This window comes from Thauera butanivorans NBRC 103042, assembly GCF_001591165.1.
Taxonomy (GTDB): Bacteria; Pseudomonadota; Gammaproteobacteria; order Burkholderiales; family Rhodocyclaceae; genus Thauera; species Thauera butanivorans.
The window spans coordinates 55,800-113,470 of sequence record NZ_BCUG01000016.1 but is presented as its reverse complement, the minus strand read 5'-3'; the positions used below and the strand labels follow the sequence as shown (position 1 = coordinate 113,470).

The following is a 57,671-nucleotide window of genomic DNA, read 5'->3' as shown; positions in this document are numbered from 1 at the left end:
TACATCGGCCGCATATCGAACAAACCCGTACTGACGTTCGGCTATCCGCTGAGTAGCCCCGAAGGCAAGACGAATGGCCTCGTATTCGCAACGCTGTCACTGGACTGGCTCAACAGCCTGATCGAAGATTTCAAGCTTCCGCCGGGCTGGGAGGCCAGCCTGGTCGACCAGCGCGGCCATGTCCTGGCGCACTACCCCAATCCCGAGCAGTGGCAGAACCACGTCCTCGCGCCGGATGAACTGGCTCAACTGCGCCACACGCTGACGGCGGCAGGCGGCATCGCCGAACTGGCCGGCCCCGACGGCAAACGGCGGCTGTACGGCGTCACCTCCCCGGGTTTCACCTCGGCAAACGATCTCATCGCGATCGGCTCCCCGCTCGAACGCTCGCTCAGCGCAGTCGACCGGCGCTTCCAGATCCACCTGGCGATCTTCGCCGCCGTGGCCCTGCTGTCGGCACTGGTGGCCCGCCTGTACATCTATCAGTCGATCGAGGTATGGACCTCGCGCATCCGCAACGCGGTGGCACGGATTGCCGCCGGCGAGCTGGACACCCGTGTCGGCCACGGTGCGAAAGTCGAGGAGCTGGACGAGGTCAGCGCCGGCATCGACCACATGGCCGCGGAAATCCAGCGGCGCGACGCCGAACTGCGCCGGCTGTCGATGGCGATCGAACAAAGCCCGGAGTGCGTCGTCATCACCGACACCAACGCCTGCATCGAATACGTCAACGACGCCTTCCTGCGCATCACCGGCTACAGCCGCGAGGAAATCATCGGCCGGAATCCGCGCATCCTGAACACCGGCAGAACACCGAAAGAAACCTACATGGATCTGTGGGACACGCTGACCCGCGGCGAAGTCTGGCGCGGCGAATTCCACAACTCCCGCAAGGACGGCTCAGGCTATCTCGAGTTGGCCACGATCGCGCCGATCAAGCAGGCCGACGGCACGATCACGCACTACGTCGCCGTCAAGGAAGACATCACCCAGCGCAAGCAGTCCGAAGCCCTGCTGCATCGCCTCGCCTACTACGACGCGCTGACCGGGCTGCCCAACCGCGCCCTGCTGCGCGACCGCCTCGAGCAGGCGATCCGCGTCAGCAGCCGCAACGAAGTCTGGGGCATGCTGCTGTTGCTGGACATCGACCGCTTCCGCAAGCTCAACGACTCCCTCGGCCACAGCAGCGGCGACCAGTTGCTGAAGGTGCTCAGCGAGCGGCTGCAGGCAGCCGTGCGCGAGGACGACACCGTCGCCCGCCACGGCGACGACGACTTCGCCATCATCATCGAGAACATCGGCGCCGGCGAGGCCGACGCCATTGCCCGTGCCGAGCTGATCGCCAAGAAGCTGCACAAGGAACTGGACATCCCCTACCAGTTGGGCGGCGCGCAGAAAGGCCCCTACTACGCGACACTGAGCGTCGGCATCAGCCTCTTCCGCGGCCACGCCTCCTCACCCGAAACACTGCTGAAGCAGGCCGAAGTCGCGCTCTACTCGGCAAAGGAGGACGGCCGCAACGCCATCCGCTTCTTCAACCCGGCGATGCAGGCCGTGGTCGATGCGCACACGCGCATGGAGATCGGCTTGCGCGCGGCGCTCGACAACGGCGGTTTCCACCTGCTCTACCAGCCCCAGGTCGATCGCCAGGGCCGGCCCGCCGGCGCCGAAGCCCTGATCCGCTGGTCCGGCCCGGACGGAACGACCATCTCGCCAGCCGAATTCATTCCGCTCGCCGAGGACACCGGGCTGATCGTGCAGATCGGACAGTGGGTGCTCGACACCGCCTGCGCGCAGCTCGCACGATGGCAGCAGTCGGCGGCGACCCGCCACCTGTCGATCGCGGTCAACGTCAGCGCACGGCAGTTCCGCCAGGCAGATTTCGTCAGCCTCGTGCGCAGCGCGATCGAGCGCGCGGGCGCCGATCCGTCCCGGCTGAAGCTCGAATTGACCGAGAGCGCGATTCTCGACGATCTCGACCAGAGCGTCACCCGCATGAACCAGCTGCGCAAACTCGGCATCCAGTTCGCGCTGGACGACTTCGGCACCGGCTATTCCTCGCTGTCCTACCTCAAGCGCCTGCCCTTCGCCCAGTTGAAGATCGACCGCTCCTTCATCCACGACATGGCAGAGGACGAAGGCAGCGAGGCCATCGTGATCGCCATCCTGTCGATGAGCCACGCCCTGAGCCTGGAAGTGGTTGCCGAAGGCGTCGAGACGCCGATCCAGCGCGAGTTCCTGCGCCTGCGCGGCTGCGAACTCTTCCAGGGCTACCTGTTCGGCAAGCCCCTGCCGATCGAGGAGTGGCAGGATTTCCTGGCGATGGTGTGAGCACGGCCTGCACCGCGGCTCGGGCGCAGCGGGCGGCATGATGGATCGCGCGGTCCGCGCCGGTGGCGCTCAATACACATCGCGCAGGTAGCGCCGGTCGCGGCCCAGCGCCGCCACCCATTCGGCGGCGCGCTCGGCGCTCATGCCGCCGTGGATGGCCACCACCTGTTTCAGCGCCGCATCGACGTCGCGCGCCATGCGTGCCGCATCGCCGCAGACGTAGAAATGGGCGCCCTCCTGCAGCCATGCCCACAGCCGCGCACCGTGCTCGATCATGCGCTGCTGGACGTAGACCTTTTCCGCCTGGTCGCGCGAGAAAGCGGTATCGAGCCGATGCAGGCTGCCGTCGCGCAGCATGCCTTCCAGTTCGTCGCGGTAGTAGAAACCGGTGGCCGCATGCCGCTCGCCGAACAACAGCCAGTTGCGCCCGCCTGCACCGGTGGCGCGGCGCTCCTGCAGAAAGGCGCGGAAGGGCGCGATGCCGGTGCCGGGACCGACCATGATCATCGGCGCGGCGGGATCCTGCGGCGGGCGGAAATGGGCCGAGCGCTGCACGAAGACCGGCACCTCGGCGTGCTGCGCACGGTCGGCGAGGAAGGTCGAGCACACGCCGCCGCGCGGCCGGCCCTCGCAGGCGTAGCGCACGGTCGAGACCGTCAGATGCACCTCGTCGGGGCAGGCCTTGGGGCTGGACGAAATCGAATACAGCCGCGGCTGCAGCCGCTTCAGCACCGGCAGCCATTCGCCGGCCTCGACCTCGATCGGGAACTGCAGCAGCAGATCGGTGATCTGCCGGCCCCACAGCCACTCCTTCAGCGCCTCCCGGCGATCGTCGCCGAACAGGCGGGCGAGTTCCGCACTGGCCGAACGCTCGCAGACGAAGCGCAGCAGATCCGGCGTGATGCGCGTGATGTCGAAGTGGCGCACCAGCGCGTCGGCCAGTGTCATTTCGCCGTGGCCGTCGACGCTCACCAGGGCCGACGCGGGCAGATTCAGCACAGCCAGCAGTTCCGCCACCAATTCCGGGCAGTTGCCCGGCCACACACCCAGCGCGTCCCCGGCCTCGTAAGCCAGGCCGGTGCCGGACAGATCGAACACGAACTGCCGCACCTCCTTGCCCGCACCGGCGCCGCTGAGCAGGCGGTCGAGCTTCAGGCGGACGGGCTGCGGTGAGGCCCGGCCGGGCCGCGACAGGCCGGGTGCGGCACGATCTGACGCGATGCGATCGGTCTGCGGGGCAGGCACGGCTGCCGGCTGGGGCACAGCCGGCAAGGACGCCGACTCGCCGGCATCCGCCGCTCCGGCGAATGCAGCGGCAGGTTCGGCTACCGGCTCAGCCGCCTCGGCCCAGGCCTCGACGACAGCTTCCAGCCATGCCCTTGCCTTGTCCTCGTCGTCCGGCTCGCAGTCGACGCGCGGCAGCAGCCGGCGCGCGCCGAGCGCCTCCAGGCGGGCATCGAGCTTGCGGCCGAAGCCGCAGAACTGGTCGTAGCTGGAGTCGCCGAATGCGAGGACGGCGAAGGCGGTGCCATCGAGCCGGGGCACGGCATCGGTCTGCAGCTTCTCCCACAAGCTGCTGCCGTTGTCGGGCGGATCGCCGTCGCCGAAGGTGCTGGCCAGCAGCAGCACACGCGGCGCCGCAGCCAACCGGTCCGGGCTGGCAGCGTCCATGCCCAGCACGGTGACGGCGTGGCCTGCCTGCTCCAGACGCCCGGCGCAGCGCGCTGCCCAGGCCTCGGCATTGCCGGTCTGCGATGCCCACAGGACCAGCACCGGCTGGCGTGCAGCAATATCGCCGGCACCGCTGCCCGCGGCCGCCGGCAAGGCTTCGCCGATCCGGCTGCGGGCGAAGAGCCCAGCCAGCATGCCGTCGAGAAACAGGCGTTTCGACGTCTCAAGAGGAGCGCTGGGCGGCAGTACCGGCACACCGCCGCCGCTGCGCGCAGCCTCGGTGCGCAGCGCAGCGAGATAGCCTTGCAGATACAGGCGCTCATGGGCGTCCAGCGTGAGCGGCGGCGTGTCGTCGAGACCGAGCAAGCCGGCCAGGGCGTCGATGTGCTGCATGTCCAGTTCCTCGATGTCTTGGCCCTGCGCGTCCATGCCTGCAAGCACAGTTGCAGTTGCCGCCGCATGCGGCATGGCCCGGGCCTCGCGCCGGCTGCCGGCAGCGCCTGCTTCCGGCGCAGCCACCGCTTCCCCCATCACTCGCATCAACGTGACGGCGCAGAACTTCAATTCGGGCTGCAGCGATGCCTCATCCACCGCATCGCTGGTGACCGCGTTGATCGCCAGGTTCTCTCCGAACACGTCGTTCCAGTGGAAGGGAGCGAAGCAGTTGCCCGCACGCACCCGGTCGGAGATGCTGGCCGGCAGCACCGCGCGCCCGCGGCGCGAACGCACTTCCACCCGGTCTCCGGCCGCGATGCCGAGCCGCTTCGCGTCTTCGGGATGAAGCTCGATGAAGGGGCCGGGATTGAGCTTGTTCAGCGTGGCGATCCTGCCGGTCTTGGTCAGCGTGTGCCACTGGTGCTGCAGGCGGCCGGTATTGAGCACGAAGGGAAAATCCTCGTCCGGGAGTTCGGCAGGTGGCAGCCACGGCCGGGCGAAGAAGACGCCCCTGCCGCTGTCGGTGGCGAAGGCCAGCCGCGGCCGCCGGCCATCCGGCGCCTGCCTCAGCGCCTGGCTCACACCGTCGTTGAGGTAGCGCAGCGGCTGGCGGTCCCGTTCGCCGTCCGGCGGGCAAGGCCATTGCAGCGGGCCCCGGCGCAGGCGCTCGTGGCTGGCGCCGCGGATGTCGTAGCCCGTCTTGGGGTTCCAGAAGCCTTTGATCTCCTCGAACACTTCGGCTGCCGAGGCGTAGTCGAAGCCGTCGCCGTAGCCCATCGCACAGGCCACGCGGGCGATGATCTGCCAGTCCGGCAGGGCTTCGCCTGGCGGCGCCACGGCCTGCTGCGCCAGCGTCATGTTGCGTTCGGAGTTGATCATCACGCCGTCGGCTTCGGCCCACAGCGCGCCCGGCAGCAGGATGTCGGCGTAGCGGTTGGTCTCGGTGTCGAGGAAGGCGTCCTGGGTGATCACCAGTTCGGCCGCCTGCAGGCCGGCGATCACCTTGCCGCGGTCGGGCACGGTGGCCACCGGGTTGGTGCAGATGATCCAGCAAGCCTTGATCCGGCCGACAGCCATGTCCTCGAACATCGCCACCGTGCCGCCGCCCGCTTCCGCGCGCAGCGTGCCGGCCGGCAAACCCCACGCCTGCTCGACGAAAGCGCGGTCGGGCGCCGACAGCGCCGAGCGCTGGCCCGGCAGGCCCGGCCCCATGTAGCCCATCTCGCGCCCGCCCATCGCATTGGGCTGGCCGGTCAGCGAGAACGGTCCGCTGCCCGGGCGGCAGATCGCGCCGGTGGCCAGGTGCAGGTTGCAGAGGGCATTGGTGTGCCAGGTGCCGCGCGTGCTCTGGTTCAGGCCCATGGTCCAGCAGCTCATCCACTCGGGCGTCTGACCGATCCAGTCGGCGGCCTTGCGGATGTCGTCCTCGGCAAGCCCGGTGATGCGGGCGACGGTCGCCGGCGGATAGTCTGCGAGGAAGCCGGGCATCGCCTCCCAGCCCTCGGTGAATTCGGCGATGAAGGCTTCGTCGATGCGGCCGTTGCCAACCAGCAGGTGCAGCAGGCCGTTGAGCAGGGCCAGGTCGGTGCCCGGCCGGATCTGCAGGAACAGGTCAGCCTTCTCCGCCGTGGCGCTGCGCCGCGGATCGACGACGATCAGCCGCGCACCGGCCTTGACCCTGTCCATCATGCGCAGGAACAGGATCGGATGGCAGTCGGCCATGTTGGCGCCGATGACGAAGAACAGCTCGGCGCGGTCGAAGTCCTGGTAGGAGCCGGGCGGACCGTCCGAACCCAGCGAGAGCTTGTAGCCGCTGCCGGCGCCGGCCATGCACAGGCGCGAGTTCGACTCGATGTTGCGGGTGCCGATCCAGCCCTTGGCGAGCTTGTTGGCGAGGTACTGCGCTTCCAGCGACATCTGGCCGGAGACGTATAAGGCGATGGCGTCCGGGCCATCGCGCTCCAGGATGCGGCGCAGGCGGCCGGCGGTTTCGGCGATGGCCTGGTCGATCGCGGCCGGCACCGGATCCTGCTCGCGCCGGCTGCGCAGGTAGGCGTGGGTCAGCCGCCCCGGATCGCCGATCGGCTGGGCGCAGGTGCTGCCCTTGGTGCACAGGCGGCCGAAGTTGCTCGGGTGCGACTTGTCGCCGCTGACCTTCACCACCTTGCCGTCCGCCACCTCCATGCGCAGGCCGCAGCCGACGCCGCAGTAGGGGCAGACGGATTTCACCACGCTGGCCGCCGTCGTCATCGCAGCAACCTCAGGCTTCGACCCATACCGTGCCGCCGCGCAGTTCGACGGCCCAGGTGGCGAGCGGCGTGTCCGGATTCTCGATGCAGCCGCCGTCGCGCAGCCGGTAGTGCTGCTTGTAGATCGGCGAAGCCACCACCGGCTCGCCGCCGAGGTCTCCGACGATGCCGCGCCACAGCACGTTGGCACCGCTGTTGGGGTCGTGGTTGTCGATGGCGTAGAGGCTGTCGTCGGCGAGGCGGAAGATGGCGATCTGGCGGCCGCCCAGCAGCGCGCACACGCCGGTGTCGGGCCAGATGTCGTCCAGCGCGCAGACCGGCTGCCACACCGGTCCGGCGGTGGCGGCAACGGCAGGCGCTGCCGCGGGAACGTGTGCCGCCACGGCGGCGGCGGCGGGGGCGGTCATGACGGTCATGGCAGGCTCCTTCAGACGGTTTCGGCGACGACCGGAATGCCCTTGAAGCGCTCGCGCTTCTCGGCCTCGGTGGCCGGACGGATCTGGCCGCGTTCGCGCACGAAGACGATGTTGTCGTCGGCCGCGTCGCTGTTGACGAAAGTGCGCATGCGCCGCAGCACCGCCGGGTCCTCGATGGCCTTCTTCCATTCGCAGGCGTAGCTGCCGACCACCTGGGCCATTTCGGCTTCCAGTTCGGCAGCCAGCCCGAGGCTGTCCTCGAGGATCACCGCCTTGAGGTAGTCCAGCCCGCCTTCGAGGTTGTCGCGCCAGGTGCTGGTGCGCTGCAGGCGGTCGGCAGTGCGGATGTAGAACATCAGGAAGCGGTCGATCATGCGCACCAGCGTGGCCTCGTCGAGGTCGCTGGCGAGCAGCTCGGCGTGGCGCGGCTTCATGCCGCCGTTGCCGCAGACGTAGAGGTTCCAGCCGCGCTCGGTGGCGATCACGCCGACGTCCTTGCCCTGCGCCTCGGCGCATTCGCGGGTGCAGCCGGAGACGCCGAACTTGATCTTGTGCGGCGCGCGCAAGCCCTTGTAGCGGTTCTCGAGCCGGATCGCCATGCCCACCGAATCCTGCACGCCGTAGCGGCACCAGGTCGAGCCGACACAGCTCTTCACCGTGCGCAGCGACTTGCCGTAGGCATGGCCGCTCTCGAAGCCGGCATCGACCAGCTCGCGCCAGATCAGCGGCAGCTCGTGCACCTGGGCGCCGAACATGTCGATGCGCTGGCCGCCGGTGATCTTGGTGTACAGCCCGTACTTGCTGGCGATGCGGCCGATCGCGATCAACTGCTCCGGCGTGATCTCGCCGGCGGCCACGCGCGGCACCACGGAGTAGCTGCCGTCCTTCTGGATGTTGCCGAGGAAGTAGTCGTTCGAATCCTGCAGCCGTGCCTGGTCCCGGTTCAGGATGAAGTCGTTCCAGCAGCTTGCCAGGATGCTGGCCGCGACCGGCTTGCAGATGTCGCAGCCGCGGCCCTTGCCGTGGCGCTGCAGCAGTTCGGCGAAACTACGGATCCCGCCCACGCGCACCAGGTGGTACAGCTCCTGGCGCGACCAGGCGAAGTGCTCGCACAGGTGCTTGCTGACTTCCACGCCCTGGCGCTTCAGCTCGGCGTTGAGCACCTGGGTCACCAGCGGCACGCAGCCGCCGCAGGAGGTGCCGGCGCGGGTCGCGGACTTCAGTTCACCGATGCTGTGCGCGCCGTCGGCCACCGCCGCGCACAGCTGGCCCTTGGTGACGCCGTTGCACGAGCACAGCACCGCACCCTCGGGCAGCGCATCCACGCCAAGGCCGGCTTTGGCCGTGCCGTCGGCGGCGGGCAGGATCATCTGCTCGGGCGCTTCGGGCAGGGCAATGCCGTTGAGCATCATCTGCAGCAGCGTGCCGTATTCGGCCGCGTCGCCCACCAGTACCGCGCCCAGCAGCCGCTTGCGGTCGGCGCTGACCACCAGCTTCTTGTAGATCTGCTTGAGCTCGTCGGTGAACACGCAGGACAGCGCGCCCCGCGTCCTGCCCTGGGCATCGCCGATGCTGGCGACATCCACGCCCATGAGCTTGAGCTTGGTACTCATGTCGGCGCCGGCGAAGACGGCATCGGCCACGCCGCCGAGGTGCCGGGCCGCCACCCGCGCCATGTCGTAGCCGGGCGCGACCAGGCCAAAGACCTGCTCGTTCCACGACGCGCACTCGCCGATCGCGTAGATGTCCGGATCGCTGCTGCGGCAGTGGTCGTCGATCACCACGCCGCCGCGCGGACCGATCGCGAGCAGGCACTGGCGCGCCAGTTCGTCACGGGCACGGATGCCGGCGGAGAACACGATCATGTCGGTCTCCAGCCAGCTGCCGTCGGCGAACACCATGCGGTGGCGCGCCTGGCGACCGTCGATGATCTCCACCGTGTTGCGCTCGGTATGCACCTGCACGCCCAGATCCTCGATCCGGCTGCGCAGGACGCGCCCGCCGCCGTCGTCGACCTGCACCACCATCAGCCGTGGGGCGAATTCGACCACGTGCGTGCGCAGGCCCATGTCGCGCAGCGCCTTGGCGCATTCCAGCCCGAGCAGGCCGCCGCCGACTACCACGCCGCTGCTGGAACGGGCACCGCTGGCCTGCATCGCTTCCAGGTCCTCGATGGTGCGATAGACGTGGCAGGCGTCGCGGTCGCGGCCCGGCACCGGCGGCACGAAGGGGTAGGAACCGGTGGCCAGCACCAGCTTGTCGTAGGCCAGCACTTCGCCGTCGGCCAGTTGCAAGGTGTTGTTGCGCCGTTCGATGCTGGCGACGCGCGCGTCCAGGCGCAGCGTCAGTCCCGGCCGCTCATAGAAGCCGGGCTCGACCAGCGACAGTTCCTCGGCGCGGGTGCCGGAAAAGAAGCTGGACAGATGCACGCGGTCGTAGGCCGGGCGCGGCTCCTCGCCGAGCACGGTGACGGCCAGGCCGGCGGCCGGCAGGTCGGGGTGCAGTGCGAGCAGTTCCTGCACGAAGCGGTGGCCGACCATGCCGTTGCCGACCACCACGAGTCTTTGCTGATGCATGAGGTTCTCCTTCAGGCCATGGGCACGGCGATGCAGCAGCCTGCCGCGTCGCGGCAGCCGTGCAAGCCGTGGCTGTCTGCGGCGCCTAGGCGGCGCGCTTCAACTGCTTGTGGTAGAGGAATTCCATGATCGCCGCGCGGCATTCGCCGAAATGGGCGTCATGCGCCAGGGCCAGCCGGTCGCGCGGCCGCTCGATGCCGACCTCGAGGATCTCGCCGATGGTTGCCGCCGGGCCGTTGGTCAGCATCACCACGCGATCCGACAGCAGCACCGCCTCGTCGACGTCGTGGGTGACCATCACCATCGTCGCCTTGGTCGCGGCGAGGATCTTCATCAGCTCGTCCTGCAGGTTGGCCCGGGTCAGCGCGTCGAGGGCGCCGAAAGGCTCGTCCATCAGCAGGATGCGCGGCTGCATCGACAACGCCCGGGCGATGCCGACGCGCTGCTTCATGCCGCCCGAGATCTCGTGCGGGAACTTGGTCTCGGCATGGGCCAGGCCGACCAGTTCGAGCGCCTCGTGGGTGCGCCGCTTCAGGCTGGCCTTGCCCTCCTTGGCCGCGAACACGCGCTCGACGGCGAGATAGACGTTGTCGAAGCAGGTCAGCCAGGGCAGCAGCGAGTGGTTCTGGAACACCACCGCGCGTTCCGGCCCCGGGCCGGCGATCTCGCGCCCGCCGCACAGCATCACGCCGCTGCTCGGCCGGGTCAGCCCGGCGATCAGGTTCAGCAGCGTCGACTTGCCGCAGCCGGAATGGCCGATCAGCGCGATGCTCTCGCCTTCGTGGATGTCGAGATCGATGTCGCGCAGGGCGACGAACCTGCCCTTCTTGGTGTCGAAACTCTGGCCGACATTCTCGATCTGGACGATCTTCTTCGTCATGATGGGTCTCCTCAACGGTTCTCGTAACTGAAACGGCGGGCGACCAGCATCAGCATCTGCTCGAGGATCAGGCCGACGATGCCGATGACGAAGATCGCGATGATGATGTGCTCGACCTTGAGGTTGTTCCATTCGTCCCACACCCAGAAGCCGATGCCGACGCCACCGGTGAGCATCTCCGCGGCGACGATGACCAGCCAGGCTGTGCCGATCGACAGGCGGATGCCGGTCAGCATGTAGGGCAGCACCGCCGGGAACAGGATCCTGGTGAAGACCTTCCACTCCGACAGGTTCAGCACGCGGGCGACGTTGAGATAGTCCTGCGGCACGCGGGTGACACCCTGGGCGGTGTTGAGGATCATCGGCCAGATCGAGCAGATGAAGATGGTCCAGGTCGCCGCCGGATCGGCACGCTGGAACACCAGCAGGCCGATCGGCAGCCAGGCCAGCGGCGACACCGGCCGCAGCAGGCTGATGATCGGGTTCAGCATCTGCGACAGCAGCGCGAAGCGGCCAAGCAGGAAGCCCGCCGGAATGCCGACCAATGCGGCGATGCCGAAGCCGATGCCGACCCGTTCGAGCGAGGCGAGCACGTTCCAGCCGATGCCCTGGTCGTTCGGCCCGTCGATGTAGAAAGGATCGGAGAACAGCGCCACCGCCGCATCCCAGGTCTGGCCCGGGCCGGGAATGCCGCCGCCGCCGAAGGTGGCGAGATGCCAGATGCCGATCAGCAGCGCCAGCCCGGCCAGCGGCGGCAGCACCGTGCGCAGTGCGGCCCTGGCCCACTCGCCGATCCGGCCGGCCAGCGGTTCGGCCGGCGGGCTGGCGCTTTTTCCCGCCTTTTCTTTCACGCCGCCTTCCACCTTGGCTGCGCTCGCCGTCGCCGGCAGCTCATTCCCTGTCTCGTCGATCGGCACCGCCGTCCTGCCGGCATCGGCTTCGGTGGCGTCGGTTCCGGCCATGTTTCCCGGCCGCGCCGCGATCATTGCTGCAGTCATGTTTCCGTCCTCCGGTTCAGGCCTTGAGCTTGAAGCTGCCGGCATACTTCGCCGGCTCCGTGCCGTCCCACACCACGCCGTCGATCAGCGTGCTGCTGCGCATCTCGCCCGCGGGCAGGGCGGCGCCGGCCGCGGTCGCCGCCTGGCGGTAGATGTCGAGGCGATTGATCGCGCGGGCGGTCGCCAGGTAATCGACGTCCCTGTCGAGCAGGCCCCAGCGCCGGTGCTGGGTCAGGAACCACATGCCGTCGGAGAGCCAGGGGAAGGTCGCGGCGCCGTCGCGGAAGAACTTCATCGCGTTGGCGTCCTGCCACTTGCGGCCGAGGCCGTTGTCGTAGTGGCCGAGGACCCGGCCTTCGATGACGTCGACGTCGGTATTGACGTAGGAGCGCGCGGCGATGACCTTGGCCGTCTCCTTGCGGTTGGCCTCCGAGGCGTCGATCCAGCGCGAGGCGTCGAGCACCGCGGCGGTCAGTGCCCGCGCCGCGTTGGGATGCTTGTCGACCCAGGCGGCGCTCGTGCCGAGCACCTTCTCCGGATGGTCGGTCCAGATGTCCTGGGTGGTGACCGCGGTGAAACCGATGCCGTCGATGACCGCGCGCTGGTTCCAGGGCTCGCCGACGCAGTAGCCGTGCATGTTGCCGACGCGGGCGTTGGCCACCATCTGCGGCGGCGGCACGACGATGCTCTTGACGTCCTTGAACGGATGAATGTCGTGCGCCGCCAGCCAGTAGTACAGCCACATCGCATGGGTGCCGGTCGGGAAGGTCTGGGCGAAGGTGTAGCTGCCCGGTTCGTTCGCCGCCACCAGCTTCTTCAGCGACGCGCCATCGGCCACGCCCTTCTCCTTCAACTGGGACGCGAGCGTGATGGCCTGGCCGTTGTTGTTCAGCGTCATCAGCACCGCCATGTCCCGCTTCGGCCCGCCGACGCCCATATGCACGCCATAGACGAGGCCGTACAGCACGTGCGCGGCATCCAACTCGCCCGACAGCAGCTTGTCGCGCACCGAGGCCCAGTTCGCTTCCTTGCTCGGCACGATCCTGATGCCGTACTTCTCGTCGAACTTCTTCACCGCCGCCATCACCACCGAGGCACAGTCGGTCAGCGGGATGAAGCCGACCTTGATCTCCTTCTTTTCCGGCGCATCGGAGCCGGCGGCCCAGGCGCCGCCGGGAAACAGGCCCGGCAGCAGCGCGGCCGTGCCGGCCGCGGCCCCCGCCTTGATGAAGCCGCGGCGCGACAGCACCGTGGTTCCGGTCTTGAGCGTCTTCATGATGTGCTCCTTGGAAAGCATGGAAAAAACGAAAAGGCGCCCATCCCCCGCTTCGCGCAGCGCGAAGGGGAATGGACGCCGTTGTCCTGTGTTCGAGTCGGAAGATCGAATGCAGGGCCGCCGTTGGCCCAGTCTTGCCCTAGCCTATGCAGCAAGCGTGCCAGTTTTCAGGATCGATTCGTTTCCCTTGCATTTCATCGGTTTGCCAGCTGGCTGCATGGCGACGCGGCGAGGCCGGATGCACTGCTGCAGTGCAGCATCGACAGTTGCCTGCACATCCCTGGTGCGCCGTCCCGCCTAGTGCCTGCCCAGCACCGGGGCCAGCGCCAGCGTCGCCGCGGCGACCTCGGCCAGGCGCCGCCCCTGGCTCATCGCGGTCTGGCGCAGCAGGCGGTAGGCCTCGTCCTCGGAAAGGCCGCGGCAGGACATCAGCAGGCCTTTCGCACGCTCGATCAGCTTGCGCTCGTCCAGCGCCGCACGCGCCGCGTCGAGTTCGTCGCTCATCGCCTGCAGGCGCTGCGACTGGGCATGGAGCAGATCGACGATCGAACGCCGCAGTTGCGGGCCGAAAGGCTCATCGTCCCGGGCGCGAGCCAGAGGTTCTGCCGGCGCCCCCTCCCCGGTCACCTCGGTACCGATCAGCATGTCGAGCGGCGCCCGGACCTCCGGCGCTGCGGACAAGGCTTCGAGCAAAGCCGCCTGGTCCTGCGCCTCGATCCGCGCCGAGGCGATCCGCCGCGCGCAGGATTCGCCCAGGCCGCGGGCGAGCGCCACCTCGGCTTCGTGCATCTGGTCGAGGCGCTGCGAGCAGCAGTCGAACCAGGCCTCGGCCAGCGCGGGATCGAGCGCCGAACCCAGCGTCGACGCCAGCAGCATCCGGCGCAGGCGCTCGAGTTCGGCCAGCGGCATGACGGACTGCAGCGCCCGCCACTGGCGCAGCACCTCGTCGCCGCAGAAACCTTCGAAGCGCCGGAAGCACTGCGCCTGCGCATCGATCAGATGCAGGATGGCCTGCACGCGATCGGGCGCCGGATGCCCCGCGGCGAACAGCGCCGCGCCCAGGGCACGCTCCTGGCCGGCGAACTCCTTGCCCTGCATCAGGTTGAACAACGCCACCAGCAGCCGCGAAACCCCGGGATCGACCGCCACGTCGGCGGCCTCGAACACCAGCGCGAGCAAGGCCGCGATGATCTCGCCGTAGCGCGCGGTCGACGCGTCGGGCCGGCAGCGCCGGGCGGCGATGTCGCCGCGCAGCCCGGGCAAGGCATCCAGCGCATGCAGTGCAAGCGCGATGCGCGTCAGCAGGCGCGCACCGCCATGCACCGCGCCGCCCGACTTCTCGCCGCCCGGCTCCGGGCGCTCGAGCCAGCCCCGGACCCCGGCCTCCGCGGCCCGGCTGGCAAGCAGTTGCGCTTCGCGCTGGGGACCGAAACGGGCGCCTTCCGAGCCGAGAAAGACGTTGGAAGCGCCGCGTTCCCGCTGGAGCTGGTGGACGAGTCCGCTCACCGCCTGCACCAGTTCGCAGCTGAGCGCGAGCCGTTCGAGGTCATCGATTTCGCAGCGGCGCGCTGCGAGCAGAAATGCGAGCGCCGTCTTCATCCTCTCTCCGCAATCCTCGTTGCCGTCGCCACAGCCGGAATGGCCGTGGCGACAACGACAAGCAATTGCCGTGCAAGCCTGTGCGCGCCGCGCCGGGCGGCGGCTGCGCGAAGGCCGAAGAAGCGGAATGGTGGCCCGGTTATGCCGGCATGGCGCGCGATACGGCGTCGGCGAAACGCTCGCCCGCTTCGTCCGCCTCGCCCTGCCAGCGATCGAAATGCAGCAGCTCGGTCAGCGGCATGCGCTTGAGCCAGCCGGCCGATTCCAGTTCCGGGCGCTCATGGAAATGGCTGACATGGCCGATGCAGAGATAGGCGATCGGCACGATCCCGTCCGGAATGCCGAGCGTCTCGCGCAGCGCCTGCGGGTGCAGGATGCTGACCCAGCCCACGCCCAGCCCTTCGGCACGCGCCGCCAGCCACAGGTTCTGCACCGCGCAGACCGCGCTGTAGATGTCCATCTCCGGCATGTGGGTGCGGCCGACCACCACCGGGCCGTTGCGGCTGCGATCGCAGGTGATGCAGAGGTTGAGCGGCGCTTCCAGGATGCCCTCGAGCTTCAGCTTGCGATACGTGCCCCGCTTGCCGGTCTCGAACATCTGTTCGGCTTCGGCATGGGCGGCGAGGAAATCGCGGTGGATCCGCTCGCGCACCTCGCGCGAACGCACGATGACGAAGTCCCAGGGCTGCATGAAGCCGACCGAGGGCGCGTGGTGGGCGGCGGTCAGGACGCGCGCCAGTACCTCGTCGGCAATGGGATCGGGCAGGAACTGCCCGCGCACGTCGCGCCGGGTATGGATCGCGCGGTAAACGGCGGCGCGCTCGGCGACGCTGAAGGATGGATCGGTCTGGATGGTTTGTGCATGGCTGCTCACGGAGTCGTCCCCTTGGCGTGAAGCAGTGGGCAGCCGCCGACCAGACGGCTGCTTGGACGCTTCGGGGCCGGTCTTCCGGCTGAGGATCATCCCGTCCGGGCGCCTTCCCGGCCCTTGCAGGCCAGTGGCTGGGCAAACCTTGCCCGGACAGTCCCCTTCACGGCGCTGGGCACGCAGCGGATTTGCACCGCTTTCCCGATTCTCCCGCGCAGGCGCGGGCACCCCGAAGCTCGAAAGACGTGAAGCGTATTGAATCGCGCTGCGGCTGGCAAGCTGCGGCCGGCAAGGTACGCCGCCACCGCTCGGCGAGCCGGATGTGGAAGGTGGCGAAACCCATCGACGGCGGCACACGCCGGGGGTGATGAGTTTCGCCCTCGGCTCCGCGCAGCCCGTTCCACCTTCCCGCAGCGCAGACTCCCGCGGCCGCCACCGCTCATCCGCGCTGGCGGCGCGCCTCGAACAGACAGATGCCGCTCGCCACCGACACGTTCAGGCTGTCGACGCTGCCGTGCATCGGAATGCGCGCCAGTTCGTCGCAGGTCTCGCGCGTCAGGCGGCGCAAGCCGTCGCCCTCGGCGCCCAGCACCCAGGCCACGGGTCCTTTCTGGTCGATGTCGTACAGCGACTTCTCCGCCTCGCCGGCGGCACCGACCACCCACACGCCGGCCTCCTGCATCTCGCGCAGCGCGCGCGCCAGATTGGTGACGGTGATGTAGGGCACGGTGTCGGCCGCACCGCTGGCGACCTTGACCGCGGTGGCGTTGAGGCCGACGGCGCGGTCCCTGGGCGCGACCACCGCGTGCGCGCCGGCCGCATCGGCGACGCGCAGGCAGGCGCCGAGGTTGTGCGGGTCCTGCACGCCGTCCAGCACCAGGATCAGCGCGTTCTCCTCCAGGCTGTCGAGCACGTCGGCGAGCTTGATGTCGCGCCGCGTCGCATCGACCTTCGCCACCACGCCCTGGTGCCGGCGGGTGCCGACCATGGCATCGAGCTTGTCGCCTTCGCAATACAGCATGCGGACGCCGGACGCCTCGGCCTGGGCGACGAACTTCTTCACCCGCGCGTCCTTGCGGTCGGCCGACAGATGGACTTCCAGCACCGAGTCCGGCGCATGCCGCAGCTTGGCGGACACGGCATGGAAACCGTAGATCAGCCGGCTGGCGGCGCTGGTGTTCGTGTTTGCGGTCGTCTTAGGCACGGCGTTTTTCCTTCGCGGAGGTCTTGCCGCCAGAACGCGCGGCCGGTTTCGAGGCGCGCGATTCTACCGGCTCGGCAGCAACCGCGGCTTTGGCGGTCTTCGCTGGCTTGGCCGATTTCGCTTTTCCGGCCTTTTCCGCCTTGTCCTTCTTGCCGGTCTTCTTCGCCTTCTTCTCTGCCTTCTCGGTCGATTTGGCCTTGCCGGCCTTGGTCTTCGCCTTCACGGTCTTGGCTTTCTTGCCCTTGTCCGCAGCATCCTTGTCCTTCTTGCCGGCCTTCTCCTTCTTCTCCGCCTTGCCACCCTTGCCGGCGGCAGTCTTGCGCGCCTTGGTGGCCGCAGCCTCTTCGGCAGCCAACTTGATCGCCGCGGCCTCCTGGTCGACCGCCTTCTGCCAGATGTCGTCGAGCACGCTGGCGCCGGCGCGGGTGGCCTTGGCCGGCGCCGGGCGGGCACCCTCCTCGGCTGCAGGAAGCGTCGCTGTTTTCGGGGTAGCGGAAGCACTGGTGCGGGAACGCCGCTTCGGTGCAGCAGCAGGCTTCAGTTCGGGCGCAGCAGCGACTTCAGCCACAGCGGAGGTTTCTGCTGCCTGCGATGCCTCGGCAACGGCCGGCTCGGCAGCGCCGGCTGCCGCAGCTTCGGCCACGGGCTTCGCCTTGCGCGTGCGGGTGCGTCTCACCTTCTCCGGAGGTGCCGCGACTTCGTCCACCGCAGCGTCGGCTGCCGCCGGCTCGGCAACCAGAGCCGCCACGACGGCCTCGGCAGGTGCAACGACGGCAGCAGGCTGGGGTTTTTCGACGGGCAGCGGGCCTTCGATCAGACGGAAATCGATCTTGTTGGTCGCCATGTCGACGCGCACCAGTTGCACCTTGACCCGGTCGGACAGGCGGAACTGCTTGCCGCTGCGCTCGCCGAGCATTGCATGGCGGGTCTCGTCGTAATGGAAGTAGTCGGTGCCGAGCTCCGAGACATGCAGCAGGCCTTCGATGAAGATGTCGTCGAGGGCGACGAACAGGCCGAAAGGCACGACCGCCGATACGCTGCCGATGAAGGTTTCGCCGACGCGATCCTGCATGAAGTAGCACTTCAGGAAGGCGACGACGTCGCGCGTGGCCTCGTCGGCACGACGCTCGGTCGCCGAGCAGTGCAGGCCGATCTGCTCCCAGTCGCCCGGCTTGTACTGCGCGCCCGCCAGCACCGCCTTGATCGCGCGGTGGACCAGCAGATCGGGGTAGCGCCGGATCGGCGACGTGAAGTGGGTATAGCTTTCGTAGGCCAGGCCGAAGTGGCCGACGTTGTCGGGGCTGTACATCGCCTGCTTCAGCGAGCGCAACATCACGGTCTGCAGCAACTGGGCGTCCGGGCGATCCTTGACCTGTGCGAGCAGCGCCGCGTAATCGCCGGCGTGCGGCTCGTCGCCGCCGCCGATGCCCAGGCCGAACTCTTTCAGGAACTCGCGCAGCTTGGCCAGCTTTTCCTCGGACGGCGAGTCATGCACGCGGTACAGCGTCGGATGTTCGTGCTTGGCGAGGAAATCCGATGCGCAGACGTTGGCCGCCAGCATGCACTCCTCGATCAGGCGGTGGGCGTCGTTGCGCACCTCGGGCACGATCTGCGCGATCTTGCCGTTGTCGTCGAAGATCATGCGCGTCTCGGTGGTCTCGAAGTCGATCGCGCCGCGCTTGGCACGCGCTTTCAGCAGCACGCGGAAGAGTTCGTCGAGGTTCTCGAGATGCGGCAGCAGCTTGCCGAGCGCCTTGCGCTCCGCGGCATCCTGCTCGTACAGCGCCGCCGCCACCCGGGTGTAGGTCAGGCGCGCATGCGACCAGATCACCGCCGGATAGAAGCGGTAGGTCTTGATCTCGCCGGTGGCGGAGATGTTCATGTCCGCCACCATCGCCAGGCGCTCGACTTCCGGATTCAGCGAGCACAGGCCGTTGGAGAGCTTCTCCGGCAGCATCGGGATCACCCGACGCGGGAAATAGACCGAGTTGCCGCGATCGTAGGCATCCTTGTCCAGCCCGTTGCCGGCCTCGACGTAGTGCGACACGTCGGCGATCGCCACGATCAGGCGATAGCCCTTGCCCTGGCGCTCGCAATACACCGCGTCGTCGAAGTCCTTGGCGGTCTCGCCGTCGATCGTCACCAGCGGCAGCCTGGTCAGGTCCTCGCGGCCCGCCCAGTCCTTCTTGCGCACGACGGCCGGCAGCTTGCGCGTCTCCGCCTTGGCTTCGGCGGAGAACTCGAACGGCAGGTCGTGCTTGCGCAGCGCGATCTCGATCTCCATGCCGGGGTCGGCGTAGTTGCCGAGCACTTCGACGATGCGGCCGATCGGCTGGGCGAACTTGGTCGGCTGCTCGACCAGTTCGACGGTGACGATCTGGCCGGGCTCCGGCTTCTTGCGCCCGCCGGGTGCGATCAGGATGTCCTGCGCCAGGCGGCGGTTCTCGGGCACCACGATCATCACGCCATGCTCGTTGATGATGCGGCCGACGACGCGGCTGTTGGCGCGCTCCAGCACTTCGACCAGCCGGCCTTCGGGGCGGCCGCGGCGATCCTGGCCGGCGATGCGCGCCAGGATGCGGTCGCCGTGCAGCAGTTCGCGCATCTCCTTCGGGCCGAGGAAGACGTCCGGCCCGCCGTCGTCGCGGCGCAGGAAGCCGAAGCCATCGGGGTGGCCTTCGACGCGGCCCTTGATCAGTTCGGCCTTGTCGGGCAGCAGATAGGCGTCGCGGCGATTGCGCACGACCTGGCCCTCGCGCTCCATCGCACGCAGGCGGCGGTCGAAGTGCTCGCGCTCGAAAGCCTGGATGTCGAGCGCCGTCGCCAGTTCGTCGAAAGGCATCGGTACGCCGCGCTCGGCCAGTACCTGCAGCACGTATTCGCGGCTGGGCAGCGGCTGTTCGTATTTCTGCGCTTCGCGCTCATGGAAAGGATCGGCCAGGCGGATGGGGCTCTGCCGGGCAGCGTTCTGCCGGGCTGCGCTCTTGCGCGCGGCACGGCTGCGGCCGGCCGTCGGTGCGGCAGCATGGCCGCCCGCTTGCGGCCTGGCGGTCGCCGGTCCCTGGGCTGAAGTGTTGCGGGAGCGCGAGCCTGCCGGGGCCGTCGCGCGTGCTTGAGTGTTTCTTGTGGTGTTTTTTGTTCTGCGAGTCATTGACAGTTTTCTTCGAGTGCTTATAATGCGCGTCTTCTTGCCCAGATGGCGGAATTGGTAGACGCACTAGTTTCAGGTACTAGCGCCGCGAGGCGTGGAGGTTCGAGTCCTCTTCTGGGCACCAGTTTCACAGGAAAGCCGCTCTTCGGAGCGGCTTTTTTGTTTTTCTGCCGCGTATTCTTCTGCTTTCCTTTCGAGCGGATGCCCTTCGGCGACAGCTTGCGGAAAAAAGAAAAATGGGGGAAAACCTTTGCAAATGCCGAAGCCTTTGCTATTATGCGCCTCCCTGCCCAGATGGCGGAATTGGTAGACGCACTAGTTTCAGGTACTAGCGCTGCGAGGCGTGGAGGTTCGAGTCCTCTTCTGGGCACCAGCTGCAGGGAAAAGCCGGCTTTCAGTCGGCTTTTTTCGTTTACATCGCCAGCCGTGCCTGCCCAAAAGAAAACGGCACCGCCCGCGCCACGGCCACACAAGGTGGCCGGAGATACGGACAGCGCCGTCTTTCCGGCAGGCAGGCGAAAGCGGCCGTATGGCGCCTTCGCCGCCTGCGGCTTGCGCTCAGGCACCAAACGGATGGCGACGCAGAATCGTTTCGTCGCGCTCGGGGCCGGTCGAGATCACGTCGATCGGAATTTCGCAGATCTCCTCGATGCGGTGCAGGTAGGCACGCGCCTCCTGCGGCAGCGCATCCCAGCTCTGCGCACCGAAGGTGGTGCCGCTCCAACCCTTCATGGTCTCGTAGATCGGCTCGCAGCGCGTCACTTCTTCCGAGCCCATCGGCAGCAGGTCGATGCGCTTGCCGTCCAGCATGTAGCCGGTGCACAGCTTCAGTTCTTCCAGGCCGTCGAGGACGTCGAGCTTGGTGATGCACAGGCCGGTGACGCCGTTGATGATGATCGAGCGCTTCAGCGCGGCCAGATCCAGCCAGCCGCAGCGGCGCTTGCGGCCGGTGACGGTGCCGAATTCGCGGCCCTTGGTCGACATCTGCTCGCCGGGCGCACCCTTGGTGTCGATGTCGAGCTCGGTCGGGAAGGGGCCGCCGCCGACGCGGGTGCAATAAGCCTTGGTGATGCCCAGCACGTAGTGCAGGCGGCTGGGACCGACGCCCGAGCCTGCCGCGGCCTGGCCGGCGACACAGTTGCTCGAGGTGACGAAGGGATAGGTGCCGTGGTCGATGTCGAGCAGGGTGCCCTGCGCGCCTTCGAACAGCAGCGAACCACCCGACTTGTTGATCGCGTACAACTCGGCCGAGACGTCCGCCACCATCGGCAGCAGCTCTTCGGCATCGGCCATCGCTTCGTCGAACACCGTCTGGAAATCGACCGCTTCGGCGCCCAGATGCCGGGTCAGCACGAAGTTGTGATATTCCAGGTTGGACTTCAGCTTGGCGGCGAAGCGCTCGCGGTCGAACAGGTCATAGATGCGCAGCGCGCGGCGGGCGACCTTGTCCTCGTAGGTGGGGCCGATGCCCTTGCCGGTGGTGCCGATCTTGTCGCCGGCGGACTTGGCGGCCTCGCGCGCGCGGTCGAGCGCGCTGTGATAGCCGAGGATCAGCGGGCAGCCCGGGCTGATGCGCAGGCGGTCGCGGACCTCGATGCCGCCGGCTTCCAGCGTGCGGATTTCCGACAGCAGGTGATGGGCGTCGAGCACCACGCCATTGCCGATGAAGCAGGCCACGCCTTCACGCACGATGCCCGAGGGCACGAGGTTCAGCTTGTATTCGGTCTGGCCGATCACCAGCGTGTGGCCGGCGTTGTGGCCGCCCTGGAAGCGGACGACCCCCTTGGCGTGGTCGGTCAGCCAATCGACGATCTTGCCCTTGCCTTCGTCACCCCACTGGGTGCCGACGACGACGACGTTCTTTGCCATTTCTCACTCTCCCTGTAACGGCACGATCGCCCAGCGACCGTCCCGCCTGACCAGTTGCCGGTCGCAACCGGCCTCGTTCCAAGTTCCTTGATGCCCGGGTAATGCCGTGACGACGATCTCGCCGTGCGCACGCAGCGCCGCCACTTCGGCAGCCAGCTCGGCATCATCGCCCACCCAGGGCGCCAGCACCGCGCCCGGATGCGCCAGCGGCGCCGGCAGATGCCACACCAGTTCGCGCAGATCGAGGCTGAAGCCGACCGCCGGCCGCGCGCGGCCGAAGGCCTCGCCGACCCGGTCGTAACGCCCGCCGAGCGCCAGCGCCGCCGGCGACTCGGCGCCATAGGCGGCAAAGACGATGCCGCTGTGATAGTGATAGCCGCGCAGGTCCGACAGGTCGAAGCTGATCGGCAGGTCGGCCAGCACGCCGGCCAGTTGGCGCAGCTCGTCCAGCAGTACCGTGATTTCTTCGTCCCGCGGCAGACAGGCCGCCGCGCGCTCGAGGACTTCCGGCCCGCCATAGAGGTCGGGCAGCGCAAGCAGGGCGGCGCGCACCGGCTCGGCGGCATCGGCCAGCATCGTCCGAAGCGCCGGCACGTCCTTGGCCTGCAGCAGATCGAACAGCTCTTCCTCGCGTCCCGGCACCAGACCGGCGCGGGCCGCCAGCGCATGGAACAGGCCGACGTGGCTGATGTCGATGCGCGAAGCCGGTACTTCGGCCAGGCGCATCACTTCGGCCAGCAGGCGCAGGATCTCGACGTCGGCCTCGATGCCGGCGTGACCGTAGAGCTCGGCGCCGAGCTGCAGCGGCTCGCGCGTCGCCGTCAGCGTCGACGGCAGGGTGTGCAGCACGCTACCGCAGTAGCACAGCCGCGACACGCCGCGATGGTTCAACAGGTGCGCGTCGATGCGGGTGACCTGCGGCGTCATGTCGGCGCGCACGCCCATGGTCCGCCCCGACAACTGGTCGACGAGCTGGAAGGTGCGCAGCTTGAGGTCCTGCCCCGCTCCGGTGGTCAGCGAGTCGAGATATTCGAGCAGCGGCGGCATCACCAGGTGGTAGCCGCGGACGCGGAAGGCGTCGAGCAGCCGGCGGCGCAGCGTTTCGAGCTGGTGGGCTTCGGACGGCAGCGCGTCCTGGATGTGGTCGGGCAATACCCAGCGCATGAGCATTCAGTTCAGGACGAAAAGGAGCAACACACCCCCCAGCATCGAAGTCAGCCCGACGAAGCGGATCTGGCCATCGGCCATGCTGGCGAGGCGCAAAAAAGTTTCGCGCCAGGCGGCTGGCGCGACGAAGGGAAGGATGCCCTCGATGATCAGCATCAGCGCGAAGGCGGTCAACAGGGAGGCGCCCATCAGGGTCTCAATTGCGCTGTGCGCCCCCGATGTCCTTCATGAAGCGGAAGAAATCCGAGCTCGGATCGACCACCATCACGTCATCCTTGCCGGCGAAGCTGGCACGGTAGGCTTCGAGGCTGCGGTAGAAGGCGTAGAAATCCGGGCTCTTGCCGAAGGCCTCGGCATAGATCGCGGTGGCCTTGGCATCGCCTTCACCCTGGAGCTGCTGGGCAGTCCGGTAGGCCTCGGCGATGATGACCTCGCGCTGGCGCTCGGCGTCGGCGCGAATCTTCTCGGCTTCGGCGGCACCCTGGGAGCGCAGTTCGTTCGCCACCCGGGTACGCTCCGCTTCCATGCGGCGGAACACCGATTCCGACACTTCGTTCGGCAGGTCGACCCGCTTCAGGCGCACGTCGACGATCTGCACGCCGATGCTGCGGGCGTCGCGGTCGGCGCGCTCGCGCATCTGGTCCATGATGCGGTCGCGCTCGCCGGACACCACGTCGTGCATGGTGCGGCGGCCGAATTCCTCGCGCAGGCCGGAATTGACCGTCTGCGTCAGGCGGGTGCGCGCACGCGCCTCGTCGCCGGCCACCGACTCGTAGTAGAGCCGTGGATCGACGATGCGCCACTTGACGAAGTGATCCACCAGCACGTTCATCTTCTCGGAAGTGATGAAGCGCTCGGGCTCGGGCGTGTCCAGGGTCAGGATGCGCTTGTCGAAATAGCGCACGTTCTGGATCAGCGGCAGCTTGAAGTTGAGGCCGGGCTCGGAGATGACCTCCTTGACTTCGCCCAGCTGGAACACGATCGCATACTGGCGCTGGTCGACAGTGAACAGCGACGCCGAGGCGATCACAATGGCGACCAGAATAATGCCGCCGATCAGAGACAGCTTGTCACGCATCAACGTTCTCCCCGCTCACGGCTGCGCATCAGGTCGCGGCTGTTGCGCGGATCCGATGCCAGCGTGGATGCACTCGATCCGGCCGCCGACTGGGCGGGCGCGGCTCCCGCAGCCGGCCGCGACGCGGCGCCGGCCTGCTGCATCAGCTTGTCGAGCGGCAGCATCAGCAGATTGCCGTTGCCCTTCGCATCGATCATCACCTTGGACGTGTTGGACATCACCTGCTGCATGGTCTCGATGTACAGGCGTTCGCGCGTCACGTCGGGCGCACGCTGGTACTCGGTGAACACCTGGTCGAAGCGGCTCGCCTCACCTTCGGCGTTGGCGACGACACGCTCGCGGTAGGCGTTCGCTTCCTCGATCAGGCGCGACGCGGCACCGCGTGCCCGCGGGATGACGTCGTTGGCATAGGCCTCGCCTTCGTTCTTCTGCCGCTCGCGGTCCTGGCCGGCCTTCACCGCATCGTCGAACGCGGCCTGCACCTGCTCGGGCGGCTGGGCGTTCTGCATCGTCACGCGGCTGATCTGGATGCCGGTCTGGTAGCGATCGAGGATGCGCTGCATCAGTTCGTGCGCGGTCGCGGCGATCTCCTCGCGCCCTTCGTAGAGCACGAAGTCCATGCGGCTCTTGCCGACGATCTCGCGCATCGCGGTTTCGGCCACCTGCGCCACCGACTCGTCCGGATAGCGGTTGTTGAAGATGTAGTTCTCCGGGCTGTTCAGCACGTACTGCACCGCGAACTGGATGTTGATGATGTTCTCGTCGTCGGTCAGCATCAGCGACTCGCGCAGCACCTTGTTGCGCTCTGAGCCGCGGTAGCCCACTTCGACGGTACGCACGCCGGTCAGGTCGACGATCTCGTGCGATTCGAACGGATACGGCAGGCGCCAGCGCAGACCGGGCTCGGTGGTCTGGACGTACTCGCCCAGCCGCAGCACCACGCCGCGCTGGTTCGCGTCGACGGTGTAGAAGCCGCTCGCGGCCCACACCACGGCGACGAGCGCGACAAGCGCACCCAGGCCGCCGCCGAACTGCTTGAACGAGAACTCGGGCAGTTGCGGCCTGCCGCCGCCACCGCCGCCCGACGAGCCGCGGTTCTGCCGCTTGCCGCCGAACATGCCGGACAGGCGCTGGTTGAAGTCGCGCCAAACCTCCTCGAGGTCGGGCGGCCCCTGATTGCCGCCACGGTTGTCGTTACCGCCGCGATTGTCGTTGCCGCGCCGCCCATCGTCGCGGTCGCGATCATCGTCGCCGCCCTGGCCGCCCCAGCGGGGGTCGTTAAGTGACATGAGAATGCCCGTAATCACGATTGAATAGGAAGCTCTTCCACCGTACCGGACTCCCGGTCGGCATCTTCATGAAAGGCCTGCTGAGCCACTTCCGCGAGCACTTCGCGAAGCAGATCAAGACCTTCGCCCGTTCTGGCGCTCAAAAAAACGCGCCGAATGTTACCACAGTCACTCCGTTCGACCGCCGGCACGGCATGCGTGAGGTCGATCTTGTTCCAGATCAGCACCTGCGGCACGTCGGCCGCGCCGATCCCGGCAAGGACCTCATTCACCGCAGCGATCTGCGCATCGCGATCCTCGCTTGCCGAATCGACGACGTGCAGCAGCAGGTCGGCCTGCACCGTTTCCTCGAGCGTCGCGCGGAACGCGGCGACGAGGGCGTGAGGCAGGTCGCGGATGAAACCGACGGTGTCCGACAGCACCACGTTCGCACCGCCGACGTAGAGCCGGCGCGAGGTGGTGTCGAGCGTGGCGAAGAGCTGGTCGGCCGCATAGGCGCCCGCCTTCGTCAGTGCATTGAACAGCGTCGACTTGCCCGCATTGGTGTAACCGACCAGAGAGACAGACAGCACCTCCCGGCGTTCCCGGGCGCGGCGGCGAACCTTGCGCTGCTTCTCGATCTGGGCCAGGCGCGACTTCAGCATCTTGACCCGATGGCCGAGCAGGCGGCGGTCGGTTTCGAGCTGCTTCTCGCCGGGGCCGCGCAGGCCGATGCCGCCTTTCTGCCGTTCGAGGTGGGTCCAGCCCCGCACCAGCCGGGTGGACAGGTGCTCGAGCTGGGCCAGTTCGACCTGCAGCTTGCCTTCATGGCTGCGCGCGCGCTGGGCGAAGATGTCGAGGATCAGCGCCGTGCGGTCGATGACCATGCACTGCAGTTCGCGCTCGAGGTTGCGCTGCTGGCCGGGCGACAGCGCGTGGTTGAAGATCACGATGTCGGCCGAATGCGCGCGCAGCGCTTCGCCGATCTCCTGCACCTTGCCGCTGCCGGCGAACAGCTTCGGATCGGGCGCCTGGCGCCGGCCCTGGACCACGGCCTCGATCGATGCGCCCGCGCTGCCGACCAGCAGCTTCAGTTCGGACAGGCGTTCGTCGATGAGCCCCTGGCCGAGGTCGAGCTGGACGAGGACGGCGCGCTCTCCCGCTGCGGGGCGCTCAAACATGGGCGCTCCCGGCAGCCGCTCGCGCGCGGCTGCGAACGATGGCTACGATGCTCAGTTGCCTTCTTCCTGCTGCTGGATGACGACCGGACGGGCCGGCACGACGGTGGAGATGGCGTGCTTGTAGACCATCTGGGTGACGGTGTTCTTCAGCAGCACGACGTACTGGTCGAAGGACTCGACCTGGCCCTGCAGCTTGATGCCGTTGACCAGGTAGATCGACACCGGGATGTGTTCCCGGCGCAGCGTGTTCAGGAACGGGTCTTGTAGAAGTTGCCCTTTGTTGCTCATGTATGAACCTCTTTATTTTCTGTTTGTAAGAATGTAATGGATTTGATGCTGCACCGCCACATGGCAGTATGCATCGAAATCCGGGTGTGGAAACAGGTTCTCGTCGTCCACGCGCTCAGTCCCGTGCAGCGTACGGATTGTGCGTGGTGCGGAACTGGATGCGCAAGGGCGTGCCCTGCAGCTTGAAAGCCTCCATGAAGCAGCGTTCCAGGTAGCGCACGTAGGAGGCGGGAATGGCCTCCAGCGCGGTACCGTGGATCACGATCACCGGCGGGTTCATGCCGCCCTGGTGCGCATAGCGCATCTTCGGCCGCGACAGGCCGTGGCGCGGCGGCGCCTGGCGGGCCACGGCCTGCTGCAGCGTGCGCGTCAACCGCGGCGTCGACAGGTTCGAGGTCGCCGCCGCATAGGCGGCATCGACCGACTTCAGCAGGCCGCCGATGCCCTGCGACTTGAGCGCCGAGATCTGGTGGAAACGGGCAAAGCCCAGGAAGGCCAGCTTGCGCGCGATGTCCGCCTTCAGGCGGTCGCGCTGGTAGTCGTCGACCGCATCCCACTTGTTGATGCCGACCACCAGCGCGCGCCCGGCGTCGAGTGCGAAGCCGGCGATGTGCGCATCCTGGTCGGAGATGTCCTGCGCGGCGTCGAGCACGAGGACGATCACGTTCGCCTCCTGGATCGCCTGCAGGGTCTTGATCACCGAGAACTTCTCGACCGCTTCGAAGACCTTGCCGCGGCGGCGCAGGCCGGCGGTGTCGATCAGGGTATAGCGCCTGCCGCCGCGCTCGAACGGAATCGCGATGGCATCGCGCGTGGTGCCCGGCAGGTCGAAGGCGATCACCCGCTCCTCGCCGAGCAGGGTGTTGACCAGGGTCGATTTGCCGACGTTGGGACGGCCGACGATCGCGACCTTGGGGCCGCTGTCTTCTGCAGCCTCCGCTTCGTCTTCGAGCGTAAACGGCGCCAGCACGATCTCGACGAGCTGCTTGACGCCGTCGCCGTGCGCCGCCGACACCGGCAGCGGATCGCCCAGGCCGAGGGCATGGAAATCGGCGGCGACGATCGCGCGGTCCAGGCCTTCGGCCTTGTTGACCACCAGATGCACCGGCCGGCCGGCACGGCGCAGGCGGGCGGCGATCTGCTCGTCGTGCGGCGTGCGGCCGGCGCGGCCATCGACGAGGAACAGCAGCACGTCGGCTTCGGCGATGGCCTGCTCGGCCTGCCGGGCCATCTCGTGCATGATGCCGTCCTTGGCGACAGGATCGAAGCCGGCGGTATCGACGACCAGGTAGTCGCGCTCCCCGACCCGGCCGACGCCGTAATGACGGTCGCGCGTCAGGCCCGGCTGGTCCGCCACCAGGGCATCGCGCGTGCGCGTGAGCCGATTGAACAGGGTCGACTTGCCGACGTTGGGCCGGCCGACCAGAACGATGGTAGGTTTCACTTCAGGGCGCCCGCCTCAACGCAGTTCATAGGCCGCGACCGTGCCGTCGCGCCCCTGCACGATGAAGCCGCGCCCGTAGGGCCGCGGCGCCGCCGACAAGGGGCCGTCGCCGGCGCGGCTGCGCGCGGAGAAGGCGCCCGTGTCGCGGTCCAGCGCGTGGACATAGCCCTCGATGTCGCCGACGACGATGTGGTCGCCGACGATCAGCGGCCGCGACACCGCGCGCCGCGCCAGCGCATCCTGCTTCCACACGCTGGCGCCGCTATAGACGTCGAGCGCATGCACTGCATCGCGGTCGTCGGTGGCAACGGCAAAGCGCGCATCGCGGTCCATGCCGACGCTGCTCGAAAAGTCGCGCGCCCACAGCGCATTGCCGTTGCTGGTGTCGAAGCAGACCATGCGCCCCTGGTAGGTCACCGCGCACACTTCGCGGCGGCCCGCGACCGGCGTGCCGGCGACGTCGGCGACGCGCTCGAGCTCGGTGGAGCCCCTCGGATTCGCCACCGACAGCTCGGTGATCGCACCGCCGTTGACCGCGTTGATCACGACCAGCTTGCCGCCCGGAAAGCCGGCGAGCACGACGTTGCCTTCGAGCACGACACCCGAGAAGTTGCGCAGCGCCAGCGGCGGATTGGCGCGCTGGTAGATCCAGCGCCGACTGCCGTCGCGTGCGTTCAATGCGATCAGGCGGTTGTCCGAGGCACGCAGCACGACCAGATCGCCATCGACCGCCGGCTGCGCCAGCACTTCGGCGCCGATGTTCGAACGCCAGCGCTCGCTGCCGCTGTCGGCATCGTAGGCAATCGCGACGCCGCTCGCGGTAACCACCACGGCAAGGCTGCGGTTGGCGCCGACGCCTGCGGACAGCCGGGTGTCGGCATCCACCCGCCACACCGCGCGACCGCCTTCGAAACGGGCGACGTCGCCGTCCTCGCCGGCGGCATAGACGCTGTCGCCGACCACCGCGGGCTCGAACAGATAGGGGCCGGCTTCACCGATGTCGGCACGCCACAGCTGGATCAGCTCGGCAGTGGGTTTGAACTCGGCCAGCGGTGCCGGCTTCGGCTTGTCGCTGGCGAAGGGGTTGAGGGACGAGCAGCCGGCAGCCAGCACGGCTGCTGCGACGAGCGGTATGAGACGCAGGGAAGCGAGCTTCATCGGTCAGCCTTCCAGGGATTCGAGTTTCACCCGCACCACTTCGCGCAGGGTCACGGCCTGCTCGCCTTCGCGGGCGAGCGCGTCGATCGCGGCCTGATAGGCATTGCGGGCCTCCGCCGCCTTGCCTTGCGCGGCGAGCACGTCGCCGCGCAGGTCGGAGAAGCGCGCGGCATACGCCTCCACCGGCGCCGCCTGCAGGCGGGCCAGCGCAGCGTCGAATTCGCCCTTCTGCAGCAGCACCGTGGCCAGGCGCAGACGGGCCAGATCGCGCAATGCCGGATCCTGGCCCTTGTCCACCGCCCATTCGAGCTGCGCCTGCGCATTGTCCAGCTCGCCGGCCCTGAACTGGGTGCCTGCCGACAACAGCGCCCCCAGTTGCGCGTAAGTCGTGCCCGGGTAGTCGCCGATCAGGCGGCCGGCGGCGTCGCGCGCCTGCTGCGCCTCATTGCCGTCCGCCGCCTTCTGCACGGCGTGGTACAGCGCGCCGGCCTCGGCGGCATTGCGGTTCTGGTACCACTGCCAGCCCTGCCAGCCAACCGACGCCAGCGCTACGAGCGCCGCGATCGTCGCCACCAGATTGCCGTACTGCGCCCACCAGGCTTTCAGCTCGGAAATCTGTTCCTGTTCCTCGAGATCATATACCGCCATCATTCAGCCCCTTCTTCGTCATCACCGCCATACAGCAGCTGCGCCATCGCCTCGGGCAGCGCATCGAGCGCCACGCGCTGCTGCGCACCCGGGCCGCGCATCGGCTTCAGGCCCACTTCGCCCGCGGCGGCTTCATCTTCGCCGATCACCAGCGCCACCGGCGCGCCGCTGGCATCGGCCTTCTTCATCTGCGACTTGAAGCTGCCGCCGCCGCAATGCAGGATCGCGGCAAAGCCATGCGCACGCAAGGCCTCGGCGGCGCGGAAAGCCAGCCGTGCCGCGGCATCGCCCATATGCACGACATAGGCATCGACCACCGGCCGCTCGGCCTCGCCGCCGCAATCCTTCCACAGCAGCAGCAGGCGCTCGATACCGATGGCGAAACCGGCCGCCGGCTGGGGCTTGCCGCCGAGCTGTTCGACCAGGCCGTCGTAGCGCCCGCCGGCGCAGATCGTACCCTGCGCGCCCAGCCGCGTCGTCACCCACTCGAACACCGTGCGGTTGTAGTAGTCGAGGCCGCGCACTAGGCGATGATTGATGCGGAACGGAATGCCGGCATCCTTCAGGAAGATCTGCACCGCCTCGAAATGCGCCTTCGACTCCTCGCCGAGGTAGTCCGCCAGCCTGGGCGCGGCTTCGACGATCGGCTGCAGATCCGGGTTCTTGGTGTCGAGGATGCGCAGCGGGTTGGTGTAAAGGCGCCGCTTGCCGTCCTCGTCCAGCTTGTCCTGGTACTGCTCCAGGTAGGCGATCAGCGCGGCACGATGCCGGGCACGCTCTTCCGGCGCACCCAGCGAATTGATCTCGAGGGCGACGTCCTCGAGGCCGAGATCTTCCCACAGCCGGGCGCACATCAGGATCAGTTCGGCATCGGTTTCCGCGCCGGCGAAGCCCAGCGCCTCGACGCCGATCTGGTGGAACTGGCGGTAGCGCCCTTTCTGCGGGCGCTCGTGGCGGAACATCGGGCCGTAATAGTACAGCCGCTGGGGGCCGCCCGAGGCGACGAGATTGTGCTGGATCGCCGCACGCACGCAGGAGGCCGTGCCTTCGGGGCGCAGCGTCAGGTGCTCGCCGTTCAGCGCGTCCTCGAAGGAATACATCTCCTTCTCGACGATGTCGGTCACTTCGCCGATGGCACGCTTGAACAGCGGCGTGGGTTCGACGATGGGCATGCGGATCGGACGATAGCCGTAGCTTTGCAGCCAGTCGCGCACGATGTCTTCGAAGTATTCCCAGGTTTCGGCGTCGTCGGGCAGGATGTCGTTCATCCCGCGCACGGCTTGCAGGGTCTGGCTCATGAGTGCTTGGTCTTGTTGGTGTCGCCCGGAGGCGTTGTCGTTGCTGGCTGGGTTCGGGAGATTATCCGACGCCCGGCCGTGCCGGGCGCCGCAGGTTCAGGCACCCTTCTTCACGTAATGGGTGAGCACGTAGTCATCGACGATGGCCTTGAATTCGGCGGCGATGTTGTCGCCGCGCAGCGTGACGGCCTTCTGGCCGTCGATATAGACCGGCGCGGCCGGCGATTCGCCGGTGCCGGGCAGCGAAATGCCGATGTTGGCATGCTTGGACTCGCCCGGCCCATTGACCACGCAGCCCATCACCGCCAGCGTCATGTTCTCGACGCCATCGTACTGCTCCCGCCACACCGGCATCTGCGCCCGCACGTAGTCCTGGATGCCGGACGCCAGCTCCTGGAAGAAAGTGCTGGTGGTGCGGCCGCAGCCCGGGCAGGCCGTGACCATCGGCGTGAACGCGCGCAGGCCCATGGTCTGCAGGATCTCCTGCGCGACCACGACTTCCTGCGTGCGGCTGCCGCCGGGTTCCGGCGTCAGCGAGATGCGGATGGTGTCGCCGATGCCTTCCTGCAGCAGCACCGACAACGCCGCGGTCGACGCGACGATGCCCTTGCTGCCCATGCCAGCCTCGGTCAGCCCCAGGTGCAGCGCATAGTCGCTGCGGCGGGCGAGATCGCGATAGACGCCGATCAGGTCCTGCACGCTCGAGACCTTGGCCGACAGGATGATACGGTCGCCGGCCAGGCCGTATTCCTCGGCCTTGGCAGCGGATTCGAGCGCCGACACCACCAGCGCCTCGCGCATCACCGCGCCGGCGTCGCTCGGCTCGGCACGGCGGGCGTTCTCGTCCATGATCCGCGCCAGCACCGACTGGTCGAGGCTGCCCCAGTTGACGCCGATCCGCACCGGCTTGTCGTAGCGGCAGGCAAGCTCGACGATGGCGGCGAACTGCGGATCGCGCTTGGCGCCGGCACCGACGTTGCCGGGGTTGATGCGGAACTTGGCCAGCGCCTCGGCACAGGCCGGGAAATCGGTCAGCAACTTGTGGCCGTTGTAGTGGAAGTCGCCGACCAGCGGCACGTCCATGTTCAGCGCCAGCAGGCGGTCGCGGATGTGGGGCACGGCCCTGGCCGCGGCTTCGTTGTTCACCGTGATCCGGACCAGTTCCGAACCGGCCCGCGCCAGTTCGGCGACCTGCATCGCGGTGCCGAGCACATCCGCGGTATCGGTATTGGTCATGGACTGCACCACCACCGGCGCGTCGCCGCCGACGCGCACGCGGCCGATCGCCACCTGGCGCGTCGGATGCCGGCCACGTGGCCCGGCAGCGAATGAGAAGGACTTATCGTCTTGGATCATGTTGATCGGCATCGTTTACTGGACGGTGAGGCGCGCCACCGAAACCTTGGTGTGGGCAGCCAGGTCTACCGGCTTGCCATCGAATTCGAGGCTCACGTTTGCCGCATTGCCGACGACGAGCGCGAACGGCGGCCTGCCCTGGACGTTGCGCGTGGCACCGGCACGATTGATGCCCGAATAGACGATGCTTCCGCTGGCATCACGCACTTCGATCCAGGACTCGCCGTTGAAGCGGAAAGCGAGTACCCCGTTGCCGGCCGAAGGCGCGGGAGCCGGCTCGGCGCCGGCCGAGCCGGCTTCGGCAGCACCGGAATCGGTCTGGGCCACGCTCGCGTCCGCACCGCCTTCAGCTGGCGGAACGGGCTCCGACGGCGCTGCATCGGCGGCCGAAGAGTCGGTCGCCGGGACGCCGGCCACCGGGGCCTCGCTCGCCACGGCAGGAGCCGGCTCGGCCGCTGCCGGCGGCATGACGGCCTGCGGTGTCATCGTTGCAGGCGGCGGCGCCGGCTCGACGCGGACACCGCCCATCACCGGCGCTTCGAGCGTGGCCTCGGCGGTCGAGGGCTCGGTCTGGAACCAGTCGAAGTACCAGCCGACCAGCACCATCAGCAGCAGTGCGAGCACGATCCCGCCGATCGGCGCCGTGCGCGCTTTCGAACCGCTGCCGTTCGGCATTTCCCCTTCGGCGTTGCGGATCGGCGTCAGATCGACCGCGGCGCCACCGCTCAGGCGCTGCACCTCATCCAGCAGCGGCGCGGGATCGAGCCCGAGGTAGCGCGCATAGTTGCGCATGAAGCCGCGCACGAAGGCCATGCCCGGCAGCGCGGCGAAGTCGTCCGACTCCAGCGCCACGACCTGGCGCGGATTCAGCTTCAGCGCGAACGCGGCCTCGCTCACCGACTCGCCGCGCTGCTCACGTGCCTGGCGCAAACGGGCGCCGGGAGAGATCGCGGCGGACTCGGCCTCCGGCGTAGCGGAAGCTTGGGATTGAATGCTGCTCACTCGTACTTCCCTTGCGTCATCTTCTGGTATTCCTCGGACGAACCGAAGCGGCTCTCGAGCTGCGCGGCATAGCTGGCCTCGGCATCCCGGTTGCCCAGGCGGCGTTCCGCGCGCAGGCCGAGCCAGACCGAGGCCGCGGTCGGATTGATTTGCCGATGCAGGCGGATCAGGAAGGCACTGGCCTGATCGTAGCGCCCGCCACGATAGGCGATGTCCGCCAGCTGGTACAGCGCCTGGTTGTTCGACGGGTCGGCCTGCACGGCGGCGAGAAACTGGGTTTCGGCCGCGGCAAGGTCGCCGAGCCGCAGGTGGCACAGCCCCGCATTGGTGTAGGGACGCGTCGCATGCCGGTAATAGGGATTGCGGGCCGCCTGGGCGAGCCGCTCCAGTCCGCGCACCTCCTCGCCCTGGGTGCACAGGAACCAGCCATAGCTGTTGTTGAACTCGGGATCGCCCGGCGCATGGCGCAGCGCCAGCTCGAAATTCTGCCGCGCCAGACCGTTCTCCTCGATCATCATGTAGGCCAGCCCGAGCAGATGGTAGGCAGGCGCATAGCCGGGACTGTCGTTGAGCGCGATGCGCGCTTCGTCCAGCGCCACGTCGTTGCGCCCGATCTCGAAGTAGGCCATGCCGAGATCGACATGCACGCGGGCACGGGTTTCGGCCGGCGTCGAAGGCGATGTGTCGGACATCGGCCGGCTGACCGCCGCATCGCCCGCCCCCCGCGTCCCGGGCGCCGTGGCGCAGCCCGCGGCGAGCATGGCTGCAAGCAGCGCACCGGCCAGCGCAAGGTTTTGCTTCATGAACGTCCCTCCGTTGCCTGCTTCAGGCGCACCGTGCGCCGGGTCCGGTCCTGGACCTGTCCGGCAAGCTGCCCACAGGCCGCATCCACGTCGTCGCCGCGCGTCTTGCGCGTGGTGGTGACGATGCCGGCGTCGATCAGGATAGCGGCAAAGCGGCGGATGCGTTCCGCCGGCGAGCGCAGGAAACCCGAATTCGGAAAGGGATTGAACGGAATCAGGTTGAACTTGCACGGCGTGTCGCGCACCAGCGCGACGAGTTCGCGCGCATGGGCCTCGCTGTCGTTGACGCCGTCGAGCATCACGTACTCGAAAGTGACGAAGTCGCGCGGCGCCCGCTCCAGATAGCGCTGGCAGGCGGCCATCAGCTCGCGCAAGGGGTATTTCTGGTTGATCGGCACCAGCCGGTCGCGCAAGGCATCGTTGGAGGCATGCAGCGACACTGCCAGCGCCACCGGGCATTCGTCGCGCAGCCGGTCCATCGCCGGCACGATGCCGGAGGTCGATACCGTGACGCGGCGGCGCGACAGGCCGTAGGCATGGTCGTCGAGCATCAGGCGCAAGGCGGTGACGACGTTGTCGAAGTTGGCCAGCGGCTCGCCCATGCCCATCATCACCACGTTGCTGATGATGCGGCCGTTGTCCTTCTCGCCGGCTTCGAGGTCCTGCCCCCCGACCTGCCCCTCGTCCCGCGCCGCGCCGAGCAAGGTGTTGGCCAGCCACAGCTGGCCGATGATCTCGGCCGCCGACAGGTTGCGGTTGAAGCCCTGCTTGCCGGTCGAACAGAAAGCGCAGTCGAGCGCGCAGCCGGCCTGCGAGGACACGCACAGCGTGCCGCGGTGGGTTTCAGGGATGAACACGGTCTCGACCGCGTTGGCATTGCCGACGTCGAGCAGCCACTTGCGCGTGCCGTCGGCCGACACCGAGTCGCGCACCGGCACCGGCGGCGCGATCACCGCCGACTCCTTGAGCCTGGCGCGCAAGGCCTTGGCGACGTCGGTCATCGCGTCGAAGTCGGCGCAGCCTTCGCGATGCATCCAGCGCATCACCTGGCGGGCGCGGAACGGCTTCTCGCCCAGCCCGGCGAACCAGGCGACGAGACCGTCGACGTCGAAATCGAGCAGATTGACCGGCTTGGATATCGGCCGGGATGGCGGCTTGGAAATGCTCATGCCTGAAACTTCAGTCCTGTAATGCAAACGGCCCGACCACGCCGCGCGCGGCGCCTGAGCACCGCGGCGTGCGCGACGGGCCGTGGGAAGGGACCGTTCAGCGCGAGTAAACGTTCATTCCGGGGAAGAAGAAAGCCACTTCCACGGCAGCGGTTTCCGGCGCATCGGAGCCGTGCACCGCGTTGGCGTCGATCGAATCGGCGAAATCGGCGCGAATGGTGCCCTTGTCGGCCTTCTTCGGGTCGGTGGCGCCCATCAGCTCGCGGTTCTTGGCAATCGCGTTGTCGCCTTCGAGGCACTGGACCATCACCGGGCCGGAGGTCATGAAGGACACCAGATCCTTGAAGAACGGACGCTCCTTGTGCACGGCGTAGAACTGGCCGGCTTCCTGTTCGGACAGGTGCACCATCCTGGCTGCGATGATCTTCAGCCCGGCGGCTTCGAAGCGGGCATAGATCTGGCCGATGACGTTCTTCGCCACGGCGTCGGGCTTGATGATGGAAAGGGTGCGTTCGATTGCCATGAAAAGCTCCAAGCGGTGTTTGAAAAAAACAGGGAATTTTAGCAGGTTTCCACCTCGGCTCGGAGACCAGGCTGAACACGGGAGATCAGCCGCAGTCGCCAGGCCGCCGGCGCGGAACGGCCGGGGCCTTGCCTCGAACTCAGGCGCGCGCGCGCGCCGCCCCGGCGCGATGGCGCAGCCAGCCGATGAACAACGGCATCAGCGACAGCGCGATGATGCCCAGGATCACCAGCGTCAGGTTGTTCTGGATCACCGGCAGATTGCCGAACCAGTAGCCGAGCATCACCAGCGGGCCGACCCACAGCGCAGCACCGAGCACGTTGAAGACGACGAAGCGGCGGTAATCCATCGGTGCCATGCCGGCGACGAAGGGGGCGAAAGTGCGGATCAGCGGCATGAAGCGGGCGATGATGATCGTCTTGCCGCCATGGCGCTCGTAGAAAGTGCGGGTGTACTCCAGCGCGCGGCGGTTGAAGAAGCGGCTGTCCGGCCACTGCGAGATGCGCCCGCCGAAATGCCTGCCGATCGAGTAATTGACCGAATCGCCCAGCACCGCGGCAACGAACAGCACGCCGATCAGGATCGCCGGGTCCATGCCGCCGCCGGCGGCCAGCGCACCGGCCACGAACAGCAGCGAATCGCCTGGCAGGAAGGGCGTGACGACGAGGCCGGTCTCGCAGAACACGATCAGGAACAGGATCGCGTAGATCCAGTTGCCGTATTCGGCCAGCAAGGCGGCAAGGTGGCGGTCGACGTGCAGCAGCAGGTCGACCAGCAGGGCAAGATATTCCATGAGGTTTCCGAGCGGGCGGGGCGCGCGAGATTCTACCCCGAGCACGCGTCCCTGCATGTTGCAGGATGCACGATGAAACACTCGCGGCCGGGGCATGAAAGGCGAAGCCCGGCTCATCGCCGGGCTTCGTTGCTCCTCGCTTGCTGCGCCAGTCGCCTACATCATTCCGAGCGCGGTTGGCAGCCCGGTGGAGATGATGGGCACGTAGGTGATCAACATCAGGAACACCAGCATCGTCACCAACCACGGCCACACCGCCTTGGCCATCGCCGTGAGCCCCAGCTTGCTGATGCCGCTGGCCACGTACAGGTTCAACCCCACCGGCGGCGTGATCAGACCGATCTCCATGTTCACCGTGATCATGATGCCGAAGTGGATCGGGTCGATCCCCAGCGTCATCGCGATCGGGAACAGGATCGGCGCCGTGATCAGGATCACCGACGAGGGCTCCATGAAGCTGCCCAGCACCAGCAGCAGGATGTTGACCGCGATCAGGAACCCGATCATCCCCATCCCCGAGTCCATGATCCACTGCGCGATCCCCTGCGGGATCTGCTCGTTGGTCAGGATGAACGAGAACAGCACTGCGTTGGTGATGATGTACAGCAACATCGCGCTCATGTTCGCCGAATTGAGCAGCACCTTCGGCACGTCCGACAGCTTCAGGTCCTTGTACACGAAGATCGCGATAAAGAACGCGTACATCGCGCTCATCGCCGCCGCTTCGGTCGGCGTGAACATGCCCGAGTAGATGCCGCCCATCACCACGATGATCAGCGCCAGGCCCCAGATCGCCCGCCGGAACGCCACCCACACGTCAGCGAAGCTGCGCTTGGGCTCGCGCGGGAAGTCGCCCTTGCGCGCCACCCACCAGGTGGTAAAGCCGAGCATGAATGCGCACAGCAGCCCCGGGATCACCCCGGCCATGAACAGCGCACCGATCGAGCTGTTGGTCGACACCGCGTACATCACCATCACGATCGAGGGCGGGATCAGCACCCCGAGGCCCCCGGCCGAGGCGACCGCGCCCGCACCGAACGGCTTCGGGTAGCCTGCCTTCATCATCGCCGGGATCATGATGCTGCCGATCGCCACCACCGTGGCCGGGCTCGAGCCCGACACCGCGGCGAACAGCGCGCAGGCGAACACCGAGCTGATGCCCAGCCCGCCGCGCAGGTGCCCGACCATCGCCGTGGCGAAGTCGATCATGCGCCGCGCCACCCCGCCGTGGGTCAGGAAGTTGCCCGCCAGCACGAAGAACGGGATCGCCATGATCTCGAACTTCTCGATGCCGGTGAAGAGTTTCAGCGCCACCGATTCGAGCGGGACGTCGGTGAAGAAGAACAGGAAGGTGAGTACCGTCAGGCCCAGCGAGATCGACACCGGCATGCCGGTGAGCATCAGGACCGTGAGCAGCACGAAGATGATCGCGGCGGTCATGGCTTGCCTCCCTGGCCGTCATTACGGTGGCCGCCATCGCGGCTATCGGCGCTTTCGTTCGGGCGCTTGTGCTTGAGGTCGTGCGGGTGCAGGTCGTCGTCCATCGAGAAGTGGTTCACATCGACCGGCACGTGCCCTTCTTCGTCGATGCCATCGACGTGGCCGTGGTCGTGGTGCGGCAGCTCGCCCGTGCGCCAGAAGCTGGCCGTGACCTGCAGGAAGCGGAAGCACATCAGGTAGGAGCCCAGCGGGATCGCCGAATACACGATCCACGTCGGCCATTCCAGGTCCGGCGTGACCGGGCCTTCGAAGAAGTGGCCCGTGTCCGCGCCCAGCGTGCTCAGCACCGCGTAGGCCATGCCGTTCTCCCACACGAAGTGCGCGCCCAGCGTGCCGATGATGCCGGTAAACAGCGCTCCGGCCAGCAGACCGAAGATGATGAACTTCTGGCGCACCGCCTCCGACAGGTGGTTGATCAGCACGTCGACGCCGACGTGGATGCCCGTGCGCACGCCGTAGGCCGCGCCGAACTTGGCCATCCACACGAACATGATGATGCACAGCTCCTGCGCCCAGCCCAGGTTGATGTCCAGCAGCATGTCCTGCAGCCCGGGGATGTCGAACCCGGACATGTAGCGGTGCACCACCGCCACGAAAATGATCACGGTCGCCGCCCCGATGAATAAGGCGACCAGCACCTCTTCCAGGCGATCGAGTAGTTTCAATACCATGGTGACTCCCCCATGAGGCCCGCCGCGCCCCGACGGGCGCGGCAGGGCATCAGCCGGTCAGCGGTCAGAACTTGCCGGGATCGAAGCCGGTGGCTTCGTAGATCGACTTGATCGTCGCCGCACCCACGCGCGATTCCATCTTCTTGTGCACCGGCAGCAGCGCCTTGATGAAGGCCGCACGCTCCTCGTCGCTCAGGGCGCGGATCTCGGTCTTGCCCGAGGCGCGCACCGCTTCCAGCGCCTTGTCGTTCTCTTCCTTGGCGATCTGGTTGGCGTAGTCGGTCGCTTCGTCCATCGCCTTGTCGAGCTGGCTGCGCACGTCCGCGGGCAGGCCGTCCCAGAAGCGCTTGTTGGTGATCACCGCATAGCCCAGATAGCCATGATCGGTCAGCGCCAGGTGCTTCTGCACTTCATGCATCTTCTGCGTGTACAGGTTGGAGTGCGGGTTCTCGGTGCCGTCGACCACGCCCGTCTGCAAGGCCTGGTAGGTTTCGGAGAAGGCCATCACCTGCGGCAAGGCCCTGATCTGGCGCATCTGCTCTTCGAGCACCTTGGACGACTGGATGCGCAATTTCTTGCCGCGCAGATCTTCCGGCTTGGTGATCGGGCTGTTGGCCGAGAAGGACTTGAAGCCGTTGTCCCAGTAGGCCAGGCCCTTGATGCCGCGCGGCTCCAGCTTGTCCAGCAGCTGCTGGCCGACCGGACCCTTGGTGATCTTGTGCAGGGCATCGTAGCCGTCGAAGATGTAGGGCAGATCGAAAGCTTCGAACTCGCGCACGCCCAGCGGGCCGAACTTGGCCAGCGAGGGCGCGAGCATCTGCACCGCGCCCAGCTGCAGCGCTTCCATCTCTTCCTTGTCCTTGTACAGCGTGCTGTTCGGGTACACCTCGACCTTGACCGCGCCATTGGTGTATTTCTCGGCCAGTTCCTTGAACTTGTCGGCTCCCTTGCCCTTGGGCGTGTCCTGCGCGACGACGTGGCTGAACTTGATGACGATCGGGTCTGCGGCGACGGCGGCAGCCGACAGGCCGACAGCGACCAGACCCACCAGAAGTGCACGGATCTTCATGGATTTCTCTCCTCCGAACGAACAGCGTTCATATTGACGTTTCCATTCCCCCGCCGGACGATGGCGCCCAACGCGGCTGACTGCACCGATAAGTTTTTCTGCACAGCCCCATCAGTATCCTTTGTGCCCGCCGACAGGTTCTATTGTGGAAATCCGCAGTTCCAGCCGGGTAGCATCCGCCCACCGACTCCACGCCTCAGGCCTCATGACCCACGCCGACGACACCCTTCCCCCGGCCACGGCCGGACGCGCCCGTTGGGTCGGCCGGGTCTCCTATTTCGCCCTGCCGCTGTTCCTGGCTGCGATCGCCGCACTCGTGTGGCTGACGCGCCAGTACGACGCCGACGAGCAACGATCGACGCTGATCAGCGACGTGCTGTGGATGGAGCAGAACCTCCGCTTCGAGCTGGATCGCAACGAAGCGGATCTCCAGCAGCTCGGCCCGGATCTGTTCGTTCCCCAGCGGCACCAGCAGACCGAGGCCCGGCTGGCGCATCTGCTGACCCAGGGTCGGGGGCTGGTGCGCATCCTCTGGCGCACACCCGACGGCACCCTGGTCGGCGCCATGCCGCCACTGCCTGCGCCGAATCCGGACGAGGCGACCGAGCTTTCCCTCGCCGACACGCCCTTCCAGCTCGCACGCAACATCGGTCGCCCCACTTACGGCCCGCCCTATGCGGGAGGCAACGGCAAGCATCGCTTCGAAGTGCACATCCCGGTCTGGTCCGACAGCGCACTGAAAGGCCTGGTGACCGGCGTCTACTCGCTGAACGACATCGTCGTCCGCGATCTGCCCTGGTGGTTCTCGGCGCGCTACCGGGTCGCGGTACTCGATGACGACGGGCGCGAGATCGCCGCAAAATCGAAGGTCGCACCGCTGTCGTCGCAGCTCGACTACCAGATCCCCCTCGAGCCGCCCGGCCACGGCCTGAGCCTGCAGATCACCGCGTACCGGCCCGAGACGCGCTGGATCCCCGTGTTGCTGGTCACCTCGATCGTGCTGCTGGGCGGCGTCATCGTCTGGAGCGTGGCCCAGCTCCGGCGTCAACTCGCCCGCCGCCAGCAGGCCGAAATCGCGCTGCGCGCCGAATCGGCCTTCCGCAAGGCGATGGAGGACTCGATGCTGACCGGCATGCGCGCCCGCGACCTCGACGGCCGCCTCACCTACGTGAACTCCGCCTTCTGCCGCATGACCGGCTACAGCGCCGACGAACTGGTCGGCCTCGAACCCCCACTGCCCTACTGGCTGCCGAACCACACCGAACAGCGTCAGCAACTGCTCGACCGCCTGGAAGACACCGGCTCGACACCCGAAGGCATCGAACTGCGCTTCCGCCGCAAGAATGGCGAGATGGTCGACGTGCTGCTGTTCGAAGCCCCCCTGATCGATGCCGCCGGCCGCCACACCGGCTGGATGGGATCGGTACTCGACATCACCGAACAGAAACAGGCCCAGGAACTGGCGCGCCAGCAGAACGAGCGGCTGCAGGCCACGTCACGCCTGGTCACCATGGGCGAGATGGCCTCCACCCTTGCGCATGAGCTCAACCAGCCCCTAACCGCCATCGCAAGCTATGCCGACGGTTGCCTGAACCACCTGCAAGCAGCCGACACCAACCGCGACGATCTGCTCGACATCCAGCGCAAGATCGGGCGCCAGGCCCGCCGCGCCGGCGAGATCATCCGCCGGGTGCACGACTTCGTGCGCCGCTCGGAGCCGCGACTCGGCCCGCTCGATCTCAATGCCGTCGTGCGCGACGCCGCCGGCCTGACCGAGGCGGACGTCCGCAAGCGGCGGATGCAGCTCGTCCTCGACCTGGCCCCGGATCTTCCCCAGATCACGGCCGACGCGGTGATGATCGAACAGATCGTCGTCAACCTGGTGCGCAACGGCATGGACGCAATGCGCGACACGCCGGCGGCCAGGCGGAAGATCCTCGTCGCCACCCGGCTCGAAGGCCGATCGGTCGCGGTCCGCGTCACCGATCACGGCTGCGGCATTCCGGCCGACACCGCTGCCCGCCTGTTCGAACCCTTCTTCACCACCAAGAGCGAAGGCATGGGCATGGGGCTCAACATCTGCCGCTCGATCGCCGAACTTCACCACGGCCGTCTCACTTTCGACACGACGCCCGGCAGCGGTACCATCTTCACCCTGACGCTCCCCGTGGAAAACGCATGAACCCGGCTTTCGCGCACATCATCGACGACGACGACGCCATCCGTGATGCCCTTCAGTGGCTGTTCAAGACCCGCAACGTCGCTTGCCGGGCCTGGGAAGGCGGCGAACAATTCCTCGCCGCCTGGCAGGCAGAATGGCAAGGCTGCATCGTCCTCGACATCCGCATGGCAGGCATGAGCGGGCTCGAATGCTTCGACGCCTTGCTGGCACGCGGCTGTCGCCTGCCGGTGATCTTCATCACCGGCCATGGCGACGTGCCGATGGCGGTGGCCGCGCTGAAGAAAGGCGCGTTCCATTTCATCGAGAAACCCTTCAACGACCACGATCTGGTCGAACTGGTGGAAAAGGCGCTCGCGCTCGATGCCGAACGCCTGCGCGCCGCGGCCGGCCGCGAAGCGATCGAAGCCCGGCTGGCGACGCTGACGCAGCGCGAACGCGAAGTCATGGACCTGATCCTGGCAGGCAAGTACAACAAGGTCATCGCCGACGAGCTCTCGATCTCGATGCGCACGGTCGAAGCGCACCGCTCCCGCATCTTCGACAAGATGGCCGTCCGTTCGGCGGTGGAACTGGTACAGATCCTGACCGACCTGCGCGACTGAAGCTGCTGCGGGCCGGTTGTCACCGGCTTTCTCCCCCCGGCCTCCACTCCGGCACCAGGCCGGCGCCACCGGCCTCGCAGGCGAAGTCCGCGGCGACACCGATGCCGCCGATCCAGGCCGCTTCGCCGCCGATCCACAGCACGGGCAAGCGCTCGCGCATCCAGGCCGGAATCCCCGCTTCCTGGCACAGCTTCCTGAAGCTGCGCCGCGGCCGCCCCATGCCCAGGCGCATGCGCATGCGCAGGCCGGACCGATACGCATCCAGCACGACCGGCGCCAGGCCATCGACTGCGGCACGGGCGATGCCTGCACCGACCGCGGGACGGAAATCGACGCTGCCCGTCCCCCACGGCAGGCGGGCGCCGCCCTGCCAGAGCTGCGGCTGCGGACGGCCGGCGAAATTCTCCTCCAGCCACAGTTCGCCCCGGTAGATGCAGCAGGCCAGATCGCCCAGTTCGAGGCGCAATGGACGGGAAGCCGGCACCGCACGCAACTGGCGCAGCGCTTCGCCCAGCCGAACCTGACCGGGCGCACGGAAGCCCTGCCGCCGCGCCAGCCAGCGCAGCAGATTGGCGATGCGGGCATCGGGCAGGGCCAGCAGGCGCTCGCGCTTCAGCGCCCGCCCACCGCAGGCGGCATGATCCAGTTCGGCAAGCTGGTCGAGCAGATCGCTCGCCTCGCGGAAATGCCCTGCCGCCCGCGCCAGCGTCGCAGTTGCCGCCGGAAAGCGCTCACCGATCACCGGCAGCACGCGATGGCGCAGATGATTGCGGCGGTAATCCAGCACGGCGTTGCTTTCGTCCTCGACCCAGCTCAGCCCGTGGCTCCGCGCCCAGGCTTCGATCCCGGCACGGCGGCAGTCGAGCAGCGGCCGCAGCCGCCCAGGCCGGCCGGCCTGCGGCGGCTCGCATGCCGCCATCGCCGCCGCACCGCGCACGCCGCTGCCCCGCAACAACCGGAACAGCAAGGTTTCGGCCTGGTCGTCGAGGTGGTGGCCCAGCGCCAGCCAGTCACAATCGACGCCATCGAGCGCCGCATGGCGCTCGCGCCGGGCGGCGGCTTCGAGCCCGGCGGCATCGTCGCGCGGCACGGTCACGCGGAACGAGGAGAAGGGAATCTGCAACTGTGCGCAGAGCCGCCCGCAGGCTTCGGCCCACGCATCCGCGTTCGGGCTGAGGCCATGATGGACGTGGGCGGCCTGAAGGGAAAACCCCAGGCGCGGCGCCAGGACATGCAGGACATGGAGCAGCACGACCGAATCGACGCCGCCCGACAGCGCGCAGCACAGCCGCGCGCCCGGGCCGACTCCCGCTGCCTTCAAGCTGCGGGAAGCGGCCTCCGGCAACATGGCTTCAGGCCGCCTGTTCCTTGAAGCGGCCGTAGCTCATCAGCTTCTCGTAGCGTTGCGCCACGAGTTCGGAAGGCGACAGATGTTCCAGCTGGCGCAGCGATTCGGCCAACGCCAGTTTCAGCGACGCCGCCATCGCGCGGTGATCGCGATGGGCACCGCCGATCGGTTCACTGACGACCTTGTCGACCAGGCCGAGCGACTTCAGCCGCGCCGCGGTGATGCCCATGGTCTCGGCCGCCTCGGCCGCCTTGTCGGCACTTTTCCACAGGATCGACGCGCAGCCTTCGGGCGAGATCACCGAATAAGTGGAGTATTGCAGCATCAGCACCTGGTCGCCGACCGCGATCGCCAGCGCGCCGCCGGAACCGCCTTCGCCGATGATGGTGGCGATGATGGGCACGCGCAGTTCGGCCATCAGGTAGAGGCTGTGGCCGATGGCCTCGGACTGGCCGCGCTCCTCGGCACCGATGCCAGGATAGGCGCCCGGCGTATCGATGAAGGTGAACACCGGCAGGCCGAACTTCTCGGCCAGCTTCATCAGCCGCATCGCCTTGCGATAGCCCTCGGGCCGCGGCATGCCGAAGTTGCGTGCGATCTTTTCCTTGGTGTCGCGGCCCTTCTGGTGGCCGATGACGACGCAGCTCTCGCCGTTGAAACGCGCCAGGCCGCCGACGATGGCCTTGTCGTCGGCATACGCGCGGTCGCCGTGCAGCTCCTCGAAGTCGGTGAAGATGTGCTGGGCGTAGTCGAGCGTGTAGGGCCGCTGAGGGTGGCGCGCGACCTGCGCGATCTGCCATGGCGTCAGCTTGGCGTAGATATCCTTGGTCAGCGACTGGCTCTTGGCTTCGAGACGGGCGATCTCCTCGGAGATGTCCACGGCGGGGTCGTCCGCCACGAAACGCAACTGGTCGATCTTCGCTTCCAGTTCGGCAACCGCCTGTTCGAAATCCAGAAAAGTGGTCTTCATCCAACCGTTCCCACTGAGAAATGTGCGCCATTGTAGCGCCACACGGCCCGGACCGTGCCCATCACATTCGGACGAACATGTCCGGGGTGCCCGCCTGAACGCCCAAAACAAGCGGGGTGGCCGCCTTCCGGCAACCACCCCGCACACGACTCCGGCAGTGCCGGCGATCAGTCGTTGTTCATGAAGCCCAGCAGGTGCAGCAGGCTGGTGAAGAGATTGAAGATCGACACGAACAGCGTCACCGTCGCCATCACGTAGTTGGTCTCGCCGCCATGGATGATGTTGCTGGTCTCGTACAGGATCAGGCCCGACATCAGCAGCACGAAGGCGGCGGAAACGGTCAGAGACAGCGCCGGGATCTCGAAGAAGATCGCGCCCAGGCCGGCCAGGAAGGCCACCAGGATGCCGACCATCAGGAAGCCGCCCATGAAGGAGAAGTCCTTCTTCGTCGTCACCGCGTAGGCCGACAGGCCGAGGAAGATCGCTGCGGTACCGGCCATCGCCTGCATCACGATGCTGCTGCCGTTGGGCAGCGACAGGTAGGCCGAGATGATCGGGCCGAGCGTGAAGCCCATGAAGCCCGTCAGCGCGAACACGAACAGGATGCCCAGGCCGCTGTTGCGGAATTTGCTGGTCAGGAACAGCAGGCCGAAATAGCCGACCAGGGTGATGATCAGCCCCGGGTGCGGCAGCCCCATCGCCATCGACAGCCCGGCCGTCAGTGCGGAAAAGGCCAGCGTCAGCGACAGCAGCATGTAGGTGTTGCGAATGACCTTGTTGGTCGACAGCACCGATGCTTCGGAGCGAGTCGTCGTCGAAAGGCGGTTTTCCATGGTCTTGCTTCCTCCGGTCAGGGGGTTTTGTTTTGGGTGTATCGGGATGGCCCGGCCTCAGTACTATGACGTCAGGCCGGCTGTACCTGCATCGACGCGATGCGGGCCCGGTTCGGACGCTGGACACGACGCACGCGCTGGGCAAGCACACGGGCGACACGCTCGGCAGCCTGGTCGATCGCAGCGCGGACGTCGAGCTGCGTGATGGCGAACACCACGTCGGGCAGGTTGCGCAGGCGCAGTTGTACCACGCAACGCTTGTCCTGGCCGCCGCGCGGGCCATTGACGTCGGCCACTTTCACGCGCGCCCACTGGATGTGGTCACGAAAACGTCCGATTGCGAAGCCCATCCGGCGGGTCACGTAATCACGCAGGACGGGCGCGGCTTCGACGCCCTCACAATGCAGATCGATTCGCATCTCGAGTCTCCTTATTGGTAGTTGCGCATCACCGCCAGGCTGGACGCCTGCCGGATACTAAACCTCAGACGCTTCGATAGAATCTCGGTTCAACAGAATATGCATCCGATTTTTTCGAAGTATTCACGACACCCGGGAGCCAGCCATGATCAACTACAAGCAGTTGCATCACTTCTGGACCGTCGCCCGAGCAGGTGGGATCGTGCGCGGCGCAGAACGTTCCGGACTTGCACCACAAACCCTGTCTGGCCAGATCGCCACACTCGAAGCCGAACTCGGCGTCAGCCTGTTCAAGCGCCAGGGGCGCGGGCTGGCGCTGACCGACACCGGGCGCGTCGCTCTCGATTATGCCGAAGAAATTTTCCGTCTTGGCGACGAACTGGAAGAAGCGATCCGCAGCCGCGCCAGCGGACGTGCGGTTCCCTTCCGGGTCGGCGTCGCCGACGTGGTGCCGAAGACGATCGCCTGGCTGCTGCTGGCGCCGTCGATGACGCTGGCCGAGCCGATGCGCATCGTCTGCCGCGAAGGCAAGTTCGACGCCCTGCTCGGGGAACTGGCGATCCACAAGCTCGACGTCGTACTCGCCGACGGCCCGATGCCGTCGAACATGGACGTGCGCGGCTACAGCCACAAGCTGAGCGAATCGACCATCGGCTTCTTCGCCGCGCCCAGCCTGGCCGAGGCCCTGAGCAGCGACTTTCCGCACAGCCTGAACGGCGCGCCGCTGCTGCTGCCGGGCAGCGAAGCCGCGGTACGCGGCCCGCTGCTGCGCTGGCTCGACGCCGCCGGGCTGAAGCCGCACATCGTCGGTGAATTCGACGACAGCGCGCTGATGCGCGCCTTCGCCGAAGCCGGCGCCGGCATCTTCCCCAGCGCCCAGGCGGTCGGCGAGCAGCTCTGCCGCCAGGATGCGATGGTGCATCTGGGCACGGCCGACGGCGTCGTCGAAACCTATTACGCCATCTCGGTGGAGCGCCGGCTGACCCACCCTGCGGTACGCGCGATCAGCGCCGCGGCGAACGAAGGCCAGCAGTCGGCGTAAGCCGCGCGGACAGAAGCCCTCACCCATCCGCCGGCTCAATGCCGCCCCATGTCGATGTAGAACACGAGCGCCACGACGAGCAGCGCCAGCACGATCGAAAGGCACTTCCAGAACAGCACCGGATCGCGCTCCGCCAACGGCGTTCGCCGTGATCGCAGGAAACTCGCATCCGGCGCGCTCAGGTCGTGCACGAACTCCGAAATCACTTGCTGCCGCTTCGCCGGCACCGGATGCAGCGCCTTGCCGAGCACCGCATCCAGCCACGGCGGCAATTCGGGCCGGAAGTGGCGCAGCGGCACGTAGCGCAGCTTGCGCAGATCATGCAGCGTCCTTACGCGCGCTGCGCTCAGGCCGTAAGGTAGCTGGCCGCAGAGCATCTGGTAGGAGATGGCGGCCAGCGAGAACAGATCCGCCTCCACGCCGGCCGCCTGGCCGAGCAGGCATTCCGGTGCCATGTACTGCAGGGTGCCGGGCGGGATGGTATGCGCCGGCTCGCGCCACCCCTCGGCCAGTCCGGCGACATGCACGTTCGCCAGGTCAATCAGCTTGACCGTGCCGTCGCGATCGATCATCACGTTCTCGGGGCGCAGATCGCGATGCAGCATGTCGCGGCCGTGCAATGCCTGCAGGCCCTGCGCCAGTTGGCCGACGATTCCGCGCACGACGTCGAGCGGCGGCTTCGGATGGTCGATCATCCATTGCGCCAGCGTCTGCCCCTCGATGTACTCCATCGCCACGTAGAGATGAGCACGCCGGCGCTCGCCCGGCCAGGCCTTGATGACGTGCGGACTATCGACGCGACGCGCCACCCACTCCTCCAGCACGAAACTGTCGAGATAGTCCGCATCCCCGCGCAGATCAATCGACGGCGTCTTCAGCACCAGTTGCCGGCCGCTGTCCTCATCCACCGCGAGGAAGACGTGGCTGCGCGCGCTCACCTGCAGCTCGCGCACGATGGTGAAACCTTCGAACACCGCGCGCGGCGTCAGCACCGACGGCAGGGCCAGCCCTTCCCGCCGCAGTTGCGCCTTTGGCGCTTCGTCCTGCGGCAGTTCGTCGATCCGCAGCAATTGCAGTGTGGCGTCGTCCTCGCTGCCGGCCGCGCGCGCCTGCGCCACCAGCCACGCGGCCGCTGCATCGAGATCGTCGGGATGGCGGGCGATACCGCGATGGACGAGTGTGGCGTCGAGATATTCATAGGCCCCGTCCGTCGCCAGCACATAGATTTCTCCACGCTCGGCCTCCCAGCAAGCGTAGTCGATCTCGACGTGCGGGCTGGTGCCGAGCGCGCGGGCGAGATAGCTCTCGACCGACGAATGGCGGATCCGGTGGTCCTCCGTCAATTGCTCCAGCGACTGCGGATGCAGCCGATAGATGCGCGAATCGCCGACGTGCAGCAGGTGCAGATCACGCCCTTTCAGCACCAGCGCGCTGAAGGTGCAGACATGGCCGCGATCCTTGTCGAAGCAGCCCTCGCCGCGCTGCGTCTGGCCATGCAGCCAGGCGTTGGTAGCTCCCAGCACACACTGCGCCGCGCGGCGCACCGTCCAGGCTTCGGAAGTGGCGTAGTAGTCCTCCAGGAAGGAGTGGACTGCGGTCTGGCTGGCCAGATGGCTGACGCGGCTCGAGCTGATGCCGTCGGCCAGCGCCAGCACGATGCCCTTGGTGGCCAGCAGGTTTCCGCCCGGCAGCATGGCGCCGTGGAAATCCTGGTTGACGGGATGGGCGCCGACCAGCGAATGCTGGCCGACGGATACGCGTGGCGGCTTGCGCATCGGCAGCCGGCGGCGCTCAGGCGACCTTGCGCTTGGGCGCGGTCTTGTAGTGTGTGGAGTACAGCGTGGCGCCGACGAAGGTGAGGCCGCCAACCAGATTGCCCAGCACCGTCGGGATCTCGTTCCACAACATGTAATCCATGAAGGTGAACTGGCCGCCGAGCATCAGGCCGGAGGGGAACAGGTACATGTTCACGATGCTGTGCTCGAAACCCATGTAGAAGAACACCAGGATCGGCATCCACATCGCAATCACCTTGCCCGACACGCTGGTGGACATCATCGCCGCGACCACACCGGTCGACACCATCCAGTTGCACATCACCGCCCGCACGAACAGGGTCAGCATGCCGGCCGCGCCGTGCTCGGCGTAGCCGACGGTGCGGCCTTCGCCGATGTGGCCGATCTTCTGGCCGATGGCGTTGGGCGCCTCGGTGAAGCCGTTGGTGAAGATGATGGCCATGAACACCGCCACCGTGATCGCACCGCCGAAGTTGCCGATGAACACCAGCGACCAGTTGCGCATCACCCCGCCCCAGGTGGCGCCGGGCCGGCGGTCGAAGACCGCCAGCGGTGCCAGCGTGAACACGCCGGTGAGCAGGTCGAAGCCGAGCAGGTAGAGCATGCAGAAGCCGACCGGGAAGAGCAGCGCGCCGAGCAGCGGATTGCCGGTGTTGACCGTCACCGACACGGCGAAGGCCGCAGCCAATGCCAGGATGGCGCCGGCCATGTAGGCACGGATCAGGGTGTCGCGGGTGGACATCAGGAGTTTGGATTCGCCGGCGTCGATCATCTTGGTGACGAATTCGGTAGGAGCCAGGTATGCCATGAAGGACCTCTCGGAAAATGGTCTTGGATCAGGAAAGGGTGGAAAGGGAAACGAAGACCGCTTCACCGCGCACCTGCACCCGGTGCGCACGCACCGAATGCTCGGGCGCCTCCAGGCAGGCGCCGGTGCGCAGGTCGAAGTGGTTCTTGTACAGCGGCGAGGCGACGACGAGATGCTCGCCGAGATTCCCGATCAGCCCGCGCGACAGCACGCTGGCGCCGGAGCGGGGGTCGATGTTGTCGATGGCGTAGAAGCCGTCCTCGCCCAGGCGGAAGACAGCAACGTGGTGGTCCTCCACCAGCGCACAGACGCCGGTGCCGGGCAAGATGTCGCCGATTTTGCAGACGGCGGTCCAGCGCGGTTTCTTTGTACTCATGGGGTGTTCCTCGGTGGATTCAGGTGCTCAGTTCGGCAGTTGCCGCCAACGCCGGGACGCGCTCGTCGGCGCGGGCGGGCCGGATCTGGCCGCGCTCCTCGACGAAGACGATGCGCGCGTCGGGCTGCGGGTCGTTCACGAAACTGCGGAAGCGCCTGCGCACGCCGGGGTCGGTGACCGCGGTCTTCCACTCGCACTGGTAGGTATCGACCACGTGCTGCATCTGGCGCTCGAGTTCGTCGCCGATGCCCAGCGAATCGTCGATCAGCACCGCCTTCAGGTAATCCAGCCCGCCTTCGAGGTTGTCGCGCCAGGTGCTGGTGCGCTGCAGGCGGTCGGCAGTGCGGATGTAGAACATCAGGAAGCGGTCGATCAGACGCACCAGGGCGGTCTTGTCGAGATCGCTGGCGATCAGCTCGGCGTGGCGCGGCTTCATGCCGCCGTTGCCGCAGACGTAGAGGTTCCAGCCGCGCTCGGTGGCAATGATGCCGACGTCCTTGCCCTGCGCCTCGGCGCATTCGCGGGTGCAGCCGGAGACGCCGAACTTGATCTTGTGCGGTGCGCGCAGGCCCTTGTAGCGGTTCTCCAGTTCGACCGCCAAGCCCACCGAGTCCTGCACGCCGTAGCGGCACCAGGTCGAGCCGACACAGCTCTTCACCGTGCGCAGCGACTTGCCGTAGGCATGGCCGGATTCGAAGCCGGCGGCGATCAGCTCTTCCCAGATCAGCGGCAACTGCTCGACACGGGCGCCGAACAGGTCCACCCGCTGGCCACCGGTGATCTTGGTGTAGAGGCCGTACTTCTTCGCCACCTGGGCGACTGCGATCAAGCCGTCGGGCGTCACCTCGCCACCGGGCATGCGCGGCACCACCGAGTAGCTGCCGTCCTTCTGGATGTTGCCGAGGAAGTAGTCGTTGCTGTCCTGCAGGCTGGCAAGCTCGCCCTTGAGCACGAAGTCGTTCCAGCACGAGGCGAAGATCGAGGCCGCGGTCGGCTTGCAGATGTCGCAGCCCAGACCGCGGCCGTGGCGGGCGAGCAGTTCATCGAAGCTGCGGATCCCGCCGACGCGCACCAGGTGATACAGTTCCTGGCGCGAATGGGGGAAATGCTCGCACAGGTGGTCGGTTACCGCCATGCCGAGCTTGGCCATTTCGGCCTTCATGATCTGCGTCACCAGCGGCACGCAGCCGCCGCAGGTGGCGCCGGCCTGGGTGCAGGCCTTGATCTCGCCGATGCTGGTTGCGCCCTCGGCCACCGCAGTGCAGATCTGCTCCTTGCTGACGTTGTTGCACGAGCAGATCTGCGCGCTGTCGGGCAGCTCATGCGCACCGAGGCCGGGCCGGGCCTTGCCGTCCCCTGCCGGCAGGATCAGGAACTCCGGAGCCTCCGGCAGCGCGATGCCGTTCAGGGCCATCTGCAGCAGGGTGCCATATTCGTCGGCATTGCCCACCAGCACTGCGCCGAGCAGGTGCTTGCCGTCGGCGCTGACGACGATCTTCTTGTAGATCTGCTTGCATTCGTCGGTATAACGGAAGCTGCGACAGCCCGGCGTCCGGCCGTGGGCGTCGCCGATGCTGGCCACATCGACCCCCATCAGCTTGAGCTTGGTGCTCATGTCGGCGCCGGCGAAAACCGCCCCGGCCTCACCCGCAAGCTGGCGCGCGGCAATACGCGCCATCTCGTAGCCTGGCGCGACCAGACCGAAAGTCTGGTCGCGCCAGGCCGCGCATTCGCCGATGGCGTAGATGTCCGGGTCGCTGGTGCGACACTGGTCGTCGATCGCGATACCGCCGCGGGCGCCGACCGCGAGCGCATTCTGGCGCGCCAGTTCGTCGCGCGGGCGGATGCCGGCGGAGAACACGATCATGTCGGTTTCCAGATGGCTGCCATCAGCGAACACCATCCGGTGGCGGGCCTGGCGGCCGTCGGTGATCTCCAGGGTGTTGCGCTCGGTATGCACCTGCACGCCCAGCGCCTCGATCTTGCTGCGCAGGATGCGCCCGCCATCGTCGTCGACCTGCACCGCCATCAGCCGCGGCGCAAACTCGACCACATGGGTCTCCAGGCCAAGGTCGCGCAAGGCCTTGGCACACTCCAGGCCAAGCAGCCCACCGCCCACCACGACGCCCTTGCGCGAGATCGCGCTGGCCTCCTTCATCGCCTCGAGGTCCTCGATCGTGCGATAGACGAAACATTGCCCACGGTCGCTACCCTTGACCGGCGGCACGAAAGGATAGGACCCGGTGGCCAGCACCAGCTTGTCGTAGGAGAGGGTGACACCGTCCTGCGTCGTCACCGTTTTCGCGCGGCGATCGATGGCCGCCGCACGGCTGTTCAGACGCAGATCGAAGCCGGTGTCGGCGAAAAAACCGGGCTCGACCAGCGACAGGTCTTCCGCCGTCTTGCCGGCAAAGAAATCCGACAGATGTACGCGGTCGTAAGCCGTACGCGGCTCCTCGCCCAGCACGGTGACGTCGGCTGCCGGAAACTGCAACTGCCGGAGCGCTTCGAGGAACTTGTGGCCGACCATACCGTGGCCAACGAGAACGATCTTCATGCGGGTATCACTCATTCGGGCCCCGGGAGGCTGGCGATACCGGCGCAGCGGATTCGACCCGGCGCAAGCATGAAGACCTCCGCGGAACGCGGTTCGAAATCAGATGGATTCCGTGGCCGACACGGACCGAAGCAGGGCCATGTCCACCAGCATCCACCGTCATTGGCGGAGGTTCTCGCTCGCAGCGCCGTTGCTGGCGAGCAATGGCCATAAAGCAGGTCTCGTGCCAGTAATGAAATCAGGGAGAAATGAGCGTGTTTCCGGGGAGCAAGGGCTCAGGCCGCCCACGACCGACGCACTACAACGGTGCCCGGATCACCAGAATGGTGCCTGGGGTCGCTCGATGGCAGGTGCATGCCGCTCGAGATTGAGCGCCATGACATCCTCGCGCCTGCAGCGAATGCCGCCGAAGCGCTGTGGTACCAGATATGGGCCAGAGGAGGAGGAAACCGGGCTTGGTGCTGCAAACTTGCAGCAAAAACTCTAGAATGGCCGGCTTTCGCCGTGCCGGAGTCAGGCAGCCCTTTGATTTCATTCATGGTGCCGGGAGTGGGACTCGAACCCACACACCTTGCGGCGGCGGATTTTGAATCCGCTGCGTCTACCGATTCCGCCATCCCGGCCAGGAAGGCGCGCATTATCCACGAATACTGCTCGCCGCGGCAAGCAGGACGCCGAGGGCCGAGCGCAGGCTGCGCCTGCAGCCTTCCATTCAACATCATCCCCTGATCACATGCAGCTCACGCTGAACGATTTCGACTATCCCCTGCCGCCGGAACTGATCGCCCAGGCGCCGCTCGCCGAGCGCAGCGCAAGCCGCCTGCTGGTCGTGCCCGCGGACAAGGACGTGCCCCTTCTCGATCGCCACTTTGCCGATCTGCCCGAGCTGATCGGCCCGAACGACCTGCTGGTGTTCAACGACACCCGCGTGATCCATGCCCGCCTGCACGGCGTCAAGGCCAGCGGCGGCCAGGTCGAAGTGCTGATCGAGCGCGCCGTCGGCCCGCACGAAGCGCTCGCCCAGGTACGCGCGAGCAAGTCGCCCAGAACCGGCAGCACGCTGCGCCTGGCCGATGCCTTCGAGGTCGAGGTGCTCGGCCGCGCCGGCGAGTTCTACCACCTGCGCTTTCCCGCCGGCGAAGGCCTGTTCGAATTGCTGGAACGCCACGGCAAGCTGCCGCTGCCGCCCTACATCCAGCGCGCCGCCGGCGACGACGACGAAAGCCGCTACCAGACCGTGTTCGCGCGCGAGCCCGGCTCGGTCGCCGCCCCCACCGCCGGCCTGCATTTCGACGAAACCACCCTCGCCCGCATCACGGCAAAGGGCGCGCGCTGCGCCTGGCTGACGCTGCACGTCGGCGCCGGCACCTTCCAGCCGGTGCGCGTCGACGACCTCGGTCAACACCGCATGCACCGCGAACGCTACGTGATCCCGCAGGAAACCGTGGATGCCATCGCCGCCACCCGCGCCGCCGGCGGCCGCGTCATCGCCGTCGGCACCACCAGCATGCGGGCGCTGGAGGCCGCTGCGCAGGACGGCCCGCTCGCTGCCGGCAGCGGCGAGACGGAAATCTTCATCCTGCCCGGCTTCCACTTCCAGGTCGTCGATGCGCTCATCACCAATTTCCACCTGCCCAAGTCCACGCTGTTGATGCTCGTCTCCGCCTTCGCCGGCATGGACGAGATCCGCCGTGCCTACGCCCACGCCATCGCCCGGCGCTACCGCTTCTTCAGCTACGGCGACGCGATGTTCCTGACCCGCAACGAAAACGCCGAACACGATGCAGTTTGAACTCCTCACCACCGACGGCGGCGCCCGCCGCGGCCGCCTGACGCTGAACCACGGCACGGTCGAAACACCGGTCTTCATGCCGGTCGGCACCTATGGCACGGTCAAGGCCATGACGCCGTCCATGCTCGCCGACATCGGCGCGCAGATCTGCCTCGGCAACACCTTCCACCTGTGGCTGCGCCCGGGGCTGGACATCATCCGCGCGCACGAGGGCCTGCACCGCTTCATGGCCTGGGACAAGCCCATCCTCACCGACTCGGGCGGCTTCCAGGTCTTCAGCCTGGGCGCGCTGCGCAAGATCAGCGAGGAGGGAGTGAAGTTCGCCAGCCCGATCGACGGCGCAAAGCTGTTCCTGACGCCGGAAATCTCGATGCAGATCCAGGCCGTGCTGAACTCGGACATCGTCATGATCTTCGACGAATGCACGCCCTACCCCGCCAGCCGCGACGAGGCGGCGAAGTCGATGCGGCTGTCGCAGCGCTGGGCGCGCCGCTCGCGCGACGAGTTCGACAAACTGGGCAACGCCAACGCCCTGTTCGGCATCGTCCAGGGCGGCATGTACGAGGATCTGCGCGACGAATCGCTCGGCGCGCTGGAAGACATCGGCTTCCACGGCTTCGCCATCGGCGGGCTGTCGGTCGGCGAACCGAAGGAGGACATGGCGCGCATCCTCGCCCACACCGCGCCGCGCCTGCCGCAGCACAAGCCGCGCTACCTGATGGGCGTGGGCACGCCCGAGGACATCGTCGAAGGCGTGGCCGCCGGCATCGACATGTTCGACTGCGTGATGCCGACCCGCAACGCACGCAACGGCTGGCTGTTCACCCGCTACGGCGACGTCAAGATCAAGAATGCGGTGCACAAGGCCGACCCCCGCCCGCTCGATCCATCCTGCGACTGCTATACCTGCCGCAACTTCAGCCGCGCCTACCTGCACCACCTGCACCGTACCGGCGAGATTCTCGGCAGCATGCTCAACACGGTGCACAACCTGCGCTACTACCAGATCTTGACGGCCGAACTGCGCGAAGCCATCGCCGGCCAGGCTTTCGAGGCCCATGTGCGCCGCTTCCGCGAGGAACGCGCACGAGGCGTGCATTGAACCCCGCGCGCCCGGCAACGTCTCACCCGGCCGGAGCACTCGCCGGCAACTGCTATAATCGAGCGCTTTTTCGCTAACCCGGAGTAACCAACGTGCTGATTTCCAATGCCTATGCCCAAGCTGCGGGCAGCGACCCGACCGGCGGCCTGATGGGCCTGCTGCCCCTGATCCTGATGTTCGTGGTGCTGTGGTTCCTGATGATCCGCCCGCAGATGAAGCGCGCCAAGGAACACAAGGCCATGGTCGAAGCCCTGGCCAAGGGCGACGAAGTCATCACCGGTGGCGGCATCGCCGGCCGCGTGACCGAAGTCGGTGACAGCTTCGTGCAGGTCGAAGTGGCTGCCAACACCGTGATCGCGGTGCAGAAGCAGGCCGTCGCCTCCGTGCTGCCCAAGGGCACCCTGAAGTCCCTTTGATCCCATTTGCCGTGGAGCCGGGTGTCCTCCCCAGAGGCTTGCCCGGTTTTGCGCAATCCCGGCTGCCCCGCCCGCCACCGCCCCAGGCGATGGTCGCGGCCCGGCACCATACTGTCTGCCGCCGACGATGAATCGCTATCCCCTCTGGAAGAACCTCATGATCGGCCTCGTGCTGTTGTGGGGTCTGATCTACACCTTGCCCAACTTCTACGGCGAGGTTCCCGCAGTCCAGGTGTCCAGCGCCAAGGCCACGCTGAGGCTCGACCCCGCTGCCGCCTCCGATCGCGTCGCCAATGCGCTGAAGGACGCCGGCATCGAACACGACGGCATCTTCTCCGACGCCGGCAGCGTGCGTGCCCGCTTCGCCAGCACCGACATCCAGCTGCGCGCCAAGGACGTCATCGAGCGCGCCTTCAACCCGGATGCCGAAGACCCGTCCTACGTCGTCGCGCTGAACCTGCTGCCGGCCTCGCCCGCCTGGCTGACCGCGATCCACGCGCTGCCGATGTACCTCGGCCTCGACCTGCGCGGCGGCGTGCATTTCCTGCTCGAAGTGGACATGCCGGGCGCGCTGACCAAGCGCCTCGACTCCACCACCGGCGACCTGCGCACGCTGATGCGCGACAAGAACGTCCGCCACGCCGGCATCAGCCGCGAAGGCAACACCGTCGTCATCCGCTTCCGCGAGGCCGCCCAGCGCGAGGCCGGCCGCCGAGCCATCCAGGACAACACCGCCGATCTGCAACTGAGCGACCGCGACGCCGGCGCCGACGACCTGCGCCTGGTCGCCACGCTGACGCCGCAGGCGCAGCAGACGATGCGCGATTTCGCCATCAAGCAGAACATCACCACGCTGCACAACCGCATCAACGAACTCGGCGTCGCCGAGCCGGTGATCCAGCAGCAGGGCGCGGATCGCATCGTCGTCCAGCTGCCGGGCGTGCAGGACGTGGCCAAGGCCAAGGACATCCTTGGCCGCACCGCGACGCTGGAAGTGCGCATGGTGGACGACACCCCCGGCGCGATCGAATCGGCACTGGCGGGCAACATCCCCTTCGGCACCGAACTGTATTCGGAGCGTGGCGGCGGTCCGCTGCTGGTCAGGAAGCAGGTCGTGCTGACCGGCGACCGCCTCACCGACGCCCAGCCCGGCTTCGACGGCCAGACCAACGAACCCGCGGTGCATCTGACGCTGGACGCCGCCGGCGCCCGCATCTTCCGCGACGTCACGCGCGAGAGCGTCGGCAAGCGCATGGCGATCCTGCTGATCGAGAAGGGCAAGGGCGAAGTCGTCACCGCGCCGGTGATCCGCACCGAGATCGGCGGCGGCCGCGTGCAGATCTCCGGCCGCATGACCACCACCGAAGCCAATGACGTCGCTCTGCTGCTGCGCGCCGGCTCGCTCGCCGCGCCGATGGAAATCATCGAGGAGCGCACCGTCGGCCCCAGCCTCGGCGCCGACAACATCACCAAGGGCTTCAACTCGACG

General features: G+C 67.3%; 46 protein-coding genes, 3 tRNA genes and 1 riboswitch (2 of these 50 cut by a window edge). Of the genes, 10 read left to right on the top strand and 39 right to left on the bottom strand.

The window, feature by feature from the left end; genetic code table 11:
* Positions 1-2,331, top strand: partial view of a bifunctional diguanylate cyclase/phosphodiesterase gene (locus TBU01S_RS07825; protein WP_068636073.1) — the 3' portion only. 426 nt of this gene lie to the left of the window's left edge; 2,331 of the gene's 2,757 nt are visible here — the last part of the coding sequence; its start codon lies off the left edge, out of view; the stop codon is at positions 2,329-2,331.
* 69 nt (positions 2,332-2,400) lie between these two features.
* Here TBU01S_RS07825 and TBU01S_RS07820 read toward each other — a convergent pair whose 3' ends face one another.
* The 10 genes from TBU01S_RS07820 to rnr form a co-directional block, all read right to left on the bottom strand.
* Positions 2,401-6,687, bottom strand: a complete 4,287-nt coding sequence (locus TBU01S_RS07820) for a bifunctional nitrate reductase/sulfite reductase flavoprotein subunit alpha (RefSeq protein WP_068636072.1) — start codon at positions 6,685-6,687, stop codon at positions 2,401-2,403.
* A gap of 10 nt (positions 6,688-6,697) precedes the next feature.
* On the bottom strand, positions 6,698-7,102 hold the full coding sequence (gene nirD / locus TBU01S_RS07815) for a nitrite reductase small subunit NirD (RefSeq protein ID WP_083953513.1): 405 nt from the start codon (positions 7,100-7,102) through the stop codon (positions 6,698-6,700).
* Positions 7,103-7,113: 11 nt separating this feature from the next.
* The gene (gene nirB, locus TBU01S_RS07810) at positions 7,114-9,678 is read right to left on the bottom strand and encodes a nitrite reductase large subunit NirB (protein WP_068636071.1); all 2,565 of its coding nucleotides are present in this window, start codon (positions 9,676-9,678) and stop codon (positions 7,114-7,116) included.
* An 85-nt stretch (positions 9,679-9,763) separates the two neighbouring features.
* Positions 9,764-10,558: an ABC transporter ATP-binding protein gene (locus TBU01S_RS07805; RefSeq protein WP_068636070.1), complete on the bottom strand. Its 795-nt coding sequence runs from the start codon at positions 10,556-10,558 to the stop codon at positions 9,764-9,766.
* Positions 10,559-10,569: 11 nt separating this feature from the next.
* A complete protein-coding gene (gene ntrB / locus TBU01S_RS07800; protein ID WP_245650871.1) occupies positions 10,570-11,556 on the bottom strand; it encodes a nitrate ABC transporter permease in 987 nt (328 codons plus the stop codon).
* Positions 11,557-11,572: 16 nt separating this feature from the next.
* A complete protein-coding gene (locus TBU01S_RS07795; protein WP_068636069.1) occupies positions 11,573-12,832 on the bottom strand; it encodes a CmpA/NrtA family ABC transporter substrate-binding protein in 1,260 nt (419 codons plus the stop codon).
* Positions 12,833-13,129: 297 nt separating this feature from the next.
* Positions 13,130-14,431, bottom strand: a complete 1,302-nt coding sequence (locus TBU01S_RS07790) for a nitrate regulatory protein (protein WP_068636068.1) — start codon at positions 14,429-14,431, stop codon at positions 13,130-13,132.
* 139 nt (positions 14,432-14,570) lie between these two features.
* A complete protein-coding gene (bluB, locus tag TBU01S_RS07785) occupies positions 14,571-15,305 on the bottom strand; it encodes a 5,6-dimethylbenzimidazole synthase (RefSeq protein WP_068636067.1) in 735 nt (244 codons plus the stop codon).
* 48 nt (positions 15,306-15,353) lie between these two features.
* A riboswitch (cobalamin riboswitch) is annotated at positions 15,354-15,546 on the bottom strand.
* 192 nt (positions 15,547-15,738) lie between these two features.
* Positions 15,739-16,503: a 23S rRNA (guanosine(2251)-2'-O)-methyltransferase RlmB gene (gene rlmB, locus TBU01S_RS07780; RefSeq protein WP_068636066.1), complete on the bottom strand. Its 765-nt coding sequence runs from the start codon at positions 16,501-16,503 to the stop codon at positions 15,739-15,741.
* Positions 16,496-19,654, bottom strand: a complete 3,159-nt coding sequence (gene rnr, locus TBU01S_RS07775; RefSeq protein WP_083953512.1) for a ribonuclease R — start codon at positions 19,652-19,654, stop codon at positions 16,496-16,498. The genes rlmB and rnr overlap by 8 nt, the downstream gene beginning before the upstream one ends.
* 39 nt (positions 19,655-19,693) lie before the next feature.
* Between rnr and TBU01S_RS07770 the strand changes: the two genes are divergently transcribed.
* Together TBU01S_RS07770 and TBU01S_RS07765 are read left to right on the top strand one after the other, a co-directional pair.
* Positions 19,694-19,778, top strand: a tRNA-Leu gene (locus TBU01S_RS07770).
* Between the two features lie 164 nt (positions 19,779-19,942).
* A tRNA-Leu gene (locus tag TBU01S_RS07765) sits at positions 19,943-20,027 on the top strand.
* A gap of 185 nt (positions 20,028-20,212) precedes the next feature.
* Here the strand turns inward: TBU01S_RS07765 and TBU01S_RS07760 are convergent.
* From TBU01S_RS07760 to TBU01S_RS07665, 20 genes are all read right to left on the bottom strand, one after another.
* Positions 20,213-21,523: an adenylosuccinate synthase gene (locus TBU01S_RS07760; protein ID WP_068636065.1), complete on the bottom strand. Its 1,311-nt coding sequence runs from the start codon at positions 21,521-21,523 to the stop codon at positions 20,213-20,215.
* 3 nt (positions 21,524-21,526) lie between these two features.
* On the bottom strand, positions 21,527-22,687 hold the full coding sequence (locus TBU01S_RS07755) for an ATP phosphoribosyltransferase regulatory subunit (protein WP_068636099.1): 1,161 nt from the start codon (positions 22,685-22,687) through the stop codon (positions 21,527-21,529).
* Between the two features lie 6 nt (positions 22,688-22,693).
* Positions 22,694-22,879, bottom strand: a complete 186-nt coding sequence (locus tag TBU01S_RS07750; RefSeq protein WP_068636064.1) for a DUF2065 domain-containing protein — start codon at positions 22,877-22,879, stop codon at positions 22,694-22,696.
* Positions 22,880-22,886: 7 nt separating this feature from the next.
* On the bottom strand, positions 22,887-23,768 hold the full coding sequence (gene hflC, locus TBU01S_RS07745) for a protease modulator HflC (protein WP_068636063.1): 882 nt from the start codon (positions 23,766-23,768) through the stop codon (positions 22,887-22,889).
* A complete protein-coding gene (hflK, locus tag TBU01S_RS07740) occupies positions 23,768-25,057 on the bottom strand; it encodes an FtsH protease activity modulator HflK (protein WP_068636062.1) in 1,290 nt (429 codons plus the stop codon). Before hflK ends, hflC begins: the two co-directional genes overlap by 1 nt.
* Before the next feature lie 14 nt (positions 25,058-25,071).
* Positions 25,072-26,217, bottom strand: coding sequence for a ribosome rescue GTPase HflX (gene hflX, locus TBU01S_RS07735; protein ID WP_068636061.1), 1,146 nt, complete (start codon positions 26,215-26,217; stop codon positions 25,072-25,074).
* 51 nt (positions 26,218-26,268) lie between these two features.
* Positions 26,269-26,505: an RNA chaperone Hfq gene (hfq, locus tag TBU01S_RS07730; protein ID WP_004342183.1), complete on the bottom strand. Its 237-nt coding sequence runs from the start codon at positions 26,503-26,505 to the stop codon at positions 26,269-26,271.
* 115 nt (positions 26,506-26,620) lie between these two features.
* A complete protein-coding gene (gene der, locus TBU01S_RS07725) occupies positions 26,621-27,949 on the bottom strand; it encodes a ribosome biogenesis GTPase Der (RefSeq protein ID WP_068636060.1) in 1,329 nt (442 codons plus the stop codon).
* Positions 27,950-27,964: 15 nt separating this feature from the next.
* Positions 27,965-29,107, bottom strand: coding sequence for an outer membrane protein assembly factor BamB (bamB, locus tag TBU01S_RS07720; RefSeq protein WP_068636059.1), 1,143 nt, complete (start codon positions 29,105-29,107; stop codon positions 27,965-27,967).
* Between the two features lie 3 nt (positions 29,108-29,110).
* Positions 29,111-29,755, bottom strand: coding sequence for a YfgM family protein (locus TBU01S_RS07715; RefSeq protein WP_174524518.1), 645 nt, complete (start codon positions 29,753-29,755; stop codon positions 29,111-29,113).
* Positions 29,755-31,053 (bottom strand): histidine--tRNA ligase, encoded by a 1,299-nt coding sequence (hisS, locus tag TBU01S_RS07710; protein WP_068636057.1) that lies wholly within the window; start codon positions 31,051-31,053, stop codon positions 29,755-29,757. The genes TBU01S_RS07715 and hisS overlap by 1 nt, the downstream gene beginning before the upstream one ends.
* Positions 31,054-31,149: 96 nt before the next feature.
* A complete protein-coding gene (ispG, locus tag TBU01S_RS07705; RefSeq protein WP_068636098.1) occupies positions 31,150-32,409 on the bottom strand; it encodes a flavodoxin-dependent (E)-4-hydroxy-3-methylbut-2-enyl-diphosphate synthase in 1,260 nt (419 codons plus the stop codon).
* Between the two features lie 15 nt (positions 32,410-32,424).
* On the bottom strand, positions 32,425-33,411 hold the full coding sequence (locus TBU01S_RS07700; protein WP_068636056.1) for a RodZ domain-containing protein: 987 nt from the start codon (positions 33,409-33,411) through the stop codon (positions 32,425-32,427).
* On the bottom strand, positions 33,408-34,214 hold the full coding sequence (pilW, locus tag TBU01S_RS07695; RefSeq protein ID WP_068636055.1) for a type IV pilus biogenesis/stability protein PilW: 807 nt from the start codon (positions 34,212-34,214) through the stop codon (positions 33,408-33,410). The genes TBU01S_RS07700 and pilW overlap by 4 nt, the downstream gene beginning before the upstream one ends.
* On the bottom strand, positions 34,211-35,383 hold the full coding sequence (gene rlmN / locus TBU01S_RS07690; protein WP_068636054.1) for a dual-specificity RNA methyltransferase RlmN: 1,173 nt from the start codon (positions 35,381-35,383) through the stop codon (positions 34,211-34,213). Before rlmN ends, pilW begins: the two co-directional genes overlap by 4 nt.
* A 97-nt stretch (positions 35,384-35,480) precedes the next feature.
* Positions 35,481-35,906 (bottom strand): nucleoside-diphosphate kinase, encoded by a 426-nt coding sequence (ndk, locus tag TBU01S_RS07685; RefSeq protein WP_068636053.1) that lies wholly within the window; start codon positions 35,904-35,906, stop codon positions 35,481-35,483.
* Positions 35,907-36,045: 139 nt separating this feature from the next.
* Complete coding sequence (locus TBU01S_RS07680; protein ID WP_068636052.1) at positions 36,046-36,699, bottom strand: DedA family protein; 654 nt, start codon at positions 36,697-36,699, stop codon at positions 36,046-36,048.
* Between the two features lie 156 nt (positions 36,700-36,855).
* Positions 36,856-38,139 carry a TRAP transporter large permease gene (locus tag TBU01S_RS07675; RefSeq protein ID WP_068636051.1) on the bottom strand — a complete coding sequence of 428 codons (1,284 nt, stop codon included), beginning with the start codon at positions 38,137-38,139 and terminating at the stop codon, positions 36,856-36,858.
* Positions 38,136-38,870, bottom strand: coding sequence for a TRAP transporter small permease (locus tag TBU01S_RS07670; RefSeq protein WP_068636050.1), 735 nt, complete (start codon positions 38,868-38,870; stop codon positions 38,136-38,138). The genes TBU01S_RS07675 and TBU01S_RS07670 overlap by 4 nt, the downstream gene beginning before the upstream one ends.
* Before the next feature lie 64 nt (positions 38,871-38,934).
* Positions 38,935-39,939 carry a TRAP transporter substrate-binding protein gene (locus TBU01S_RS07665; RefSeq protein ID WP_068636049.1) on the bottom strand — a complete coding sequence of 335 codons (1,005 nt, stop codon included), beginning with the start codon at positions 39,937-39,939 and terminating at the stop codon, positions 38,935-38,937.
* Between the two features lie 205 nt (positions 39,940-40,144).
* Between TBU01S_RS07665 and TBU01S_RS07660 the strand changes: the two genes are divergently transcribed.
* Complete coding sequence (locus TBU01S_RS07660) at positions 40,145-42,121, top strand: sensor histidine kinase (protein ID WP_068636048.1); 1,977 nt, start codon at positions 40,145-40,147, stop codon at positions 42,119-42,121.
* Complete coding sequence (locus TBU01S_RS07655; protein WP_068636047.1) at positions 42,118-42,723, top strand: response regulator transcription factor; 606 nt, start codon at positions 42,118-42,120, stop codon at positions 42,721-42,723. The genes TBU01S_RS07660 and TBU01S_RS07655 overlap by 4 nt, the downstream gene beginning before the upstream one ends.
* 19 nt (positions 42,724-42,742) lie before the next feature.
* Here TBU01S_RS07655 and tilS read toward each other — a convergent pair whose 3' ends face one another.
* The 4 genes from tilS to TBU01S_RS07635 form a co-directional block, all read right to left on the bottom strand.
* Entirely contained in the window at positions 42,743-44,044 is a 1,302-nt protein-coding gene (tilS, locus tag TBU01S_RS07650) for a tRNA lysidine(34) synthetase TilS (protein ID WP_369404198.1), read from the bottom strand.
* Between the two features lie 31 nt (positions 44,045-44,075).
* Positions 44,076-45,041: an acetyl-CoA carboxylase carboxyltransferase subunit alpha gene (locus TBU01S_RS07645; protein WP_068636045.1), complete on the bottom strand. Its 966-nt coding sequence runs from the start codon at positions 45,039-45,041 to the stop codon at positions 44,076-44,078.
* Positions 45,042-45,208: 167 nt separating this feature from the next.
* Positions 45,209-45,874, bottom strand: a complete 666-nt coding sequence (locus TBU01S_RS07640) for a Bax inhibitor-1/YccA family protein (RefSeq protein ID WP_068636044.1) — start codon at positions 45,872-45,874, stop codon at positions 45,209-45,211.
* A 71-nt stretch (positions 45,875-45,945) separates the two neighbouring features.
* Entirely contained in the window at positions 45,946-46,293 is a 348-nt protein-coding gene (locus tag TBU01S_RS07635) for an HPF/RaiA family ribosome-associated protein (RefSeq protein ID WP_068636043.1), read from the bottom strand.
* Positions 46,294-46,438: 145 nt separating this feature from the next.
* Between TBU01S_RS07635 and nhaR the strand changes: the two genes are divergently transcribed.
* Positions 46,439-47,335 (top strand): transcriptional activator NhaR, encoded by an 897-nt coding sequence (gene nhaR, locus TBU01S_RS07630; RefSeq protein WP_068636042.1) that lies wholly within the window; start codon positions 46,439-46,441, stop codon positions 47,333-47,335.
* Between the two features lie 35 nt (positions 47,336-47,370).
* On the opposite strand, the gene TBU01S_RS07625 is transcribed toward nhaR, so the two are convergent.
* The 5 genes from TBU01S_RS07625 to TBU01S_RS07605 form a co-directional block, all read right to left on the bottom strand.
* Entirely contained in the window at positions 47,371-49,110 is a 1,740-nt protein-coding gene (locus TBU01S_RS07625) for a bifunctional protein-serine/threonine kinase/phosphatase (RefSeq protein WP_068636041.1), read from the bottom strand.
* Between the two features lie 16 nt (positions 49,111-49,126).
* Positions 49,127-49,939, bottom strand: coding sequence for a formate/nitrite transporter family protein (locus TBU01S_RS07620; protein ID WP_068636040.1), 813 nt, complete (start codon positions 49,937-49,939; stop codon positions 49,127-49,129).
* Between the two features lie 28 nt (positions 49,940-49,967).
* The gene (nirD, locus tag TBU01S_RS07615) at positions 49,968-50,315 is read right to left on the bottom strand and encodes a nitrite reductase small subunit NirD (protein ID WP_068636039.1); all 348 of its coding nucleotides are present in this window, start codon (positions 50,313-50,315) and stop codon (positions 49,968-49,970) included.
* Between the two features lie 19 nt (positions 50,316-50,334).
* Positions 50,335-52,872 (bottom strand): nitrite reductase large subunit NirB, encoded by a 2,538-nt coding sequence (gene nirB, locus TBU01S_RS07610; RefSeq protein WP_068636038.1) that lies wholly within the window; start codon positions 52,870-52,872, stop codon positions 50,335-50,337.
* 538 nt (positions 52,873-53,410) lie between these two features.
* A tRNA-Leu gene (locus TBU01S_RS07605) sits at positions 53,411-53,495 on the bottom strand.
* A 110-nt stretch (positions 53,496-53,605) separates the two neighbouring features.
* Here TBU01S_RS07605 and queA point away from each other — a divergent pair.
* The 4 genes from queA to secD all read left to right on the top strand — a co-directional run.
* Complete coding sequence (gene queA, locus TBU01S_RS07600) at positions 53,606-54,664, top strand: tRNA preQ1(34) S-adenosylmethionine ribosyltransferase-isomerase QueA (RefSeq protein WP_068636037.1); 1,059 nt, start codon at positions 53,606-53,608, stop codon at positions 54,662-54,664.
* Complete coding sequence (gene tgt, locus TBU01S_RS07595; protein ID WP_068636036.1) at positions 54,654-55,766, top strand: tRNA guanosine(34) transglycosylase Tgt; 1,113 nt, start codon at positions 54,654-54,656, stop codon at positions 55,764-55,766. Before queA ends, tgt begins: the two co-directional genes overlap by 11 nt.
* Before the next feature lie 92 nt (positions 55,767-55,858).
* Positions 55,859-56,182, top strand: a complete 324-nt coding sequence (yajC, locus tag TBU01S_RS07590) for a preprotein translocase subunit YajC (protein WP_068636035.1) — start codon at positions 55,859-55,861, stop codon at positions 56,180-56,182.
* Positions 56,183-56,309: 127 nt separating this feature from the next.
* On the top strand, positions 56,310-57,671 hold the 5' portion of the coding sequence (gene secD, locus TBU01S_RS07585) for a protein translocase subunit SecD (protein ID WP_068636034.1). The gene runs 504 nt beyond the window's last position; 1,362 of the gene's 1,866 nt are visible here — the first part of the coding sequence; it begins with the start codon at positions 56,310-56,312; the stop codon falls past the right edge of the window.

Coding starts and splice junctions, on each gene's coding strand:
- TBU01S_RS07820 (WP_068636072.1), bottom strand. CDS start 6,687: ATGACGACGGCGGCCAGCGTGGTGAAATCCGTCTGCCCCTACTGCGGC.
- nirD (WP_083953513.1), bottom strand. CDS start 7,102: ATGACCGTCATGACCGCCCCCGCCGCCGCCGCCGTGGCGGCACACGTT.
- nirB (WP_068636071.1), bottom strand. CDS start 9,678: ATGCATCAGCAAAGACTCGTGGTGGTCGGCAACGGCATGGTCGGCCAC.
- TBU01S_RS07805 (WP_068636070.1), bottom strand. CDS start 10,558: ATGACGAAGAAGATCGTCCAGATCGAGAATGTCGGCCAGAGTTTCGAC.
- ntrB (WP_245650871.1), bottom strand. CDS start 11,556: ATGACTGCAGCAATGATCGCGGCGCGGCCGGGAAACATGGCCGGAACC.
- TBU01S_RS07795 (WP_068636069.1), bottom strand. CDS start 12,832: ATGAAGACGCTCAAGACCGGAACCACGGTGCTGTCGCGCCGCGGCTTC.
- TBU01S_RS07790 (WP_068636068.1), bottom strand. CDS start 14,431: ATGAAGACGGCGCTCGCATTTCTGCTCGCAGCGCGCCGCTGCGAAATC.
- rnr (WP_083953512.1), bottom strand. CDS start 19,654: ATGACTCGCAGAACAAAAAACACCACAAGAAACACTCAAGCACGCGCG.
- TBU01S_RS07760 (WP_068636065.1), bottom strand. CDS start 21,523: ATGGCAAAGAACGTCGTCGTCGTCGGCACCCAGTGGGGTGACGAAGGC.
- TBU01S_RS07755 (WP_068636099.1), bottom strand. CDS start 22,687: ATGCGCTGGGTATTGCCCGACCACATCCAGGACGCGCTGCCGTCCGAA.
- TBU01S_RS07750 (WP_068636064.1), bottom strand. CDS start 22,879: ATGGGCGCCTCCCTGTTGACCGCCTTCGCGCTGATGCTGATCATCGAG.
- hflC (WP_068636063.1), bottom strand. CDS start 23,768: ATGCGTGACAAGCTGTCTCTGATCGGCGGCATTATTCTGGTCGCCATT.
- hflK (WP_068636062.1), bottom strand. CDS start 25,057: ATGTCACTTAACGACCCCCGCTGGGGCGGCCAGGGCGGCGACGATGAT.
- hflX (WP_068636061.1), bottom strand. CDS start 26,217: ATGTTTGAGCGCCCCGCAGCGGGAGAGCGCGCCGTCCTCGTCCAGCTC.
- hfq (WP_004342183.1), bottom strand. CDS start 26,505: ATGAGCAACAAAGGGCAACTTCTACAAGACCCGTTCCTGAACACGCTG.
- bamB (WP_068636059.1), bottom strand. CDS start 29,107: ATGAAGCTCGCTTCCCTGCGTCTCATACCGCTCGTCGCAGCAGCCGTG.
- TBU01S_RS07715 (WP_174524518.1), bottom strand. CDS start 29,755: ATGGCGGTATATGATCTCGAGGAACAGGAACAGATTTCCGAGCTGAAA.
- hisS (WP_068636057.1), bottom strand. CDS start 31,053: ATGAGCCAGACCCTGCAAGCCGTGCGCGGGATGAACGACATCCTGCCC.
- ispG (WP_068636098.1), bottom strand. CDS start 32,409: ATGATCCAAGACGATAAGTCCTTCTCATTCGCTGCCGGGCCACGTGGC.
- pilW (WP_068636055.1), bottom strand. CDS start 34,214: ATGAAGCAAAACCTTGCGCTGGCCGGTGCGCTGCTTGCAGCCATGCTC.
- rlmN (WP_068636054.1), bottom strand. CDS start 35,383: ATGAGCATTTCCAAGCCGCCATCCCGGCCGATATCCAAGCCGGTCAAT.
- ndk (WP_068636053.1), bottom strand. CDS start 35,906: ATGGCAATCGAACGCACCCTTTCCATCATCAAGCCCGACGCCGTGGCG.
- TBU01S_RS07680 (WP_068636052.1), bottom strand. CDS start 36,699: ATGGAATATCTTGCCCTGCTGGTCGACCTGCTGCTGCACGTCGACCGC.
- TBU01S_RS07675 (WP_068636051.1), bottom strand. CDS start 38,139: ATGACCGCCGCGATCATCTTCGTGCTGCTCACGGTCCTGATGCTCACC.
- TBU01S_RS07670 (WP_068636050.1), bottom strand. CDS start 38,870: ATGGTATTGAAACTACTCGATCGCCTGGAAGAGGTGCTGGTCGCCTTA.
- TBU01S_RS07665 (WP_068636049.1), bottom strand. CDS start 39,939: ATGAAGATCCGTGCACTTCTGGTGGGTCTGGTCGCTGTCGGCCTGTCG.
- TBU01S_RS07660 (WP_068636048.1), top strand. CDS start 40,145: ATGACCCACGCCGACGACACCCTTCCCCCGGCCACGGCCGGACGCGCC.
- TBU01S_RS07655 (WP_068636047.1), top strand. CDS start 42,118: ATGAACCCGGCTTTCGCGCACATCATCGACGACGACGACGCCATCCGT.
- TBU01S_RS07645 (WP_068636045.1), bottom strand. CDS start 45,041: ATGAAGACCACTTTTCTGGATTTCGAACAGGCGGTTGCCGAACTGGAA.
- TBU01S_RS07640 (WP_068636044.1), bottom strand. CDS start 45,874: ATGGAAAACCGCCTTTCGACGACGACTCGCTCCGAAGCATCGGTGCTG.
- TBU01S_RS07635 (WP_068636043.1), bottom strand. CDS start 46,293: ATGCGAATCGATCTGCATTGTGAGGGCGTCGAAGCCGCGCCCGTCCTG.
- nhaR (WP_068636042.1), top strand. CDS start 46,439: ATGATCAACTACAAGCAGTTGCATCACTTCTGGACCGTCGCCCGAGCA.
- TBU01S_RS07625 (WP_068636041.1), bottom strand. CDS start 49,110: ATGCGCAAGCCGCCACGCGTATCCGTCGGCCAGCATTCGCTGGTCGGC.
- TBU01S_RS07620 (WP_068636040.1), bottom strand. CDS start 49,939: ATGGCATACCTGGCTCCTACCGAATTCGTCACCAAGATGATCGACGCC.
- nirD (WP_068636039.1), bottom strand. CDS start 50,315: ATGAGTACAAAGAAACCGCGCTGGACCGCCGTCTGCAAAATCGGCGAC.
- nirB (WP_068636038.1), bottom strand. CDS start 52,872: ATGAAGATCGTTCTCGTTGGCCACGGTATGGTCGGCCACAAGTTCCTC.
- queA (WP_068636037.1), top strand. CDS start 53,606: ATGCAGCTCACGCTGAACGATTTCGACTATCCCCTGCCGCCGGAACTG.
- tgt (WP_068636036.1), top strand. CDS start 54,654: ATGCAGTTTGAACTCCTCACCACCGACGGCGGCGCCCGCCGCGGCCGC.